The 55,627-nt window shown below is 52.4% G+C and carries 46 protein-coding genes, 9 pseudogenes and 1 riboswitch; of the genes and pseudogenes, 50 read left to right on the plus strand and 5 right to left on the minus strand.

The genetic code is table 11. The features are described from left to right. The first annotated feature begins 97 nt into the window (after positions 1 to 97). From ltrA to PACILC2_RS26780, 3 genes and pseudogenes are all read left to right on the plus strand, one after another. Positions 98 to 1,390, plus strand: a complete 1,293-nt coding sequence (gene ltrA / locus PACILC2_RS10700) for a group II intron reverse transcriptase/maturase (RefSeq protein ID WP_213528842.1) — start codon at positions 98 to 100, stop codon at positions 1,388 to 1,390. Between the two features lie 633 nt (positions 1,391 to 2,023). Then, positions 2,024 to 2,203, plus strand: a pseudogene (locus tag PACILC2_RS26775) (group II intron reverse transcriptase/maturase); the annotation flags it as partial. Beyond that, positions 2,178 to 2,315 (plus strand): annotated as a pseudogene (locus tag PACILC2_RS26780) (radical SAM protein); the annotation flags it as partial. The pseudogenes PACILC2_RS26775 and PACILC2_RS26780, both read left to right, overlap by 26 nt. 23 nt (positions 2,316 to 2,338) lie before the next feature. Here PACILC2_RS26780 and PACILC2_RS10705 read toward each other — a convergent pair. Beyond that, positions 2,339 to 3,973 carry an IS5 family transposase gene (locus PACILC2_RS10705; RefSeq protein WP_213528843.1) on the minus strand — a complete coding sequence of 545 codons (1,635 nt, stop codon included), beginning with the start codon at positions 3,971 to 3,973 and terminating at the stop codon, positions 2,339 to 2,341. A gap of 156 nt (positions 3,974 to 4,129) precedes the next feature. Between PACILC2_RS10705 and PACILC2_RS10710 the strand changes: the two are divergent. The 18 genes and pseudogenes from PACILC2_RS10710 to PACILC2_RS10795 all read left to right on the plus strand — a co-directional run bounded on the left by PACILC2_RS10710 (position 4,130) and on the right by PACILC2_RS10795 (position 20,266). Continuing rightward, positions 4,130 to 5,276, plus strand: a pseudogene (locus tag PACILC2_RS10710) (IS256 family transposase). Positions 5,277 to 5,460: 184 nt separating this feature from the next. Then, complete coding sequence (locus PACILC2_RS10715) at positions 5,461 to 5,838, plus strand: UPF0236 family transposase-like protein (protein ID WP_213528867.1); 378 nt, start codon at positions 5,461 to 5,463, stop codon at positions 5,836 to 5,838. Between the two features lie 95 nt (positions 5,839 to 5,933). Next, positions 5,934 to 6,947 carry an ABC transporter substrate-binding protein gene (locus PACILC2_RS10720; protein WP_213528844.1) on the plus strand — a complete coding sequence of 338 codons (1,014 nt, stop codon included), beginning with the start codon at positions 5,934 to 5,936 and terminating at the stop codon, positions 6,945 to 6,947. A gap of 78 nt (positions 6,948 to 7,025) precedes the next feature. After that, a complete protein-coding gene (locus tag PACILC2_RS10725; protein WP_213528845.1) occupies positions 7,026 to 8,039 on the plus strand; it encodes a FecCD family ABC transporter permease in 1,014 nt (337 codons plus the stop codon). Positions 8,040 to 8,261: 222 nt separating this feature from the next. Continuing rightward, the gene (locus PACILC2_RS10730) at positions 8,262 to 9,077 is read left to right on the plus strand and encodes a FecCD family ABC transporter permease (protein WP_244863425.1); all 816 of its coding nucleotides are present in this window, start codon (positions 8,262 to 8,264) and stop codon (positions 9,075 to 9,077) included. Between the two features lie 14 nt (positions 9,078 to 9,091). Beyond that, positions 9,092 to 9,913: an ABC transporter ATP-binding protein gene (locus tag PACILC2_RS10735; protein WP_062495936.1), complete on the plus strand. Its 822-nt coding sequence runs from the start codon at positions 9,092 to 9,094 to the stop codon at positions 9,911 to 9,913. After that, positions 9,882 to 10,661, plus strand: a complete 780-nt coding sequence (locus tag PACILC2_RS10740; RefSeq protein WP_213528846.1) for an IucA/IucC family C-terminal-domain containing protein — start codon at positions 9,882 to 9,884, stop codon at positions 10,659 to 10,661. Before PACILC2_RS10735 ends, PACILC2_RS10740 begins: the two co-directional genes overlap by 32 nt. Positions 10,662 to 10,891: 230 nt before the next feature. Beyond that, positions 10,892 to 11,287, plus strand: a complete 396-nt coding sequence (locus PACILC2_RS10745) for a ferric iron reductase (protein ID WP_244863426.1) — start codon at positions 10,892 to 10,894, stop codon at positions 11,285 to 11,287. After that, on the plus strand, positions 11,284 to 12,060 hold the full coding sequence (locus PACILC2_RS10750; protein ID WP_213528847.1) for an HpcH/HpaI aldolase family protein: 777 nt from the start codon (positions 11,284 to 11,286) through the stop codon (positions 12,058 to 12,060). The genes PACILC2_RS10745 and PACILC2_RS10750 overlap by 4 nt, the downstream gene beginning before the upstream one ends. Continuing rightward, entirely contained in the window at positions 12,057 to 13,292 is a 1,236-nt protein-coding gene (locus PACILC2_RS10755) for a type III PLP-dependent enzyme (RefSeq protein WP_213528848.1), read from the plus strand. The genes PACILC2_RS10750 and PACILC2_RS10755 overlap by 4 nt, the downstream gene beginning before the upstream one ends. Positions 13,293 to 13,316: 24 nt before the next feature. Next, positions 13,317 to 15,050, plus strand: a complete 1,734-nt coding sequence (locus tag PACILC2_RS10760; protein WP_244863427.1) for an IucA/IucC family protein — start codon at positions 13,317 to 13,319, stop codon at positions 15,048 to 15,050. Between the two features lie 339 nt (positions 15,051 to 15,389). Then, the gene (locus PACILC2_RS10765) at positions 15,390 to 15,566 is read left to right on the plus strand and encodes a hypothetical protein (protein ID WP_201024054.1); all 177 of its coding nucleotides are present in this window, start codon (positions 15,390 to 15,392) and stop codon (positions 15,564 to 15,566) included. 111 nt (positions 15,567 to 15,677) lie between these two features. Continuing rightward, a complete protein-coding gene (locus PACILC2_RS29350; RefSeq protein WP_372447108.1) occupies positions 15,678 to 15,992 on the plus strand; it encodes a hypothetical protein in 315 nt (104 codons plus the stop codon). A 151-nt stretch (positions 15,993 to 16,143) separates the two neighbouring features. Next, positions 16,144 to 16,332, plus strand: a complete 189-nt coding sequence (locus tag PACILC2_RS10775) for a hypothetical protein (protein WP_213528849.1) — start codon at positions 16,144 to 16,146, stop codon at positions 16,330 to 16,332. A gap of 801 nt (positions 16,333 to 17,133) precedes the next feature. Further along, positions 17,134 to 17,823: an Ig-like domain-containing protein gene (locus tag PACILC2_RS10780; protein ID WP_213528850.1), complete on the plus strand. Its 690-nt coding sequence runs from the start codon at positions 17,134 to 17,136 to the stop codon at positions 17,821 to 17,823. A 325-nt stretch (positions 17,824 to 18,148) separates the two neighbouring features. Beyond that, positions 18,149 to 18,730: a DUF4256 domain-containing protein gene (locus tag PACILC2_RS10785; RefSeq protein WP_213528851.1), complete on the plus strand. Its 582-nt coding sequence runs from the start codon at positions 18,149 to 18,151 to the stop codon at positions 18,728 to 18,730. Between the two features lie 97 nt (positions 18,731 to 18,827). Continuing rightward, positions 18,828 to 19,535 (plus strand): DNA alkylation repair protein, encoded by a 708-nt coding sequence (locus tag PACILC2_RS10790; RefSeq protein WP_213528852.1) that lies wholly within the window; start codon positions 18,828 to 18,830, stop codon positions 19,533 to 19,535. Positions 19,536 to 19,906: 371 nt separating this feature from the next. Beyond that, a complete protein-coding gene (locus PACILC2_RS10795) occupies positions 19,907 to 20,266 on the plus strand; it encodes a hypothetical protein (protein WP_213528853.1) in 360 nt (119 codons plus the stop codon). A gap of 8 nt (positions 20,267 to 20,274) precedes the next feature. On the opposite strand, the pseudogene PACILC2_RS10800 reads toward PACILC2_RS10795, so the two are convergent. Then, a pseudogene (locus PACILC2_RS10800) lies at positions 20,275 to 20,388 on the minus strand (transposase); the annotation flags it as partial. 37 nt (positions 20,389 to 20,425) lie between these two features. Here PACILC2_RS10800 and PACILC2_RS29355 point away from each other — a divergent pair. The 15 genes and pseudogenes from PACILC2_RS29355 (at position 20,426) to PACILC2_RS27980 (ending at position 37,054) form a co-directional block, all read left to right on the plus strand. Then, the gene (locus PACILC2_RS29355; RefSeq protein WP_372447109.1) at positions 20,426 to 20,626 is read left to right on the plus strand and encodes a DUF6199 family natural product biosynthesis protein; all 201 of its coding nucleotides are present in this window, start codon (positions 20,426 to 20,428) and stop codon (positions 20,624 to 20,626) included. Between the two features lie 263 nt (positions 20,627 to 20,889). Continuing rightward, positions 20,890 to 23,504, plus strand: a pseudogene (gene ppsA / locus PACILC2_RS10805) (phosphoenolpyruvate synthase). Positions 23,505 to 23,847: 343 nt separating this feature from the next. Further along, positions 23,848 to 25,596 carry a cache domain-containing sensor histidine kinase gene (locus tag PACILC2_RS10810; protein ID WP_213528854.1) on the plus strand — a complete coding sequence of 583 codons (1,749 nt, stop codon included), beginning with the start codon at positions 23,848 to 23,850 and terminating at the stop codon, positions 25,594 to 25,596. Next, a complete protein-coding gene (locus PACILC2_RS10815) occupies positions 25,589 to 27,037 on the plus strand; it encodes a response regulator transcription factor (RefSeq protein WP_213528855.1) in 1,449 nt (482 codons plus the stop codon). Before PACILC2_RS10810 ends, PACILC2_RS10815 begins: the two co-directional genes overlap by 8 nt. Positions 27,038 to 27,174: 137 nt before the next feature. Beyond that, the gene (locus PACILC2_RS10820) at positions 27,175 to 28,371 is read left to right on the plus strand and encodes an extracellular solute-binding protein (RefSeq protein ID WP_213528856.1); all 1,197 of its coding nucleotides are present in this window, start codon (positions 27,175 to 27,177) and stop codon (positions 28,369 to 28,371) included. Positions 28,372 to 28,406: 35 nt separating this feature from the next. Continuing rightward, positions 28,407 to 28,910, plus strand: coding sequence for a hypothetical protein (locus tag PACILC2_RS10825; RefSeq protein WP_213528857.1), 504 nt, complete (start codon positions 28,407 to 28,409; stop codon positions 28,908 to 28,910). 24 nt (positions 28,911 to 28,934) lie between these two features. After that, positions 28,935 to 29,831: an ABC transporter permease gene (locus PACILC2_RS10830; RefSeq protein ID WP_062495898.1), complete on the plus strand. Its 897-nt coding sequence runs from the start codon at positions 28,935 to 28,937 to the stop codon at positions 29,829 to 29,831. A 30-nt stretch (positions 29,832 to 29,861) separates the two neighbouring features. Further along, on the plus strand, positions 29,862 to 30,224 hold the full coding sequence (locus tag PACILC2_RS28645) for an ABC transporter permease family protein (protein WP_307860535.1): 363 nt from the start codon (positions 29,862 to 29,864) through the stop codon (positions 30,222 to 30,224). Beyond that, the gene (locus PACILC2_RS10835) at positions 30,146 to 30,748 is read left to right on the plus strand and encodes a carbohydrate ABC transporter permease (RefSeq protein ID WP_307860536.1); all 603 of its coding nucleotides are present in this window, start codon (positions 30,146 to 30,148) and stop codon (positions 30,746 to 30,748) included. The genes PACILC2_RS28645 and PACILC2_RS10835 overlap by 79 nt, the downstream gene beginning before the upstream one ends. Positions 30,749 to 30,849: 101 nt before the next feature. Beyond that, positions 30,850 to 32,502, plus strand: a complete 1,653-nt coding sequence (locus PACILC2_RS10840) for a CBM96 family carbohydrate-binding protein (protein ID WP_213528858.1) — start codon at positions 30,850 to 30,852, stop codon at positions 32,500 to 32,502. Between the two features lie 22 nt (positions 32,503 to 32,524). Continuing rightward, positions 32,525 to 33,061: a ChbG/HpnK family deacetylase gene (locus PACILC2_RS10845; RefSeq protein WP_213528859.1), complete on the plus strand. Its 537-nt coding sequence runs from the start codon at positions 32,525 to 32,527 to the stop codon at positions 33,059 to 33,061. Then, a complete protein-coding gene (locus tag PACILC2_RS10850) occupies positions 33,058 to 33,363 on the plus strand; it encodes a hypothetical protein (protein WP_213528860.1) in 306 nt (101 codons plus the stop codon). The genes PACILC2_RS10845 and PACILC2_RS10850 overlap by 4 nt, the downstream gene beginning before the upstream one ends. Further along, positions 33,302 to 35,662, plus strand: a complete 2,361-nt coding sequence (locus tag PACILC2_RS10855; RefSeq protein ID WP_244863428.1) for a family 78 glycoside hydrolase catalytic domain — start codon at positions 33,302 to 33,304, stop codon at positions 35,660 to 35,662. Before PACILC2_RS10850 ends, PACILC2_RS10855 begins: the two co-directional genes overlap by 62 nt. Before the next feature lie 346 nt (positions 35,663 to 36,008). Next, complete coding sequence (locus tag PACILC2_RS28650) at positions 36,009 to 36,407, plus strand: MBL fold metallo-hydrolase (RefSeq protein WP_307860537.1); 399 nt, start codon at positions 36,009 to 36,011, stop codon at positions 36,405 to 36,407. A gap of 512 nt (positions 36,408 to 36,919) precedes the next feature. Continuing rightward, on the plus strand, positions 36,920 to 37,054 hold the full coding sequence (locus PACILC2_RS27980; RefSeq protein ID WP_280515306.1) for a hypothetical protein: 135 nt from the start codon (positions 36,920 to 36,922) through the stop codon (positions 37,052 to 37,054). A gap of 118 nt (positions 37,055 to 37,172) precedes the next feature. On the opposite strand, the gene PACILC2_RS10865 is transcribed toward PACILC2_RS27980, so the two are convergent. The 3 genes from PACILC2_RS10865 to PACILC2_RS10875 are packed head-to-tail and all read right to left on the minus strand — an operon-like array spanning position 37,173 to position 39,925. Next, on the minus strand, positions 37,173 to 38,231 hold the full coding sequence (locus tag PACILC2_RS10865; RefSeq protein WP_244863429.1) for a phosphotransferase: 1,059 nt from the start codon (positions 38,229 to 38,231) through the stop codon (positions 37,173 to 37,175). Next, a complete protein-coding gene (locus PACILC2_RS10870) occupies positions 38,216 to 39,094 on the minus strand; it encodes a pentapeptide repeat-containing protein (RefSeq protein ID WP_213528862.1) in 879 nt (292 codons plus the stop codon). The genes PACILC2_RS10865 and PACILC2_RS10870 overlap by 16 nt, the downstream gene beginning before the upstream one ends. Before the next feature lie 42 nt (positions 39,095 to 39,136). Next, entirely contained in the window at positions 39,137 to 39,925 is a 789-nt protein-coding gene (locus tag PACILC2_RS10875; RefSeq protein WP_213528863.1) for an ankyrin repeat domain-containing protein, read from the minus strand. Positions 39,926 to 40,162: 237 nt separating this feature from the next. Continuing rightward, positions 40,163 to 40,245: riboswitch (cyclic di-GMP riboswitch) on the plus strand. Between the two features lie 71 nt (positions 40,246 to 40,316). Between PACILC2_RS10875 and PACILC2_RS10880 the strand changes: the two are divergent. The 14 genes and pseudogenes from PACILC2_RS10880 to PACILC2_RS10925 all read left to right on the plus strand — a co-directional run bounded on the left by PACILC2_RS10880 (position 40,317) and on the right by PACILC2_RS10925 (position 55,267). Continuing rightward, positions 40,317 to 42,462, plus strand: a pseudogene (locus tag PACILC2_RS10880) (putative bifunctional diguanylate cyclase/phosphodiesterase). A gap of 913 nt (positions 42,463 to 43,375) precedes the next feature. Then, positions 43,376 to 43,741: a hypothetical protein gene (locus PACILC2_RS26785; protein WP_244863430.1), complete on the plus strand. Its 366-nt coding sequence runs from the start codon at positions 43,376 to 43,378 to the stop codon at positions 43,739 to 43,741. Positions 43,742 to 43,773: 32 nt separating this feature from the next. Beyond that, entirely contained in the window at positions 43,774 to 44,595 is an 822-nt protein-coding gene (locus PACILC2_RS10885) for a nucleotide sugar dehydrogenase (RefSeq protein WP_244863431.1), read from the plus strand. Positions 44,596 to 44,708: 113 nt separating this feature from the next. After that, positions 44,709 to 44,826: pseudogene (locus PACILC2_RS29360) on the plus strand (LuxR C-terminal-related transcriptional regulator); the annotation flags it as partial. Positions 44,827 to 44,972: 146 nt separating this feature from the next. Next, a complete protein-coding gene (locus PACILC2_RS10890) occupies positions 44,973 to 46,013 on the plus strand; it encodes a LacI family DNA-binding transcriptional regulator (protein WP_213528864.1) in 1,041 nt (346 codons plus the stop codon). 186 nt (positions 46,014 to 46,199) lie between these two features. Further along, the gene (locus tag PACILC2_RS10895) at positions 46,200 to 47,501 is read left to right on the plus strand and encodes an ABC transporter substrate-binding protein (RefSeq protein WP_244863432.1); all 1,302 of its coding nucleotides are present in this window, start codon (positions 46,200 to 46,202) and stop codon (positions 47,499 to 47,501) included. Positions 47,502 to 47,561: 60 nt separating this feature from the next. Further along, positions 47,562 to 48,053 carry a carbohydrate ABC transporter permease gene (locus PACILC2_RS26790; RefSeq protein ID WP_244863433.1) on the plus strand — a complete coding sequence of 164 codons (492 nt, stop codon included), beginning with the start codon at positions 47,562 to 47,564 and terminating at the stop codon, positions 48,051 to 48,053. Then, positions 48,041 to 48,499 (plus strand): carbohydrate ABC transporter permease, encoded by a 459-nt coding sequence (locus PACILC2_RS26795; RefSeq protein ID WP_244863434.1) that lies wholly within the window; start codon positions 48,041 to 48,043, stop codon positions 48,497 to 48,499. Before PACILC2_RS26790 ends, PACILC2_RS26795 begins: the two co-directional genes overlap by 13 nt. Continuing rightward, a complete protein-coding gene (locus PACILC2_RS10905; protein WP_213528865.1) occupies positions 48,499 to 49,335 on the plus strand; it encodes a carbohydrate ABC transporter permease in 837 nt (278 codons plus the stop codon). The genes PACILC2_RS26795 and PACILC2_RS10905 overlap by 1 nt, the downstream gene beginning before the upstream one ends. A gap of 118 nt (positions 49,336 to 49,453) precedes the next feature. Continuing rightward, complete coding sequence (locus PACILC2_RS10910; protein ID WP_213528866.1) at positions 49,454 to 51,796, plus strand: hypothetical protein; 2,343 nt, start codon at positions 49,454 to 49,456, stop codon at positions 51,794 to 51,796. A gap of 268 nt (positions 51,797 to 52,064) precedes the next feature. Next, entirely contained in the window at positions 52,065 to 52,277 is a 213-nt protein-coding gene (locus PACILC2_RS28655; protein ID WP_307860540.1) for an AraC family transcriptional regulator, read from the plus strand. Next, positions 52,265 to 53,275, plus strand: a complete 1,011-nt coding sequence (locus PACILC2_RS10915; RefSeq protein WP_307860542.1) for an ABC transporter substrate-binding protein — start codon at positions 52,265 to 52,267, stop codon at positions 53,273 to 53,275. Before PACILC2_RS28655 ends, PACILC2_RS10915 begins: the two co-directional genes overlap by 13 nt. A 65-nt stretch (positions 53,276 to 53,340) precedes the next feature. Further along, positions 53,341 to 54,338: pseudogene (locus tag PACILC2_RS10920) on the plus strand (ABC transporter substrate-binding protein). A gap of 54 nt (positions 54,339 to 54,392) precedes the next feature. Continuing rightward, positions 54,393 to 55,267 (plus strand): annotated as a pseudogene (locus tag PACILC2_RS10925) (alpha/beta hydrolase). Positions 55,268 to 55,627: the final 360 nt, after the last annotated feature.

Consider the following 55,627-nt stretch of genomic DNA (forward strand, 5'->3'; position numbering starts at 1 on the left):
GACCTCCTTCGACTCTACACCGTGGAACGCAGGACAACACAACCTGCGGTGGGAAGGAGCCCTGCTTTGTTCAAGTTTCTTGAGGAGGTACGAGTCAGTGAATGCCAAACGGCTAACAACACCAGAGGAAAACGTTCAACAACTCCAAGGGAAACTCGGTCATGCGGCCAAGGAGAACAAGAAGCGAAGATTTCACGCGCTGTACGACAAGGTTTATCGGGTAGACATCTTATGGGAAGCGTGGCGAAGGGTACGAGCCAACGAGGGCTCGGCAGGAGTGGATGGAGAGACGTTGGCAGACATCGAGAAACAGGGAGAAATGCGTTTTGTGCTTGAATGTCAACGGCTACTGAAAGAAAGGAAGTACCATCCACAACCCGTTAGACACCACTACATCCCGAAGAAAGATGGCAAACTGCGACCGCTGGGGATCCCGACGGTGAGAGACCGCGTCATCCAGATGGCGACCAAACTCGTCATGGAACCCATTTTCGAGGCGGATTTTCAGGACACGTCTTTCGGTTTTCGGCCTAAGCGGAGCGCGAAACAGGCGTTGGAGCCAATCCGGAAAGCATGCAACCGCAAAGGAAATTGGGTGGTCGACGTCGACATCCAAGGCTACTTCGACAACATCAATCAGGAGAAACTGATGAAGCTGATCGAAATGCGGATCAGTGACAGGCGAATCTTGAAGTTGGTGAGGAAGTGGTTAGGTGCGGGAGTGATGGAAGAAGGAAACATCCGACGCTCAGACTTGGGTACACCGCAAGGGGGAGTGATCTCACCACTGCTGGCGAACATCTACCTGAATTACTTTGATCTTCTGTGGGAACGACATGGCGGTAAGCTTGGGGAACTGACACGTTATGCAGATGATCTGGTGATCATCTGCAAGACGAAGAAGGACGCACAGCGGGCCTATGAACTCATACGAGCGATTATGGAACGCCTGGAATTAACCCTGCACCCCACGAAAACGCGCATCGTTGGACTTTGGACTGGGGAAGAAGGCTTCGATTTTCTGGGCATGCATCATCGAAAGACGAAGGCCGAAACATCCAAAGGCCAAGTGTACTACACAACCCAGCAGTGGTTGTGCCGGAAGGCGGAAGAGCGAATACGGGAAGGGGTAAAAGAGCGATTAGCTCCGCCAGGTATGCGACGCCTGAGTTTCGAAGAGCACGTGGAGTACCTGAATCCAAAGATTCAAGGCTGGCGCAATTACTACTACACAGCTTACAGCCAGAGGAAGATGGCGAAGTTGGATTGGTATATCCGGCAGCGGTTTGCGAAGTGGTATGCTAAGAAACACAAACGCAGACGATGGTTGAGTTCGCTGCGCGAAGTGAAGTCTTTGTCTATTCAATATGGACTTAAAACGCTCTTGTAATCTGCATGCTCATGATGACGAACATCGGAAAGCCGTATGAGGGAAAACCTCACGTACGGTTTGATGAGAAGGGGCTGGGCCCCGCCCAGCCTTTCACTCTAGCCCGGCATGGGTGCCGTGCTTTAGGGGAAAGTCCCAAGCTGGCGCTGGCGATCACCTACCGTTAGCCAAAAGTAAGGGTGTCCATCGTGAGGTGGAATCTGAAGGGAGCTGGAGGCAAACACTCGATCTGAGATACACGAATCCAATGTGAGGCTAGTACAGTCGGATGAGTCTGCGAAACAAGGCGAAGTCCGAAGCCGCCAAGGGCTGTATGAGTATATTGGACAGGTGCATGGATGAAAGTACGCATCCTTATCCGGGGAGGCCTGCATGGCACGCCATCTGAGGATGGTAACCAAGGCCGTAAGGTTTTGCTGAGCGTGCAGGAGTCAGCAGAGGTCATAGTGCGTGAGTAAGGGACGCCTGAAAAAGGGAAGGGCCAAACGTCAACTCAGGGATGGATCAGACGTTTTCGAGAACGACGCGTTGAAGCAGAATTCCTATGGAACTCCTTCAGGGAAGTACGGGTGAAGCCCAGAGGACCTTGAAGTGATGGTTAAGCGTCGTCCGGCAAACTCCGAGCCCCATGAGTACTGGCCGCTTATACGACAACAATTATTAGAAGGGGCCTATCAAACGGCACCAGTCCGAAGGGTCGAAATCCCGAAACCCGACGGCGTTGTCAGATTATTTGGCATTTCGACTGTGGTAGATCGCTTTATCCAACAGGCTCTTCTCCAAGTGCTTACTCCTATCTTTGAAGCACATTTTGTCAATGACAATTGAAACCGATCGGGAAGATATAAAGCGGCTTTTTGCTCCGGTTGCACCGGGAATTAAGCTGCGAATTCAAGCATTAAGAGAAGTACATGAGGTAGGGATAACTAGGGCTTGCTGAACGATTCTTTACCAGAAGCACGGGGTCGGGCGTCTACGAGATAGCAACGAAAAAATGAAGCAAAAAAGAACGCGAAGCCTGCGCTCCAGGTTCATCACCAGAAGTTGCAGCGTAATCACGGATTCACTTGTCTTTGCGAGGCGTGCTCGAATACAGCCAAGCCCGTACTTGCGCTTGCCTTCGCCGAACTTGCCTTCTATTGCGTTTCGTTCTCCGGTATCCAGTTTGGCAACTTGCCTTTCTTCGCTTGTCGAACCGTTTTTCGGCTTGCGTCCCAGTGCTGGTCCACTGAGCCGAATCCCATGCTGTTTGCAGAAGCTCCGGTTTTCGCGCGTGCGGCAGATCTGATCTGCTTGGACAACAGCCGGATAGAATCCCATGCGGCTGCGATACTTCTCGATCACGTCAATAAGCGTCGTGCTCTCGTTGAAGTTATCCCAAGAAAGCCGATCAAGGAACGCGTAGCCCTTCGTCATGCTTACAGCGATCTTGGCTCCGAACTCGACTCGCGCCTTGGCTTTCCCGCGCACGATCGGCCTGACATGCGGTTGATGGATGCTCACGATGCGGTCTTCTATCTGGTGGGAACGCTCGTTGTACATGTGAAGCTGCTGACGATACAGTTCGTGAATCACCAACAGGTCGCGATAGGCTTTGCGGCTAAGCAGCGTGAGCGGTTGCGTCTTGGCTTGCTCGGCGATAATGGAGAGATTCCGTCCAACGTAACCAAGCTGCCTCCTGATCGCTTTGCGAATCACTTTCGGCCCCGGCCTGCGCTGTTTGGACACCGCCAGAAACTGCTTGCGTGCCTTTTCACGATAGGTGCGCGGTTTTGCCGTTTGTCCGATGACCGGTTCGTGCAGCGTATCGATGATCGCTTCCAGCTTTTCCCGCGCTTCATTCAGCAGATTCAGATCGGTCGGATACGCCACATCCGCCGGGGGGCAGGTGGCGTCCACCAGCACAGTTCCTTGATTCGGCCGCTCCGGGGCTTCCAATTCCGCGTCTGATTCCGGATGCGCTTCGCAAACAAGGTTATTCGTTTCAGGAACTGCTGACTCTGCAGCCATCGACTCCGCGGGAGACGCTGCTTCTGACGATGCGACTTGCGATTGTGCAAACATGGTTTGCTGCTCGACTTCTTCATCAGAGACGCGCTTCTTCGAGCGCTTCACTTGGCCTTTACCGCCGCCGGCCGCGCTGTTGCTGTCATCATCGTCTTTCGTTTCCTTCGCACCCTCGGTGGCGACGATTTCATTCAACTCGGCCAGCACGTCCGTCAGTCGCTTGCGGAAATGCGTCATCATGGAATGATGGAACGGAGGCTTCATGACGAACCCAGACAGACCAATGAAGTATTGCATGTAAGGATTTTCGCTGATCGACTCCAACGTTTCTCTGTCGGTCAACTGCATTCGCTCTTGGATGATGAGCGCGCCAAGCCCCATCCGCAGGCTGATCGTTTGCTGTCCGCGAAAGGAATCTTTGAAAAATTGACCGTACTTTTTCTCAGCCTCAGCCCACGGCACCAACCGCGCCAGCTGAACCCAGCGGTTGTCCTCGTCCAGCTTTCCTCCGAAGGGAAGAAAGAAGTCTCCAGGCAGGATCAATTGATTGTCGAGGTGCGCGGTCGGCTTAAACATATTTCGTCACTCCAGCTGCAAGGATATTAGGCGGTCTTCGTGCATTTCCTTTGCATATGATTTCGACAAATGGGCCTTAGAATCCTTGTTGTTATGCAGGTTTTGTCGGTTTTTCCAAGCGTTCAGCAAGCCCTAAGTATAAACGATTCCGACTTTATGGAGCAACTAGCAAATACCGTTTTGCTGTTTATTAAGGACAAACTTGAACTGATCATGCGAGAAGAACTCAGTAACTACCTGACCGTCGAGAATCCGGAAACGAAGAATACTCGGAACGGCTTTTACTCCAGAACATTAGAGACGCAGTTCGGCAAGATTAATGACCTTCGAGTTCCACGCGATCGGCAAGGTGAGTTTCGAACCGAACTTTTCAAACCGTATCAACGTCGTGACGGGTGGCTGGAGGAAGCCGTTATCCGCATGTACAAAGGCGGAATGAGCACGCGAGATGTTGCGGATTTCATTGAATGCATCATTGGTAAGCACTATTCACCGACTACCGTCAGCAACATCACCAATACGGTTTTACAAGACGTTCACGCCTGGCAAGAACGTCCTCTAAAGAAACGGTATTCCGTGTTGTATATCGACGGCATTCATTTCAGTCTCCTCCGGGATAGCGTGGCCACAGAAGTCATTTAAGTAGCAATGGCGATCGATGAAGATGGCTACCGTCAAATCATTGGCTTCCTTGTTGGAGGCAATGAGAGTGCGCACGGGTGGAAAGAGTTTCTGCAAGATACGTACCGGCGCGGAGCAACCGACATTCTCCTGGGCGTTTTCGATGGTCTTCCAGGACTCGAAGAGGCCTTTCACAGCGTGTATCCGAAAGCCAACGTCCAGCGCTGTATTGTCCACAAGATGCGTAAACACGTTCCCTAAAATTCGAGTCAAGGACAAAGCAGAGTTTCTCGGCGATCTGAAAGAAGTGTATAGTGCGCCATGCTACGAGGATGCCGTACGTCAGTTTCATGCTGTGGAATTGAAGTGGTTGAGACAGTATCCCCGTGAGCTTGCTTCTTGGCGTGCAGATCTTCCGGTGTTGTTGACATTTTACAAATACCCCCAAGACATTTGGCAAGCCATCTATACCACGAATGCGATTGAAAGGACGGTGAAAGAAATCCGCAAACGACTGTATCCGATGAACAGCGTGCCGAACATCGACGCTGCTGAAAAGATCGCCTACCTCGTCGCTTCTGATTATAATGAGCGGTGGAGTAAACGCATCATACGAGGATTCGGCATGGAAACGACAAAGGATGCATTTGAGAAAATGTATCGCGAAAGGTACGGAGAATAAACAGCTCCCGCGCCTTCGCTTGGGCTACGTCCCACCAAACAGTTCATAGAGAGTCCCTATACTTCAAATACACAAACTTCTTGACGGTACCACTTAATTGACTTTGAAGAACAAGTTCGTCTCCTAATGTACGATACATTTGCCCGCATGGTGGGGGACGTTTTCACATCGATGAAATCGTGTCATCGTCAAACAGAAACAAAGCGAGGGCTGGACGGTTGAACGAAGCGATGAAAGGGAAATTCAATTTACTTTTGGTGTGGTGAGGTTCACCCATACCCTTATGTATGATTCTGAAGGGAACCCCCATTATCCATTCTATGAGTGGATTGGATTCAAAGCATATGACCGGAGAAGTCCCTTTGTGGATGTGAAAGTGGCTGAAATGGCTGCGGAAACCACCTATCGTGAACTCGCCCATATCCTCAACGAGTGGACAGCTGTCAGCATCAGTCATACGACCGTAGGAAATATTGTAAAGAAGGTCGGGAAATCACAAAAAGAGGCGGACGCTGTCTCCTGTCCCATAGTGACATTATTACAGAACAGCATCAAATTTTAAATAAGTGCTTGAAAAATCCTCCTTTCTTTATTACAATTCTAATTGATAATGAGTATCAATATCATTTATAATAAGCAATAGGGAGAAGGAAAATTATGTTGAAATTTTTCAAAACATTCCTAAGTATGTTCCTTATTTTGATGATCGCAGCATTGGCCGGATGCGCAGCCGGCGGACCGGCAAAAGGGACTTCCGATACCGGCAGTCAGGCTGGCGCAACCGTTGATTCGAATCAAGCGAAAAGCGGCGGAACGGACGCGGCTGGGGAAGAGATCCGGGTCGTCAAGCACGCCATGGGCGAAACGGTGATCAAAGGAACGCCTAAAAGGATCATAACCTTGTTCCAGGGCGCCACTGATGTGGCCGTTTCGCTTGGAGTGAAGCCGGTCGGCGTGGTGGAATCCTGGGTGCAGCAGCCTATCTACGAATATTTGCGGGCCGATCTGGAGGGTGTAGCGATCGTCGGTCAAGAGACGCAGCCGAATCTGGAAGAGATACATAAACTTCAGCCTGATCTGATCATTGCCACGAAGACGCGGCACGAGGATATTTACGAACAGTTGTCGCAAATCGCGCCGACGGTTGTGACGGAAACGCTTTTTGACTGGAAAGAAACGCTGAAGACGTCAGGTGAGGCGTTGAATCTCAAGGACAAATCCGATCAGTTGCTCGCCGATTGGGATGCGAGAGTAGCCGACTTCAAGCAGAAGATGGGCGACCGGTTGCCGATCGAGGTAACGATCACCAATTTCAGAGCGGATCAGGTACGGATTTTCTATATGGGCTACGCGGGGAAAATTCTCAAAGAGCTTGGTTTTACAAGACCTCCCGGACATGATCAAGACATCTGGGGCGTTCGACTCGCTTCCAAAGAGAGCATCCCGGATATGAATGCCGACATGATCTTCAACTTCAATTCCGGCACCGATACCGAAGCGATTCAGAAAAACTATGAGGAATGGACGAAGAGCAAGCTATGGGCCAATCTGGACGCAGTTAAGAACGGCAAGCTCGTTCAGGTGGACGAAGTGGTGTGGAACAGCGCCGGCGGCTACAAGACGGCCAACATGCTGCTCGACGATCTGTACGAATATTTCGAGCTGAATTAACCGCAAGCGGGAAGGGCCTGCCTTGGACAGGCAGGCTTTTTGCCATATTTTAAATGACGAAGACGAAAGAGTGAGGGAATGTTTCCGCTGTTTGTACGGGAGAAATCGAAGCTGTTGGGGCTGGCGGCGCTGCTCGTTCTGCTTGTTGCGTCATGTGCCGCCAGCATGATCTTCGGCCGCACGGAAATTACGATTTCCACGGCGGTGGAGGCGTTCAGGAATTACGACGAAGAATCCGTCGAGCATATCGTACTGCATACCGAGCGGCTGCCGCGGACGGTTATTGCTGCCGTCGTAGGGGCCGGCCTGGCGGTTGCCGGAGCGCTCATGCAGGCATTGACCCGCAATTCACTGGCGTCGCCGAGTGTGTTCGGGATTAACGCCGGAGCGATTTTTTTCATCGTGCTGGCGGTCGTGCTGCTGTCGGTGTCCTCGTTAAAGGCGATGATGTGGTTCGGCTTTGCCGGAGCGGCGATTGCGGCGGTGATCGTCTATGCGCTCGGCTCCATCGGGCGGGACGGCTTAACACCGATTAAGATCGTGCTGGCGGGCACGGCGATTACGGCTTTGTTCTCATCCTTCACGCAGGCCGTGCTCGTTCTGGACGGGGCGGGGCTGGAGAATGTGCTGTTCTGGCTGGCCGGCTCCGTCAGCGGGCGGACGCTGGAAATGCTTTATCCGGTTCTGCCATATATGGCTTTGGCGGTGCTAACCGCTCTCTTCATGGGCCGAGCGATCAATCTGATGTTGACCGGCGATGATATTGCCAGAGGCATGGGACAGAACGTGATGCTGGTCAAAACGCTGATGGGGGCCGTCATTGTGCTTCTTGCCGGAGGCTCGGTGGCCGTTGCCGGATCGATCGGTCTCGTCGGACTCATCGTACCCCATATGATGCGCGCCCTGGTCGGGAACGACTATCGTTGGCTCATTCCTTACTCGCTTGCAGGGGGAGCGGTGCTGCTGCTATGGTCCGATGTAGCCGCCCGGTTGGTCATCCTGCCGGACGAGCTTCCGCTTGGCATCGTGACCGCCTTGCTTGGCGGGCCGTTCTTCATCTATATCGCCCGCAAGGGGGTGGCGAAGATATGAAGGAAACGATTATGGTTCGCAGCAAAAAGATACCGTATCTTTCCTGATCGAGCGCAAGGCGGCGCTCGCCATTGCCGTGCTGGCCGTCCTGGTTCTGCTCGCCGCTGTGGCCGGACCAAGCCTGGGCAGCGACATCCTGTCTCCGCTGGAAGTGCTCCGGACGATCCTGGGGCTAAATGCCGGGGAGCATGATTTCGTTGTGCTCACGCTGAGACTGCGCGGGTGCTGCTGTCCCTGCTTGTCGGCGCGGCGCTGGGCATGTCCGGCGCCATCCTGCAGGGGGTTATCCGCAACCCGCTTGCATCTCCGGATGTCATCGGCATCACCGGAGGCGCGGCGGTGGCGGCGGTCGGTTTCGTCTCGCTGCTGGGAGGCGCGCTCAGCATCAAGCTGCTGCCGGCGTTCGCGGTTGCCGGCGCCATTACGACTTCGATGGTCATTTACGCGCTGGCCTGGAAAGAGGGGGTCACGCCGATTCGCCTGGTGTTGATCGGGATTGGCATATCGGCCATCACCGGCGCCGGCACCATGTTTATGCTGATCCTGAGCCCGTTCTACACCGCCGGGCAAGCCTACATTTGGCTAACCGGCAGCGTGTACGGCGCTTCCTGGGCGGATGTTTATACCATTCTGCCGGTGATCGTGCTTATCGTGCCGCTGGCCCTTTGGCTTGCGCGCAGCCTGAATGCGCAGGCGTTCGGCGACGACCTGGCCGCCGGGCTTGGCGTTGCCGTTCAGCGCCATCGTCTGGCATTGCTATTATGCAGCGTGCTGCTTGCCGGATTTGCGGTATCCGTGGTCGGCACCCTCGGATTCGTCGGCCTGATCGCACCGCATATCGCTAGAAAGCTGGCGGGCCGCATGTTCGGCAGCGTGCTGCTCGTGTCGGCGCTGCTCGGGGCTCTGCTTGTGTTCAGCGCCGATTTGATCGGACGGACCGCGTTTTTGCCGCTGGATGTTCCGGCCGGGGTGTTCACGGCGGGAGTGGGCGCGCCTTTCTTCTTGTACTTGCTGTTTAAGAACAGAAACCAAAATTGAATAGGGGGAGAACCGTGAGTATTTTGGAAGCGAAAGACCTTACTATCTCCTATGGAGCGGAGCCTGTGATCGAAAATTTGAACTTGACGATACCGAAAGGCCAAATCACGGTCCTGATCGGCAGTAACGGCTGCGGCAAGTCCACGCTGCTGCGCACTATTGCGCGCCTGCAGAAGCCCCGTTCGGGCACGGTGCTGCTGAGCGGGGAAGAGATCGCCAAGCTGCCGAGCAAGGAAATCGCCAAGCGGATGTCCATTTTGCCGCAAGGTCCTTCCGCCCCGGAAGGCTTGACGGTGAGCCAGCTCGTCAGACAGGGAAGATACCCGCACCAGAGCTGGCTGAAGCAATGGTCGCGCGAGGATGAACGGATGGTTCGCCTGGCGCTTCAGGCCACGCGCCTAACGGAACTCGCGGACCGACCGGTGGACGCGCTGTCGGGAGGGCAGCGCCAACGCGCCTGGATCGCCATGACGCTCGCCCAGGGAGCGGAAACGCTGCTGCTCGACGAGCCGACGACCTACCTCGATATGAGCCATCAGATCGAAATCCTCGATTTGCTGTTCGAATTAAACGAGAAGGAGCATCGCACGATTGTGATGGTTCTGCACGATCTGAATTTGGCCTGCCGCTACGCCCATCATATCGTCGCGGTCCACGGAGGGTCCATTTACGCCCAGGGACGGCCAGAGGAGATCGTGACCCGCGAGATGGTCCGCACCGTCTTTCGGATGGACTGCGAAATTGCCGTCGATCCGCTGTTTGGCACACCGCTGTGCATTCCACATGGAAGGGGCAGGAACGTTCATGAAGAACAACGCTACGGCCACCTGGCTTGAGCCGGAGGAATTTCAGGTGCTGGCCGACGAGTACCGCTTAACCCGAGAGCCTTCCGCCGACCGGACGTTCTCCATTCCGTTTACCGACCTTTTAAATCCGGAGAGAAGCGAGGCTTATTTTCGCGGCGTAAGCGGCATTTTCGAGACCGACTCGCAGTCGGCTGCCGTCTCGCTTTTCGCCAAGCGGTATGCCTTTCTCGTTATCGCTTCCAATTTATACGCGATGTCTTGCTTCAATAAGGGATTGAACCTGGCGCTGGATAACGGCTGGATCGAGTCGTGCTATCAGGGGCAGGCCTGGCTGCCCAAGGCGCGGCTGAAAGACTGGCAGGCCAGCGAGCCGCAAGCGAATCAGCGCAGCGAATGGCGGAATCTGGTCCTTGAACGGATGTTTGCCGGTAATCTGTCCCGGGTATGGAATGCCGTTTCCAAAACGGCGCGGATCTCCAAAGCGCTGTTATGGGAAAACACGGCCATTTATGTCTATTGGTTGTATGAGGAAAAATTTGCGGAAGGAGCGGGGCCCGAGCAACAGCGGCGGATGGAAGAGGATTATCATTATTTGCTTCACGACGCGCCGCCCCGCCTGTTCGGCGAATCCCGCAATCCGCTCAAGCAGTTCGACAGTCCGAAAGTGTTCAGGGACGGTTACGACAAACCGCTAAGAGTGCGTAAAACCTGCTGCCTTTATTATTTGACGTCGGATGAGCCGGGCGATTACTGTCCGACGTGCCCCAAACAGACTTGATACGCCTTCTCCATCAAAGATAGCCGCTACATCACTGCCACGCCGACGATAACGGTATCCGCACAGCTCCCCGTCAGAATATGAACATCGGCTTTCCTGCCGCCATATCGAAGCGCATGTTCTGCCGTTTCCGCGCCGTCGGTCTCGCGCAACCCGCAATGGCCGATGGCTTTCGCTTTCGTATTCCTTTCCCATGCAAAAGATGAATATTTTCCCTTTAAAGATTAATATTGACAATTCCGAAGCGGGCGCCGAAGCTGCATCCCGAGCCGGAAGCGCACCGCAAATTCAACCGGTATTCGTTCATCCACGCCGAGACGATGCCCGAGGTGCGGGATTATGTGTATGACGCGTTCTTTTTCATCTGCATGAGCGAGATCGCCTGGACCCTGGAGACGTTCGGGCTTGCGGAGCGGAAGTTCTGGAGCCTGTGCGCGGCGGTCATCTTGGAATACCAGCGGCAATATCCCGAGTATGGGGAAAGTTTTCAAGGCTATGACCTGTTTAGCACCGACGCGTTGGTGGAGGAGATGACCAAGCGAAGGCTGTACGGCGACGGCGAGCTGTATTTCCGCAAACCGCTCAACCCGCTGCGGCTGGCGAGGGAGAGTCTGGCGGCGTTATGAGACCCAATGCGCTTAAGCTGAAAATAAACCGTAAACAGCCGGTGTTCGGCCTGTTCGTCTCCATTCCGCATCCCGTGATCGTGGAAATGATCGGCCATGCCGAATACGATTTCGTCATTATCGATTGCGAGCACGCTTCTACGAACATGGAAAGCGTCGAGGAGCTGATCCGCGCCGCCGAATTGATGGGCGTGACTCCGCTGGTCCGCGTTTCGGGTGTGAACCGCTCCGAAATCTTGAAGGTGCTGGACTGCGGAGCGCAGGGCATCGTCATCCCTCATGTCGAGCGGCGGGAGCAGGTCGAGGAAGTGGTCCGCTGGGCGTATTACCACCCGCTTGGAAGCCGCAGTCTCAATAGCGGCCGGCCGGGCACGTTCGCCAAATATTCGCTGACGGAGTATATCCGGGAGGCCAACGAAGCGGTCATGGTGGTGCCGATGATCGAAAACGTGGAAGGTATTAGGCAATGCGAGGACATTTTAGCCCATCCGCAGATCGGGTTTGTGCTGGAAGGCGCGGCGGACCTGTCGCAATCCCTCGGCTTGCCGTGGCAAACCGGGCATCCGGAGGTGCGGCGGGAGTTGGAGCGGCTGTATGCGGCCGCGGAGCGTCTCGGGGTTCCGTACGCCGCGGTTGCGAGAAGCAGGGAGGAAATGCGGATGTGGGCGGAGCGCGGGGTGCGCATTTATGTGCTGGGAGATGACCGAAATACGGCGTTTCGCGCTTATATGCAAAAGCGAAACGACTACCGGGATATGGGAGATTGGACATGAAAGCATACGTGCGGGAAGCGATCAACAGGCTGCAAGCGGAAAGCCGGGAGCCGTTTTGCGCTTATCTGTATGACCTGGGCGGCATTCGCGCGCATGTGCGGGGGATGCGGCGGTATATGCCGGAACGGACGGGGCTGTTTTACGCGATTAAAGCCAACCCGGACCGGCGCATTATCGAAGCGCTGCTGCCGCTGATCGACGGATTTGAGGTAGCCTCCGCCGGCGAGCTGCTCAAGGTCAGGGAGGTGAGCGGCAGCGTTCCGGTTCTGTTTGGCGGCCCCGGCAAAAAGGAAGCGGAGCTGGAGGCGGCCATCCGGCACAATGTTTCCTATATTCATGTGGAAAGCCTGCTGGAGCTGAGGAGGCTGATCCGGCTTACACAAGGGCGGAGCGAGCCGGTCCGGATTTTGCTGCGCATGAACCTGAGAACGAGCGCGTTGCCGCAGACCCATATTACGATGGGCGGCCGTCCGACCCCCTTCGGGCTGGACGAGGAGCTGCTTGATGAAGCGATCGCCGTTATACGGGAAGAAGGGCGGGGCGCGGTTAGGTTATGCGGCTTTCATTTTCACTCGCTCTCGAACAACTTGCGGGCGGAGCTGCATGCCGAAATGATCGAGCTGTATTTGCGAAAAGCGGAAGAGTGGATGGAACGCTACCGTCTGGACATTGAGATCGTCAACGCGGGAGGCGGCTTTGGCGTCCCTTACGATGACGCTCCGCCGTTCGACTGGGCCTTGTTCACTTCCCTGATCGCACGAAGCGAAGCTAGAAAAAGGCTGGCCAGAGTTCAGTTGTGGTTCGAGCCGGGCCGGTTTCTCGTAGCAAACCACGGTTATTACGCGGCGGAGGTGATCGATATCAAGCCTTCGCATGATCGGTATTTTGCCGTGCTGAGGGGGGGGACGCACCACAACCGGCTGCCCGCTTCCTGGGGGCATAATCATCCGTTTGCTGTCTTGCCGGCGGAGCGTTGGGCGTATCCTTTCGCCAGGCCAGAGATCAGGCGGGGCAAAGTGACGCTGGTCGGCGAGCTTTGCACCCCCAAGGACCGGCTGCATGCGGATGCCGAAGTCGAGCTGCTGCGCGTCGGTGATATCGTTGTGTTCGAGAAGTCGGGCGCTTATTGCTGGACGATCTCGCATCACGATTTTTTGGGGCACCCGCACCCGAAATTTTATTATTTAGCGGAAGGAAATGATCATGCAACCCATGCGAACATGGACAATTAAATCAGGGCGGCAGGCGGCGGAATTATGGATTACCGGCGATTTGATGAACGCCTTTTTGACGGAGCGGTTTTCCGGCTGGATGAGGGGACTTTCGGGACGCTGTCGGCCGCGTCCGAGCAGATCCGGCGGTTATACGGCGGCTATGGCGGTAGTAGAGCGATTCGCATTTTTGCCGGGGAAATCGCGTTTTTGGTTGAAGACAGCCCCAGGCTTGGCGTTCAGTGGGTGCAGGATTCTCCGATTTTTAAACGCGCGTCCGACGGAAGCTGGGCTTTCATCAACTCTCCGGCGGAGCTGGCGAAAACGGTGCTGCGTGCGGTGTTGCCGGAGGAAGCCTACAGCCATCCGGGGGTTGCAGACTTTTTGACCGGCGTGGAGGTGGCGGCCCGGCAGCTTGCGTTGAGCCTGAGCCCGGAATGCGCGAAGGGGCTGCTGGCGTTTGCTCCGTCCTCGGCTTACGAGTGGTTTATCAAAGGAGAACGAATCGCTGCGCTGCGCGATCGCCCGTTCCATCCGTCGGCCAAAGCGAAAATCGGGTTTACTGAGCAGGACTGCCTGAAGTATTCGGCGGAGTTCGGGGAGCCGATCCGCCTGCGCTGGGTAGCGGTGCGCGCCGATTCGGTCGTACGGGGTTTCCCGGAAGGGCCGTTGTCCTGCCTGGATCTGCTTGCGGCTGAGCAGCGGGCCGCCGTGGAGGACGAGATGCAGCGGCGGGGGCTTAGGCCGGACGAATACGTGCCTCTGCCTGTGCACCCGTGGCAGCTTCAGCAGGTGATTTTGCCCCGCTTTATCCGGGAAATCGAGGAGGGGACGATCGTGGTGCTGGATGCGGAGGCTGGTGAATTTCTAGCCACCTCCTCCTTGCGTTCTCTTGCTCCGCCATCCATAGTGGAGGTGGGGAGCGGAGCGGACGTTAACGCTGTGGCCGCTGTGGCGATGCTCAAGCTGCCGGTCAGCGTGCTGTCGCTGGGCGCCGCCCGCTATTTGCCGGTCGTGAAGCTGCTGAACGGCTTGGCCGGGGAGAAGCTGCTGCGTCAGGCCATAGCTTGCGACGACACACTGCAGGGCCGGGTTTTCCTATGCGAGGAGCGGCACTGGTGGGGATACATGCCGGCATCGATGGGGCTGTTCGACGACCATCCGCGCCATTTGGCCGCCCAGCTTCGCCTATACCCGCCGGAGCTTTTTGAGGCGGAACGCAAGGTGATTCCGATGTCCGCGCTTGGCGTCCATTTGGGAGGCCGGCATATTTTGTCGGAAATCCTGGGCAAGGAGCTTTCCCGCGAAGAGGTGTTCAGCTTCTATAGCGACCTCGCGCACCTGTTCTATGACGTGGTGATGCGGCTGTTCAAGATCGGAATCGTCCCGGAAATTCACGGGCAGAACTGCTGCCTGGTTCTGGAGCGCAATCAAGTGAAGGGGCTTCTGCTCCGCGACCACGATTCGGTGCGCCTGCATCAGCCATATCTCGATAAGCACGGCGTCGGCGATCCCGGGTACCGCATACGGCCCGGCTATTCCAACAGCCTGTACAACGAGACGATTCACAAGCTGATTTTTACGTCCAATCGCTGGGGACGCAGATCAATCTGGCTTCGATCATGGAAGCTTTGTCCTGCGCGTACGATCTGCCGGAGTCCCGGTTGTGGACGATCACGGAGCAGGCCTGGAAAGAAGCGCTGCAAGGGGCGGGGCTGCCGGAAAGCGACCGCGCCGAGCTATACCGGGCGATCTTCGAGAGCGGAGAGTGGCCGGTGAAGCTGGTCGTTCGACCGCTGCTGGAAGCGGACGGGGTGCCCGGTGCGATGCCGTCGGGAAAAGGAACCGGGCATAATCCTTTCCTTAGAGGACGGTTGTAGGAACAAAGTTTTTAGACTGCAAGGAAGTAATTTTCTTGCAGTTCCATTTAAGGCGAAGACCCATGCGGAGGGATAATGATACTTCCGTCCAGCCACAGTTCAGCGCAATGGGGGCGGCTTGCAGCGATCCTGGAAGAGGTTTGAAGCCTCCGTTAAGACAATAAGATTCTAACCAGAAGCTTCTCCTGTGTTATAATCAGATTCAAAGTCAATACTGGTGTAACAGGATGGTGAGCCCATGAATCAATTCAAAGAACTCCAGAAGCTGATTAAGCTTACGGGTGATCGTGCAAAGCTGGATGCTAAAGCTAACGAAACATACATTGTATATAAGACGGCCGAAGGCCAAATCGTAAGGGAATACAGTGACGGAAATGTCATCCCTGTATCTGAACAGGATGAATCTCATGTATGAAGCGATGCCGATTATGTATGTTTTTGCCGGTAACAATGGCAGCGGGAAAGTACAATTCGAAATCTAATTGTCGATCGGCTTGGGATTAGCATAAACATTGACCCTGATGCTTTGGCTCGAGGAATTGATTCCAATCATCCAGAGAGACGAAAAGTATCTGCAGGGAAAGAGGCTATAAAATTAGCCAGAGATTGCATTCGTGACAGCCGTGACTTCTCAATTGAAACAACATTAGCTGGGGGCAATGTCATTCGTCTTATGCATGATGCCAAGGCAAGCGGATTCGAAGTTACCATGTTTTACGTGGGTCTGGGAGATTATCGTTTGAATATCGAGAGAGTAGCAGCCCGTGTTAAAAATGGTGGACATCACATTCCTACTGAGGATATTATCAGACGTCATGATACTTCAATGCAAAAAATTTAATTTCTCACCTTCATTTGCTTGACCATCTTATCGTTATAGATAATAGCCGATCTGAAGGTGAAACTGCTCTTGTCATACGAAACGGTTTGATTCTACATCGTGCGGAGTCGCTTCCACTCTGGGTTGAAACAATTGAACAGCAATATTTAACATGAGAAGAACAGCCAAGGATTCTGGGCCAAATCTGTTGAAACAGCTGAACGAGGATCAAATGGCGAGAGTTGAACATTTGCCAAAGGAACTTGTCATTCTCGGAAAGTATAAAAATGTCGGGGTCAGTACTGTAGAAAAGCTGTTTAAGCAGTTGAAGGAGAAGCAAAAGGAGAATGTTCATTTTTGAATATACTGTGACAGCTCTTAATTCGCGTGTGATTTTTATCCATCGAATATAGATAATATTAAGAGTTTTCTCAAAAGCACGTTTCTTAGCGGAACGTGTTTTTCTATTTTGAAGGAGGTAAAGAGATGAAAAAAGCTATATCTATTTTGACGAAGAGAATTTGGAAGAAGTAATGGAATACCTTGATGTGCTGAATGGTTCTGATGAGGAGTTCTTCTTTCAGTGGGATGGCATTGATTCCACTGTAGTCGGGGGATGTTATGGTGATCCGTGGGAGGAGGATGAATAGAACATATATTCGCTGACAATCAATTGTCGGTACAATCCGTCATAATAGTGAAAAGACTACGAGACGGCGGAGCAGAATGGAACAACCGACCTTTACCGCAATTACAGGAACACAGCACTTTTTTGGAGCGACTTTTCTAAAACAATAAATCCGGAGCTTCGGCAACTGTCGTTTGGGGGGCGGTGATCGGTTGTTGAAGCCACCGGTGATGTGGAATGCGTTTCTGCTACATCCTAGGATAAGGACGGAGGAAATAGGCCGCCTACTTCTGCTGAGCTGGAGATGGGGGCATTTGCACTCTCGACTATTGTGGATTTGTTCCCGGGAGTTAAGATCTTATCTATAGGACAAAAAGCAGAAAAAGTTTGTAAAAAAGTTGGGGTGCGAACAGCCCATTCTACCCCGATTCGCCTGCATACGGACACAATACAGATGTTCCGCAGGTACTGCAAATCCCTCAATATATCGGTGACGACTCATTTCTGGCCAGTCAGGGCGCGATTGACCAGACGGTGAACAGGACCGATACGACCACGAGCTTATCCTCATCGGATGAGCTCAGCGTTTACGGCCAGACCGTCACGTTCACGGCGATCGTGGCTGCGGCCTCGCCGGGAGCGGGAACGCCGACGGGAACGGTGACGTTCCGGAACGGCTCGACCAAACATGGCGAAATCGTGCTGACGGACGGATTGGCAACGACTGAAGTGGACGACCTGGCGGCAGGGCCCCCCGCGATTGAAGCCGCCTATAGCGGCGATAGCTCCTTCGCGAGCAGCGACGACACCGTCAGTCAGGATGTAGGCAATAACGCGTCGCTGTCCGTCAACGCCCTGTCCGTCGGCAGTCACATGATTAACCTGCGCTACAGCGGAGATCAGGCATTCGATGCCGGCTTGCAATCCGTCGGTATTATCGTGAACAAAGCGGATACCGACCTGGACGCAACGAGTCCGCAAAATACCGTCGTATTTGGCGAAGCCGTGACGGTGACGGTACATGTTGCCGCGGCGAGCCCCGGCAACGGTACGCCGACCGGCGCGGTGACGCTCCATCTGATCAGGTCGCAATATTTGGTCATCAAGCACGATGAGATCCCCGGCGGACTACACACATTGGAGATGACAGGCTTGCAGAAGAGCGGGACTCCCCCTATTCCAATGTTTACGGTCACGTTGAAGTTGGACAAATTGACGGATTGATCGGAAGGCGCCGAATGTCGGGCGCCTACTTTGCTTTCGTGTCCCGTTGCGATTCGAATAGACATTGCGGCAGGGATATAATTAAAAGATGGATTGTCTCCTTGACGTCACTGAATCTTTCCGGTATATTCAAGCCAACAGTTCCCACCACGCCTCTTAATAATGCGTACCAAGGTGGGCCTTTCTATTTACTAAGGGATATCATATCTGATGATGGACAGATTTTGTTACTCGTTTAGAGGCATTGCTTTCTGAGAAAAATGAAGTTTGGGTCAATTTTACGCGTACAGTGCTCATACCGCAATATCCGAAGGGAGAGACTTACATGACTGAGCGTAGTGAAATCAACAATAAAAAGGAATTGTCACCAGAACAACGTGAAGAACTGCTCAGAACATTAAAAGCCCGTTTTGAGAAAAACATGAACCGGCATAAAGGTTTTGATTGGGCCGATGTACAAGCCAGGCTCGAAGTCCATACTGAAAAACTGTGGTCGCTCTATGAAATGGAAAGAACCGGCGGCGAACCGGATGTTGTGGGTCATGATCATCAGACGGGCGAATACCTTTTCTATGATTGTTCAGCAGAAAGTCCGAAAGGTCGCAGAAGTGTCTGTTACGACCGTGAAGCGTTGGAGTCGAGAAAAGCACATAAACCGGAAAATAATGCAGTGGATATGGCAGCTGCCATGGGCATCGAGCTTCTAACGGAAGAACAATACCGGGAGCTGCAGCAACTTGGAAATTTCGATACGAAAACATCAAGCTGGGTCCAGACACCTGACAGAATTAGAAAACTCGGCGGGGCTCTCTTTTGTGATCGTCGCTACGATACGGTCTTTGTGTACCACAATGGAGCAGAGTCCTACTATGCTGCAAGAGGGTTCCGTGGCTCTCTTAGGGTGTAAAATTCCCCAGATAACATGCTCCCCAATATTCGTCGCATGTGGAGTGCTGCGCGTCGTTAATAAGGAAATACTAAAGTAGAAATGGACGTGATCAATTATGAACTTCGAAACGGTGATGCAGGAGCTTGAAGCGCTCGGAAAAGAAAGACTCAAGAAAATGTATATGTCCAATGGAGCGCGCGAACCACTTTTTGGTGTGGCTACAGGTGCTATGAAGCCCTTGGCCAAGAAAATCAAAATCAATCAACCATTGGCCGAGCAGCTTTACGCCACAGGGAACTACGATGCTATGTACTTTGCCGGCGTCATTGCGGATCCGAAGGCGATGACGGAGGCGGATTTCGAACGGTGGATGGATGGGGCATATTTCTATATGCTGTCCGATTTTGTAGTTTCCGTAACGTTGGCGGAAACGGATATTGCGCAAGAGGTTGCCGATAAATGGATCGCGAGCGGCGAGGAGCTGCGCATGTCGGCGGGATGGAGCTGCTACTGCTGGCTCTTGGGCAGTCGACCGGACCGCGAATTTTCCAACAGCAAGCTGGACGGAATGCTGGATCTGGTGCAAAAGACGATTCACGATTCTCCAGAACGAACAAAATCTTCTATGAATAATTTTATTTACACGGTAGGCGTTTCCTTTGTTCCGCTCCATGATCGGGCAGTCGAGACCGCAAAGGCAGTTGGCCTCGTGGAAATCAGAAAAGATAATGCAAAAAGCAAATTCCTGAACGCTGCCGAGCAAATTCAAAAGGCGGTAGATAGAGGGCAAATTGGTTTCAAACGCAAATATGTAAGGTGTTAAACCCGTAGTGTGCTACACTTAGCATCGTTCGACTGCTCGAATACTGATATAAAATGGCAGCGAGATCAGGAACGATAAGCCACTATGAAACTACACACCAGCTCTCTCAACAGGGAGTTTTTTTCTTAGACCGACCAATTGACTAACAAGGATTTCCAATGCCTCTATTGAAGTATGAAGCAACCACTTTGCCGGAGGTTTCCTCATGCCCTAATCAAAGAATCGGATCATTCCCGAAAAAAGGTTTACTTCCACCTGGAAATTCAGCATTGCCCACACTGCGGTACAAAGCTCAAACGGCATCATACCGCCTGGAAATAGAATATCTGAATGCCGCTGTTTCGGTTCGGTCTTAGGGCGCAGCTCGATCCATGAAGCGCTCGCACTTAGGGGGGATCATTGTATTTGTAGTTTTAATCGCTGCGCTCTACATTCATAATGTTGGCTACAGTAATGTGCAGGCGATGTATCAGCTTGAAACTACGGGGAAGGCAATCGTGAAAATGGCGAATGGACTCACAGAGAATCATGAAAGGTATCTCACAAAGGAAAAACAGCCTCAATTACTAAGAGAGCGAATGGAACAGAAGGGATGGACCTTTATACAACAGAATGGGGCGGGGTATTTCTTTGAGAAGGGCGGAAAGCAGATTATTATTACTGCAAAAAGGTGGAACCACTTTTATGTGGTATACGATTTAGAAAGAGGTTTAGTTAATCTGGCCGATTAGTTATAAATCGCCGTGATGTTGCTGACGGTTATCGGGGAGTAATGGCCCCCGAACATGCTCTCGATGAAGCGAGCCACGTCACGCGTTCCGATGCCGCTCTTGTACATTTGGATCACGGCTTCCGGCGCTCATTTCGTGTTTTAGTCAGGAGGCATTCGTATGGGGTTCATCAGCTTGCTTCTTATTATTTTAGGACTGTTCATGTTCATACGGCCGTCGATCGTTTGGAAAATTGCCGAAAGTTGGAAATCCTATGATGCCTCCGAACCGTCCGGACTCTATGTTGCGTCTACTCGCATTGGAGGCGTTCTGTTCATACTTGCGGGAATTGGCGGAGTTCTAGTGAACTGGATACTGTAATCCATTATCGAGGTATGAGGAACCGAGGGTACAAGGTGATAAAGCCTTTCATCCCCCGGTTTATTCTATTGATTTGGAAAATAAAAAAAAACCCGGGCGGGTTATTCGATATCTTGCACAAAAACAGACACAATGATATAATGAGAAAAATTTTCACAAGTTAAAGGAGGTCATAATTAACCTATCTTACAATTTAATTCTATCATGCCGTTGAACTCTTGTCAAATGTTTTTTCTCAAATGATTGGTCAGGAGAGATGTGGAATGAGTTCTTTGGTTCTCGGTCTTCAGGAAATGGAAACATTGCCGCTGTTGCTCGTTGGCGGGAAAGGGTTGAATTTAGGGGAATTATCCAGGATTCAAGGCATACAGGTGCCGGAAGGATTTTGTGTGACTACAGCCGCATACCAAAAAGCCGTCGGACAAAACGAAACGGTTCACGCTTTGTTGGATCGACTAGCCGCGCTAAAGGTAGAAGACCGGGAGCAAATTGGCGACATCAGCAGGAGGATTCGACAAACCATTATCGAAACTGAGATTCCTTCCGATGTTATGAGTGCCGTTGCCGACCATCTCTCCAGGTTTGGAGAAGAACATGCTTATGCCGTCCGTTCCAGTGCGACGGCCGAAGATTTGCCGCATGCCTCTTTTGCCGGTCAACAAGACACCTATTTAAATATTATCGGCAAAGAAGCGATCCTGCAGCATATCCGCAAATGTTGGACTTCCCTGTTTACGGATCGCGCGGTTATTTACCGTATGCAAAACGGATTCGACCATCGTCAAGTTTATTTATCCGTGATCGTTCAAAGAATGATTTTCCCCCAGGCTTCGGGAATTTTATTTACCGCCGATCCGATGACATCCAATCGAAAGCTGCTGTCCATCGATGCCGGTTTTGGACTTGGAGAAGCGTTAGTCTCCGGCTTGGTATCTGCCGACGGTTATAAAGTGCGGGACGGGAAAATCGTCGAGAAGAGAATCGCAACCAAAACATGGGCTGTCTATGGACGAAAAGAAGGCGGAACGGAGACGAAGCCGATCGATCCCGATCAGAAAAAGACTCAAACACTTACGGACCAACAAATTTTACAACTGGCACGCATCGGAAGACAGATTGAAGCTTATTTCGGCCAGCCTCAAGATATCGAATGGTGTCTGGCCCAAGAGACATTCTACATTGTCCAGAGTCGGCCCATCACGACATTATACCCGATCCCTGATGCAGGTGATCAGGAAAACCGCGTTTATGTCTCTGTCGGTCACCAGCAAATGATGACCGATCCCATGAAACCGTTGGGATTGTCTTTTTATCTGTTAACGACGCGTGCCCCCATGCGTAAAGCCGGCGGAAGGTTGTTTGTTGATGTTACACCGATGCTGGCTTCACCTGACAGCAGAGAAATGTTATTAAATTCCATGGGACAACACGATCCCCTCATGAAAGACGCACTGATGACCATAATCGAGCGTGGAGATTTTATCAAATCGTTGCCAAATGAGAAAAAAGAACAGAGTCCCGGTAAAAGCAATCCAAGCATGTCATCTGCAGGTTCTCAAGCACAAATCGAAAACGATCCGGCAATCGTTTCCGAATTGATTCAGCGTAGTCAAACGTCGATCGAAGAGCTAAAGAAAAACATCCAAACGAAGTCCGGATCGGATTTATTTGACTTTATTCAAGAAGATATCCAGCAACTGAGGAAGATGTTATTTGACCCCCAAAGTTTGGGTTTAATTATGGCTGCTATGAATGCTTCATCATGGATCAATGAAAAATGAACGAGTGGTTAGGCGAACAAAACGCAGCCGATACGCTTTCCCAATCGGTACCGGGCAATATAACTTCGGAAATGGGTCTGGCGCTATTGGATGTTGCCGATGTGATTCGTCCTTATCCGAAAATTATTGAATATTTACAACATGCAAGCGATGATCACTTTTTGGATGAACTGGTGAAGTTCGACGGCGGGAAGGAAACCCGAGACGCTATCTATGCTTTTCTTGATAAATACGGCATGCGATGTGTCGGCGAAATCGATATCACAAGAACTCGATGGAGTGAAAGACCGGCTACACTTGTCCCGATGATTCTGGGTAACATCAAAAACCATGAGCCGAATGCCGGCCATCGGAAATTTGAGCAAGGGCGGCAGGAGGCATTGAAAAAAGAACAAGAGCTATTGGATCGACTAAAGCCATTACCGGATGGCGAACAAAAAGCCAACGAGACCAAACGAAGGATCGACCGCATCCGGAATTTCAGCGGGTTTCGGGAATATCCCAAATACGCCATGGTGAATCGCTATTTCGTATATAAGCAGGCTTTGTTGAAAGAAGCCGAACAGCTCGTGCAAGCCGGCGTTATGTATGAAAAAGAAGATATTTACTACCTCACTTTTGAAGAACTGCGCGAAGTCGTACGCACGCAGAAGCTGGATGTCCAGATTATCCATCATCGAAAAGAGGAGTACAAATTATATGAAAAACTGACTCCGCCTCGTGTGATCACGTCCGATGGTGAAATCATCATGGGGAAGTACAAACGAGAAAATCTTCCTGCCGATGCGATTGCAGGCCTGCCTGTTTCTTCCGGAGTTGTAGAGGGACGGGCACGAGTCATCTTAAACATGGAAGATGCCGATCTGGTAGACGGAGATATTCTGGTCACTTCCTTTACCGACCCCAGCTGGACCCCATTGTTCGTATCCATCAAAGGCCTGGTCACCGAAGTTGGCGGACTGATGACCCACGGAGCCGTTATCGCAAGGGAATATGGCTTGCCGGCCGTTGTCGGAGTAGAGAATGCGACCAAACGGATAAAAGATGGAGAGCGAATTCGCGTAAATGGAACCGAAGGGTATATCGAAATATTGTAATGGATCAGCGACGTTTGTGGAAATAAATGTCGATGGCAATTTCGAAATCCGTTGATTTTGCTTGATCGATTGAGTAAACTTCATAGTGAGCGTCCTCCTCTTCATTAGGGCAGTGAATGTCCGCGACCCAGCATACAGGAGGGCTTTTTGTTTTTGCCGGACAAACGGCATCTGCTTCGAATTCGAACCGTTCTTGGTCGGAGCAAATATCGGAACGAACGGCCGCGCCCGCTCGTCTGCATATGAAAGGGCTTTCTGAAAAAATAGCCGAAAGGCCGGTGCAAGCAAGATGAGTATGGAAGAACTCCAGGCATCAGAACAATCTGGACGGAGCGGTCGCTGAATGATGACGATCTGGAACAAATCCGCTTTATGGAGGACGCTGAAGGGGAGAATGATCGTCATTCTGCTGCTCAGTTCTATCGCTCCGCTTGCCTTGTTAGGCATTATCTCGTATTCCTCGTTCCATTCTTTCCTGCAGAATACGCTCAAAAACGCCATTCAGGAAAATGTGAAAAAGGATTTGATCGGCATCGACAACATATTCAAAAATATGAATTTCGCTTCCCAACAAATTGCGCTGGACATGGAAATATCCAGTAAGATCAGCACGTATTTGACAACGGACGATATTTTGGAGAAGAAGCAGATCAGGCTCGACGTGCAGAAACGGATGGCGCTTATCAATTATTCAAGCCCGCATGCCGGCATAATCGCGATTCTGGACGGGTCTGACAAAAAGGTTGTGTTGAACAATTCGCCGGTCGTCGATGTCATCGATCCCGACCTGCATCCCGTGGTCGTGAAGGTGAACGGCATCGGCTATCATGCGCCGCATCCGTCCGCGAACAAATACCGCGAGGAGACGGAGCCCCTCGTCTTCTCATTGTCCCGCAAAGTGACGGATTATCAGAAGAACACTTCATATTATTTATACCTGGAAAGCAACTTTCGTTCCTTGCCGCAGTTGTTCAACGGCCAGCATTACGGCGAGCCGGTTACCCATCTTTTGCTGAATCCCGACGGAATGGTGGTGTACAGCTCGGATACGGGGAGATTCCCGGTCGGCAGCGAGTGGACGCCTGAATCCGCAAGCCGGAAGGATTTCATGCATTTTGAAGCGGTGAGCGATCAGCAGTGGAGGACGGTTGTCGTCATGGAAGGCGAGGCGTTCAGCGCGGAGGTGAATGCCTGGTTTTACAAATTTGTAATGATTGTGCTGTTTGCGCTGGCGCTTTGTTTGCTGCTTGCTTTTGTCGCATGGCGCTCCATCTATCGGCCGCTGCAAGTGTTCCGCAAGGAAATCGAACGGATGGGCGAGCAGCAAGCCATCCGCAGCCGCAAGCTGCTTCATCTGTCGGAATTCGACGACGTGCTCGGCCGCTTCTATGAGATGAGAACACGCGTCTACGATCTTGTGCGGGAGATCGAGCGGCGCGAGCAGGCGCGCAGCCGGTTTGAGGTGGAGAAGCTGCGGTATCAGATCAATCCGCATTTTATCCATAATACGCTGAATACCGTTCAGGTCATAGCCAAAATACAGAAGCAGGACGAGATCGTGCGGCTCATTACTTATTTTACCCGCATTCTTCATTATAATCTGGGCAAGGAGGGCGCCTTCGTGCAGGTGCGGCAGGAAATCGCCAATCTCAAAGATTACATCGCGCTTCAGCAAATTCGGTACAACCACGCCTTTCAAATGAAGGTGCAGGTTGATCCCGACGTAGAGGGCGTGACGGTGCCGCGCTTTATTTTGCAGCCGCTGGTCGAAAACGCACTGTATCACGGATTTAAAAATGACGAGGGCGTCATTACGGTACTCGCGTGTCGCGAGGCGGACGGCCATATTCGCATTGAGGTGGCGGACAATGGAGTCGGCATGTCGGGCGAGCAGGTGGCCGCGCTGCTGCCGGAGCAGGGGGAATCCCGCGGCCGGAGCGGCATGGGCATCGGACTGCCGTTCGTTCAGCAGCTTATCAAATCGTATTACGGCAATGAATACGGCATTCAGATCGAGAGCGAACCGGGGCGCGGCACAACATTGACTATTCGCGTCCCCGACCGGGTCAAGGAGGGAACCGCTGATGATTAGAACACTGCTGGTGGACGATGAGCCAATTGTCCGCAAAGGGCTGCTTCATATCTTGCCGTGGGAACGCCACGGCATGCAGGTCGTCGCGGATGTCGGAGGCGGAGAGCAGGCGCTGCGGGTGCTGGAGCAGGAGCGGATCGACTTGCTTGTTACGGATCTGACCATGCCGGGCATGTCCGGATTCGAGCTTATTCACAAGGTGCAGCAAGCCTATCCTTCGATCAATATTGCGATTCTGACCTGCCATCAGGATTTCCAATACATTCAGGAGGCGCTTCGCAGAGGCGTGCTGGATTATATCGTCAAGACGGAGCTGGACGAAGAGAAATTGGATGAATTGTTCCAACGGATGGCCGCCCGGCTGGCGTCGAAAGAGACGAAGGCTGCGGATGCGGGCAAGGCGGCTTCCGGCGGCAGGGAAATGGTGCTGTTCATCGGTCTCAAGAGCGGCTGTGTGCCGAATGAGCTGTACAAGGTGCCGCATGTGGCGGAGCATTTCATCATCCCGATAGGGAGCGGCGGCTGGATGGTTGAAGTTCCTCCGCTGCCCGCCGAGTGGGACGATGAAGCGAGGTTTGCGCTGCAGAGTAATGCCGGAGAACGGCGCTGGCTTGTTGTTCGTCTCCATCATGCTCCCGTTCGCAATCAGTCGAAAGAGGCGGCGTACCGGTATATGCGGCGCCATGTGTTCTATGTGGCCGATTTGGGGAACGGAGCCGAGGTGGTGCATGACTCGCTGCGCGATATGAAGGCGTTCGAGAATGCGGATCGTGAGCAGGATTGGCTGCGGCACTGGTCCTCTTTCGAGTGGGTATTCGACTTGACCGCCTGGGAGGAGCTCATCAAGCGGATTCAGGAGCAGCGCCCGGACCCCGAAAGCCTGTGCCGGGAATTGGCCGATATGGCAAGAGCGTGGCATCTTGCGCAAAGACATGACGGGACGGCGCCGCTGATGGAGCGGATGGCTTCCTTGAGGACATGGCCGCAATGGAAGGAATGGCTCGCGCAGTATAGAGGGCAAATGGCCGCCGCGTTGGAGTCGGATGATACGGGCAAGGAACTGGCCGTTAGCATGCTGAAAGCAATACGGTTCTGCCAGCAGCGGATGGAGGACAACTTGACGCAGAAGGAGCTCTCTTCGCTCGTTCATCTGAGCAGAGGCTACTTCAGCGAAAGCTTCAAAAGAATTGTCGGACTTACATACAACGATTACATGCGCAGGCTGCGAGTGGACACGGCGCGGCGGCTGCTTACCACAACCGACCTTGATATAACGGAAATCGCGAAGCGCTGCGGCTTCGAGGATGAAACTTATTTCCGCAGGCTGTTTCGGGAGGAAACGGGCATGTCGGTCAAGGATTACCGGGAACAGGCGAGCCGAGACGGCTATGCGCTGAACTACCTGGGGGCGGATGGCAGACAAATGTCCGAGCCGGGATGAAAAGTGTAAGGCGGCAAGACGAACAGCGGACATTTGTCTGTAATCGCCTGTTTGTTCTCCATTATAGAAGCCTTTCGCATCCGATACAATGAAAGCGTAATCAAAACAATCCATAAGGCGAAAGGGGTTCACGCACTATGTATCAGGGGAGAAAGTGGATCGTCGTGCTGACCGCTTGCCTGCTTGTGTTCATGAGCGCTTGCAGCGGCGGTGCCGACAACAATAACAGTAACAATAACAATAACAGCACCGCCGATCCGACCACAAATCCTGCCGAGTCGTCCGCTCCGCCGACGGAGCCGGAAACCTTCGATCCGTTCGGCAAGTATCCGGAGACCGTCGAGTTCACGACGGTTAAAGCGACAGTGAACAACCCGCAGTTTCCGGAAGGACAATCGTATGAGGACAATGATTTCAACCGCTTTATGCAAGAGCAGCTCAACGTTAAGCCGGTCTTTCAATGGACGCAGCCGCAGGACGGTTTCGCTTACAAGCAAAAGCTTGATTTGGCCATTGCGGGCAACGATATTCCCGACGTATTTCAAATTATGGGTTCCAGCGTTCAGGACGTTCAAGCCACATTGAAGCGTCTGGTCGACGCCGACATGGTCGAAGATTTGACGACGGTCTTCGAACAATACGCTTCTCCCGCAATGAAAGAAAACTACGCTTCGGAGAACAACCGGACTTTGGATTTATTCAAAATAGACGGCAAAATTTACGGCATACCGGACCAGCAGGGTCTCGAGAACTTCAACTTCGTCTGGATTCGCGAAGACTGGCGCAAGCAATTGGGGCTGCCCGAGCCCAAGACCATGGACGACGTCATCGCGATTGCGAAAGCGTTCAAGGAAAAAGACCCGTACGGCGGCGGCAAAACGGTGCCGATCGCGATGCAAATGGAATCGGAGACGAACGGCCTGTTCGGGCCGGGCTTCGTGTTCGACCAGTACGAAGCATTCCCAAGAATGTTCTACAAGGATGCGTCGGGCGAGCTGAAGTATGGCGGCATCGAGCCGCAAACGAAGGAAGCGCTGAAGGTTCTGAGCCAGTTGTACAAGGACGGCTTGCTCGAAAGAGACTTTGCCATGAAGGATACGGGCCAGCTTCAGGAAGTGCTTGCGAGCGGACGGGCGGGCATCGTCGGTCAGGCGTGGTGGGCAGTATGGTATCCGCTGTTCATGACGCTGCAGAACGTGCCGGACGCAGATTGGAAACCGTATGTCATTACAGGCGAAAACGGCAAAATCAATTTCGGCGCAACGGCTCCTACCCGCAGCATGGTCGTGGTAAAAAAGGGTTCAAATATCCCGAGCTTCCGATCAAATGGCTGAACGTGTACCATGAGAACAAAAGTTCCGAGCATTTCATGAAAATTGAGCAGGAAGTGTTCAAAGACTCCAATGATAAACGGCCCATCTGGCTTGGCATGAACATAGACCGCACGGATCATATTCTGCTGCAAGCCAATGACATCGTCAAGGCGGTAAACGGCGAAGTCGATCCGAGCACGCTGCCGTTCAATAATCGGGACGCCTACAATCATATTACAGCTTTCCTGGGCGGTTTGCAGGACGAGCCGCAGGCCGCGAGCAAGCATATGCTGCAATGGCAAAACACGCGGAGCTGGTACGACGCGATGGGCGGAGCATCGAATTATGAGCTGAACATTACGTATTCCGCCTACGACGGCCGCACGCCGGCCATGGAGAAATATTTGACCGCGCTCGATACGCTGCAGATGAAAGCCTATCATACGATCATTATGAAATCGAATGATATCGACGCCGAATTCGACAAGTTCGTCTCGGACTGGAAGGCCCAGGGCGGCGATGAGATTTTGGCCGAAATCGCGCAGGAAATTAATAAGTAAACCCGGAAAGCGGAGGTACGTACGATGGCTCGCAAGTGGTCCGAACAATTACATTTCAACCTGATGCTGTTGCCCGGAATCATACTCGTGTTGTTGTTCAGCGTATGGCCAATGAGCGGCGTGATTCTGGCGTTCAAGAAATTTATTCCTACAAAAGGCATCTGGGGGTCGGACTGGGTCGGCTTTGAAAACTACGAGATGCTCTTCGCGACGCCGGTTGCGGGTCAAGTGTTCTTCAATACGGTCGTGATCGCGCTTATGAAGATGGTTGCCGGTTTTTTCGTCCCGATTATATTCGCCCTGATGTTAAATGAGTTGCGCATTCATTGGTTCAAGCGGACGGTGCAGACGATCGTTTATTTGCCGCATTTCCTCTCATGGGTGCTGATTGCAGGCATTGTAAGAGATATTTTCGGCCTCGAGGGCATTGTCAATCAGTTTTTGACCAGAATGTTCGGCATGGAAGCGATCATGTTTCTCGGAGAACATTTCTGGTTCCGGACGATTCTGATCGGCACCGACGTTTGGAAGGAATTCGGCTTTGGCACCATCATTTATCTTGCGGCGCTTACGGCGGTCAACCCTGCGCTTTATGAAGCGGCGGAAATCGACGGCGCCACCCGGATGCAGAAGCTCCGCTATATTACATTGCCGGGCATTGCGACAACGGTTGTCCTTGTCGGGACGCTCAGCCTGCAGGGCGTCCTGAACGCGGGCTTCGACCAAATATTCAATTTGTATAATACGCTTGTGTACGATTCATCCGACATTATCGATACTTACGTATACAGAGCCGGTCTGCAGGAAGGCAGATTCGAAGTCGCGACGGCCATCGGTCTGATGAAATCGGCCATAAGCTTTATCCTGATCGTCATATCCTATACGCTGGCAAGCCGGTTCGCGGGCTACCGTATTTTTTAACCGTACATCCATAAGAAGGAGGGGAATCCGGTGGTTCGCAACAATTCGCTGGGATCGAGGATGTTCGATTATGGCCTGATAGCGGTCGTCACGCTTATCTCGCTGACATCTCTTTTTCCCATTATTCATAATCTGGCGGTGTCCTTAAGCTCTCCGGCTATGGTTACGGGCGGTTTCGTCACGGTCTATCCGAAGGGATTTACGTTCAGTTCCTATTTGAAGCTGATGGAAGACGCCGTCTTCTTCCGCACGTTCGGCATTTCGGTGCAGCGCGTCGTCATTACGACGATTCTCAGCTTTTTATTTCACTGCTTATGGCCTACCCGCTGTCGCGTTCGGTCAAGGAGTTCAAGCTCCGAAACGTGTATATGTGGCTGCTTGTGTTCGTCATGATGTTCAACGGCGGTCTGATCCCGTTCTACCTCATCGTCAAGCAGATGGGGCTCATGAACTCATTCTGGGTGCTCGTGCTGCCGATGATTATCAACGTGTTCAACATTATCCTGATTGTCAACTATTTCCGCAGCATTCCGAAGGAACTCGACGAATCCGCCTCGATGGACGGCGCGGGCCCGTGGTATAAAGCTTTCCGGATTTATATGCCGCTGGCGCTTCCGGTGCTGGCGACAACGACGCTGTTCCTCATCGTTGCGGTATGGAATGAATTTATGCTCGGCATGATTTTTATCCGCAACCCGGAAGACGTTCCGTTGCAAACGTATATGCAGCAGATCGTCGTTCGGATCGACCCGAACCTGCTGAAATCGGTGGAGGATGTGAAACGGCTGGCAAGCGTCTCGGACAAAACGCTGAGCGCGGCAAAAATATTTACGTCCATGCTTCCGATCATGATCATTTACCCGTTTTTGCAGCGCTACTTTATTTCCGGCATTATGCTCGGTTCCGTCAAGGAATAATATCTGCGGCTGCAATTGAGCGTTATTCTAACGAATTGCACACAGAGAGAGTGGTGAGACCGTGTTGTAGTACCAATATCTGAATAACGGGAGGAATGAAAATGAGAAGGTTAAGTATGCTATTTCTGTCGTTTGCCCTGCTTGTGTCCATCGGAACGCTGTATCCCGGCGCGCCCGTGCACGCAGCTACCGTTACGGTGAATGCCGTCGCGGATACGGATACGCAAAGCGATGTGTCTGCGGGGACGAACGCCACGCTCCATGCCAGCCAGTGGAATCATATGTTTGTCAAATTCAGTCTTTCCGGCCTCTCTTCGGTTATGAATGTGAAAGTGCGCGTGTACCACTCCTCGCATCAGAACAACCACACCTTGTATATTCATCAGGCATCGACAGAGAATTGGAACGAAGGCGGAACGAAGCCAAGCCTGGGCTCGCAAATCGCTTCGAAGTCCGTCACCGGCATCGGCTATCAGGAGTTTGACGTTACGGCGGCGGTCCAGGCGAAGCTGAGCGAGGGAGCGGCGTCGGCAACCTTCGGTTTTAGCACCGATCTGGGCACCTGGGAAGCCTATCAATCCAGAGAGGGTGCCAACAAGCCGCAAATGATCGTAACGACATCAGACAGCGGCGGCGGAAGCGGCACGATGAAAATCGGCACCAACTTCTGGTTCCTCGCTTCCTGGAGCGGGGAGTCGCCTTTCAAAACGGGCATCGACTGGGCGACTGCCTACAGCAGCGGCACCGATATTTGGAATCCGACGTTCATTAGCGAGCTTGCTCCCTACACGACGCTCCGCTTCATGGATTGGGGGGCGACGAACAACTCCAAGGTTCAGTACTGGTCGCAGCGGCGCCTGCCGACCGATCCCGGCAACACGGATATCGGCTACATCGACGGTTCAAGCCCGCTTAGGCCCGGTCTTGCGTATGAATGGATGATCGATCTGTGCAACCGGACGAACAAGGATATGTGGGTCACCTTGCCGCATATGGCGGACAACAATTACGCCAATCAGCTTGCCCAATTGATCAAGTCGAAGCTGAATCCGAATTTGAAAGTATACGTCGAATATTCCAATGAAACGTGGAACGGGGCGTTTACGCAATTCCAGTACACGATCGATCAGGGCGTTGCGGGCGGATTGCCGGGCATGAATCAATGGTATCAGGGCGGCGCCTACAGTCTGTACAGGTCGGTCAATATTTGGAGAGAGTTCGCTTCCGTATTCGGCAGTGAGATGGAGTCGAGAGTCGTTCGCGTGGCGTCGTTCAGCGGCAACTACGATATTTTCGATGTGGGCTACAACAATATCATGAACAGCCCCTCCTGGAACCGGACAGGGCAGAAGGCCGACATGATCGCTATTGCTCCTTATGTAGGCGGCAATTTGGATGGCTCCAGCCCGACCATCCAAAGTCAGTTCCGGCAGGATACGGACACGAAGTTTACGACCAGGGTGCTCACTGCTGTCGCGATTGCCGACAAATACAACGTCAAGCTCGGCGCTTACGAGGGCGGACAGCATTTGACCACGAACGCCCATACGTGGAGCGCCAACCAGCAAATCTATAATGAATATTTGTATATGCTCGATAAATTTGCGCCGTACTTCGAGCTGTTCAACCATTACGCGCATGCGGGTACATGGAGCTCTGGAGGAGCCTGGGGAGCCAAAGCGTATACGGGCCAGCCGATTGCCGACGCTCCGAAGTACCGCGCCATTGTGGATTGGGTCGCCTCCAACCCTTAAATGTCATAGAAGAGCAGGTGGGATGATGAAAGGTGCAATCGGACTCATTACCCGAGCGGATGATGCGGGCAGCAGCGCAACGGCAAATCGGGCGATATTGGAAGCTTGCGATCATGGCATCATTCGCAATGTATCCTTAATGGCGACTTGCGGCGCAATCGAGGATGCGGCCGAATTGTTCCGGGGGCGGGACGATATTTGCTTCGGGGTTCATCTGACGTTGAATGCGGAATGGGACCGCGTCCGTTGGGGGCCGGTTATGCCGAACGACAGAGTGCCGACGCTGATCGATGCGGAAGGATACTTCCATCGCACGCCGGAAGCGATGAAGGCCGCGGGGGCATTGCTCGACGAAGCGTTTCTCGAAATGCAGGCCCAGTTGAATCGGCTCAGAGAACTAGGTTTCCCAATCCGCTATGCCGATGAACATATGTTTTCGGACGCGTATTTGAAGGGTACGAGGAACGGTTCGACCGGTGGTGCGCGGAAGCGGGGCTCATCAATTTCCGCCGTTGCTTGCGCAGATTGCCGATTCGCGCGGAGGAGAACTGCGAAGTGACAGCCTTATTGGATGCGCTCGATCGAGCGGAAACGGGAATTTACACTTTGGTAACGCACCCGGCTTTCGACACTACGGAGATGCGGGAATTGGGTCATGCCGGCAAAAGCGGTGAGGAGATCGCATTCGAGAGGGAAAGAGATACGAAACTGGTGACGAACGCGAAAGTCATGGAGTTCTGCAAGGAGAGGCAGATTCGATTTTTGCGATATGACGAGGTAGACGATGGGAGAACGAACAATGTGGAAGGCAAAGTGGATCTGGTGCGACAACCGGTTGGGAACGACGAATCGGGAGCATGAGCTTGTATATTTTCGGCGGACGTTCGATGTCCCCGCAGATCGTCCATGTTCTCTGGCCGTGCATGTCACTGCCGACAGCCGGTACCGGTTGTATCTGAACGGACATTCCGTCTCAGTCGGGCCTGCCAAAGGCGACAACCATACGCATTATTATGAAACCGTGGATCTGACCGGCCGGTTGAAGGCGGGCAAAAACGTGCTTGCCGTCAAAGTTCTGCATTACGCGGGCGTCCGGCCATGGAAGATGGGAACGAACGGTCCCATCTCCGTATGGCGCTCCGATACCGGCGCGTTGCTGGTGGAAGGAATTCTGGAGGACGAGAACGGAGCATGCATCGAGGCCGTACATACGGATTCCGGATGGAAGTGCATGCGAGACGAAGGATATTCGCTGGTGGCGACGCCGTTCATTCAATGGCTTGGCGGATTGGAAAACGTCAATGGCGCGAAACTTCCCCACGGGTGGCAGGAGATCGAATTCGACGACAGCGCTTGGGCGAATGCGGCGGTTTGTTCCGATACGCACAACGCATTCGGGGAATTATCCGCATGGGTGCTGACACCGCGGCCGATTCCTCCTCTGTACGAACGGGAGAGCCGCTTTCTTCGTGTGACCCGAACGGAAGGCGTCGATATCGATGATGAAGAAGTCCGGTCCATCCTGCAGCAAAAAGCGTTGCCGCTGCGCGTCAAGCCTGGAACGAAAGTCGTGCTGGAGCTGGATGCGGGCGAGCTGACTACGGGATATTTAAGCTTGAAGATGAGCGGGGGAGCCGGGGCCGAGGTCCGATTGCTCTGCGCGGAGTGCTATGAGCCCGAGGAATCCGATCCCCGCCGAAAACGGTTGAAGGGAATTCGCGACCAGGCGGAAGGTCAGCGGCTGATCGGGGAATACGATGTTTATGCCGTAGCGGGGATAGAACGTGGCAATAATGCTTTCGAAATCTACGAACCATTCTCGTTTCGTACGTTCCGTTTCGTAAGATTCGAATTTATGGCCGCGGACGAGTTGTTGGAAGTGCACGAAGTCGGCTTCCGGGATACGGCTTACCCGCTTGAAGTGGAAGGCGAGTTCGCTTGCTCGGATTCTGACTTGACTCAATTATGGGGCTTGAGCTTGCGTACGCTGCAGCGATGCATGCATGAGACGTACGAGGACTGCCCTTATTATGAACAACTGCAATATACGATGGATACGCGGCTTCAGATGCTTTTTACGTACCAGGTATCAAGGGACGATCGGTTGGCCAGACGCGCCATCCATGACTTCTACAGCTCGATGCTCCCTTCGGGCATGCTGCAATGTCGATATCCATCCGTGTATACGCAGGTGATTCCCTCTTTCTCGCTGTATTGGATTCATATGCTTCACGAGCATTATACCTATTTTGGGGATTTGCAATTGGTGAGGCGGTATCTCTCCGGCATGATCGCGGTATTGGATTGGTTCGAGCGTCATCGGACGCCGGAGGGAATCGTCGGCATGACGCCGCCCGAATATTGGACGCATTTCGACTGGGTGCAGGAATGGCCGGGCGGCGCGCCGCCATCCAAGGATGAAGGACCGATGATCCTGCATAGCTTGATGTATGCGGTCGCGCTGAAGAAAGCGGGAGACTTGCTCGAGTGGATCGGATGGAAGGAAGCGGCTTCCGAATACCGGGAGCGGGCGGAAGAAGTCAATCAAGCGGTGATCCGGACGGCTTGGTCCGATGAAGAGCGTTACTTCTCCAATAGTCAGAAGACGAAGGACTTCAGCCAGCATCCGCAAGTTTGGGCAGTGCTTTCCGGCGCGATTGAAGGAAACGACGCGGTCGATCTCTTGACCCGAACGATGCAAGATTCCGGTTTGCCGGTACTCTCGATCCCGATGACCTATCATCTGTTTCGCGCATTGGAATCGGTGGGGATGTATGAGGCTTCCTTCGGGCTTTGGGATCGTTGGCGCAGCATTATCGGATTGAATATGACGACGCTGCCCGAAGTGTTTCACAAGACGCCGCGAAGCGACTGCCATGCGTGGAGCGCGGTGCCTCTTGCCGAATTCGCCGGGAACATCTTGGGCGTGAAGCCCGCGGAACCGGGATATAAGCGGATCAGGGTTCAACCTTATCCGGGACCGTTAACTTGGGCGAAAGGGGCGGTGGCTACGAAGCATGGGCCGGTTCATGTCGACTGGAGTCTCGATAACGGGCAGTTCCGAATCGCCGTAAAAGGCCCTGAGCATATTCCCGTCGAGCTGGTCCTCCCCGACGGGACGGTTGAAGCGTTCTTCGGACAAATCGAATGTGTCGTATAACGAAGAAACAAATGAGGCCTCTTTTAGAATTAAAGAAGCGTTTTGACATCATATCCACACAGTACGGGGCGTCTCCGAAATCCAGACTTCATGAAATGAGTGCGGAGTTTGTGCGGTTCTGTCTGGCGAACAAAAACATGCACACGATATTTTTGATGACCAAGGGAACGAGAGTGGACGACAAAAATCCGAAGTCAGCCGTTAATCGGTTGAGGATCGATCTGTTCGAACAAATCAAGCGGTTCGGAAGAACCGTTCCAAGACATCGCGAACCGATTGAGCGATACATGGGATGAAGCTTTTGAAGTCTTGCTCATCGGCTTGAAACAAAAATTGCAGAAGGGGGATGATCGAAGTGAAAGTCACACAAATATCTGAGCATATATGGAGCATAAAGTTATGGCTGATCATTCCGATTCACGTTTGGCTGGTAAAGGAGAAGAACGGGATCACGCTGGTGGACACTGGGGTGGCGATGATGGCGAAAGGAATAGTGAAGGCCATCGAGCGACTGCAGGCCGGACCGTTGCTGCGAATTGTCCTGACGCATGGTCATCCCGACCACATTGGCGGCCTTAAACGCATTTGCAGTCGAATCCGGTTCCGACATATGCTTACAGCGTCGAAATTCCTTATATGGAAGGAGAACTTCCCTACCGACAAGGTAAAAAACCGGTTGCTTATGTGCAAAAAGGGGCCGTTCAACCGCTTGGCGAGGATGAGCGCGGACAATTGCAAGCCATAGGCGGCTTAGTGCCTTTTCATACGCCAGGCCATTCCCCCGGGCACGTTGTATTTTTCACAAGGATGACCAGGTACTGCTGGCCGGAGACTTGTTCTCGTCCAAGAATGGAAAGTTGCGTCCCCCGCTCTTTACTGAAAATATTGAAGAAACGGTTAGAAACAGTTCCATCGTAGGCCGCCTCCGGCCTGAAAGAGTGGAAATTTGTCATGGAAAGCCTATCTTTAATGCGGCCGATCAGATAGAGGATTACATGTTAAAATATTTACGGTCTTAAATGAATCGGTGAGCAGACTTTACAGGAAATTATGGAGTTGTTTATTTCAAAAACTCGTTGATTCCGGTCATCCTTTAGTGTGTTAGGTTATTTTCAGTTCGCAAGGTCGTTCATCTAATCTTCCATAGTAAATCGAATACGATTTGCCGGCTATATCTCCAGATATCGACTTTATTTTCTTCGACAGTATACAGAATCGAAAAATCATCCTTAATAATATCTTGAAACGTTGGCGTTGATGAACGGTTGGGCGATCTTTGGTGCGGCAGCGAATTGGAGCAAAGGCTCAAGCCGAATGTCGACCGAGGAGATGACCGAGCAAGTGTTGACGGTCATACTGGAGGGCGCGTCGAAGCTGGTTTCGGAGCGGTAACGGTTGACATGCGCGGCTATGAGCTCGGGGGAACGTTAACGATGTGGAATCGAATCGATGTGTATTTCTTGCAATAAGTCGGAGCCTTCGGCGCATTCGCGAATTCATTGATCGAACTCTATTTTCGTTTCTGCAATATGGCTTCCACCGCCCTGACCTTTGGTTCGATACTGTCCCAACGGTTCATGCAATGAGAAACGATCATGTCCAAATCATGCTCATTTTGGGCTTCTTCCGTGTTGCGATAGAGAATATTCATCAGCCAATCGGCCAGATTCCGAAGATGATGACGGTAGGAGTAAAAACGCAATAAGTCGAGGTTTATGTTCACCGAATGGCCTAAATGTTTCTCGTAAGCGGAAAGGAAAACATCGAACTCTTCGCCGATATAGCCAACCAAATCAAATTCCGGCGGTGCGATCATCGCCGATTCCCAATCAATGAAATACAACTCGTTATGATGACGAATCAAATTTCCTCCCCAAATATCGCCGTGGCACAATACTCTTTCTTTCGTATCGGCTATCGCGGCACCGCGAAGTTCGTACACAAGATTCAACAGGGTCAAGACCTGCTCTTTCTTTGGTAAAACATGCTCCCGCAGCGCCTGTTTAACAGGATTGCTGCATGCTTCGGTGCTTTCAAGCACTGAAATACACTTCTCAAGGTCGGACGCAAAGGAAATGTCGAAGGTTTCGGTCAAGAGCGCAGTCTTGTCTATAAAAGGGGTAGCAAGCTGGATTTGAGCCACGGATCTGGCAATGCTTTCAACAATCTCCGTTGAAAATGGGTATGCTTCCGCCAATGTCTCCCCTTCGATAAAGTTAAATAGTACCACTGTAATATCATTGAATGTTGTTTTATAGTCGCCATCCTTATTTTTAATCGGATAGGTAACGTTGCGAAAAAGCCGTTGATGATACAATTGCCAAGTTAATGGCAAGTAATATCGAAGGCGCTCGATACTCCTTAATTGTCTGTCATTTTGATGGTCGAATAATTTCAGATAATATCGTTCTCCATTCGCGCAATTCACCCGGTAAGAGTAAGCGGAATCCCCCATCGGAATGAAGCGAACGCTTTCCATTCGTATCCCGTATTCCTTCTCAAGGCTTGCCGCAAGTACATGATCTTCGATACGATATTGAACCTCCAATCTTTTCACTCCCTGGCGCATGGCGTCTGCCAACCCCTATGAACAGGGCTTAATTGATTATAAGATCTGTTATCTTGATTTTTTAACCAATGAGCAGGAACTTTTACGTAACGAGGTAATTTCGTATCTTTATCGCCTTTAGCCGAGTTAACCTGAGCTTGAGTAAGAAAAATACATCCGGTCAAATTTGCACCTGATAAATCAGCATCTCTTAAGTCCGCACCGATAAAATCCGCTTTTCTCAAGTCAGCCCCCCTCAAATTAGATGCAATCAACAATGCCCCTCTTAAACTCATACCTCGAAGGTTGGCCCCTTTTAAATTCGCACCCGTAAAATCTTTGCGCATCTTGCTTTTCTTATTACTTTGAATGAAATCTTTTCGAACGAATTCACTCGTTTTGAGTAATAAATGATTCACGATTTCTCTGTGAGCCGGTACATCCAAATTCAGAATATCTTTCGGTTCAAGATTGGTTAGAGATAAAGTTTGATCGAAAACGTTTTGCAATTCATTCCGGATAGGTTGCGTTTCTTCCAAATCCAAAGCTTGATTTAAGTAGTAAAGCATCTCATGCAACTGTTGAACAATAGGAAATACCGCAAACATTTCCTTTGATAAGTCCGGATTGCTTCTCCAATCCTTGCCTTTGAACATTTCTTGTGAAACATGTTGTCCTGCGCCAAAACATTCGTAGGAAACGCACCCGCGAAAACCTTTATCCCTTAGATGTTCATGTATGCGGCAGCGATAATCCGGACACAAGTTGCGGCAAGGGACTCCGCCTTCTTTATGAAAAGCAAAATCTGCTGATTTTGCATAGGGTAATGCCACACAACATAACGCAAAACAATGTTCACAGTCAGACTGCAATTTACGATTCAAAAAAACACTTCCTCGAATGGTATAATCGCCAACGATTCCTGATCATCTCAGCTCGCTGGCGGAACGGGCGCCTTGAAGACGAAGCCACTGTACCAGATCGGCGGCGGCACTGCGTTGCGCGACATCCAGGGGAGCCAGCCCGTCCCATACCGAAATCCAGTTCAGATCGGCTCCCCGTTTGAGAAGGTACTCGGCAGCGGTCCTCTGTCCGCCGTGGCAAGCACACCAGAAGGAAACCGTAACTTCGTCAGGAGGCGAAGCGCTTGATGCTCCCCAAGGGTACCGTCTCGAAAGCGCGGAACCGGCGAAGTGGGCCTCTATGGCGTCCATTTTCCCTAGCGCGGCCGCATGCCAGAGCGCCATCTGCGCTCCGCGCTCAACCAATCGATGCGCCGCTCGCCATTGTGCAAAAGCGACTGCATCGTCCAGCGGCGTGCCTCCGGCGATCACGGCACCGGGCGCCTCGATATCGGCGCCGGCATCAAGAAGAGCGTCAAGGACTTCGATATCATCGCAGCTTGCCGCCCAATGAAGCGGCGTCTCGGTGTGCGGCCCGGCGAACCGAGCGTTCACATCCGCGCCGGACTCGACGAGGACGGCTACGGTCTGCGCACCGCTCGGGAAGTGACCGGGCCAGTCTGTCGCTACATGCAACAGCGTGCGAGACGTTTCGCTGCTTTTACTCTCGTTACGAGTGTCTCTGCCGATTATTCTTGCCGTAGCCAGCCCCGGATTTTCAGCAAGAAGCCGTTTCAATAATGCGATATCGCCAGTGCGGATCGCCTGGACGGCTTCTGCTGCCGGCGTTTCATCTTCATAAATAAAGTCCATTTTCCGACCACCCTAAACGTAAGATATCTACAGTTTATACCATTTTTGATTCGTGGCTATTCGGATAGTCTTGAGATCGTATTGCGACATTTTTGTACAAATTAAGACAGGATCGAACGTTTAAAATATGCAAAAATTTGATTTACTTGGAGGATTCCATACACCCCACCCTAGAATGAAGAAGATTCTCGTCGTTGAAGATGATATTGAAATCGCTTTTCCATCGAATATATAATATTTCATTGAGGAAGCGATGAACAGTCATTCTTAACTGGGCACTTTAATGGCTGGGAGCGAGTAGTGCAACCGACCCGATCATGATAAAGGGTCGGTTTGTTTTTTTATGGGATGATAGAGAGACGGCCAAATTATATGAAACAGGTGATGAGAAATGGAAAATCAAGGTTCGAACAGAGTGTCCGGTTCACCGACATATCCTTTTCTGGAAAGTCCGTTATTCGAAAAAGACGAGCAATTGAAAAAAGTGTTAAAGGAACTGGCCGATATCAGGTATGCGCTGGACCAGTCCTCCATTGTGGCCATAACAGACCCGCGCGGGATTATTCACTATGTGAATGAACAGTTTTGTAGAATTTCCCAATACAATCGGGAAGAATTGCTGGGTCAAGACCATCGGATCCTGAATTCCGGGTATCATTCTCGCGATTTTTTAAGGACATGTGGGCCACTATCGGAGCCGGGGAGATTTGGCGGGGAGAAATACGGAATAAAGCCAAAGACGGCTCATTCTATTGGGTAGATACGACAATCGTTCCATTTTTGAATGAACAGGGAAAACCGTATCAATATGTCTCGATTCGAAATGATATCAGCCTTCGAAAACAGATGGAAGAAGAGATAAGGAAAAGCGAGGAACGGTACCGTTTAATTACCGAAAATTCGTCGGACCTGATTTCAGTCATTGATGCGGAGGGCCATTTTTTGTATGTGTCGCCTTCTCACACGAGCTTGTTAGGACACGACTTGTCCGAGTTTGAATCCGGCCCGATGCTTCAATGGGTGCATGAAGAAGACCGCGAGACGGTGTCTAATGCGATTCGCAATCAACTGGTCACTAAAAAGGAGTCTTCGACGCTGGAGTTTCGGGTCCGGACGAAGAGCGGCAGCTATTGCTATATGGAAACCAAGATCAATCCGATCGTCGGCCAATCGGGCGAAGTCAACAGCCTGGCTCTCATTATGCGAGATATAACCGAACGGAAAAAGTCGGAACAGACGATTTACCATTTAGCCTACCACGATACATTGACGGATTTGCCGAACCGAAGATTATTTATGGATCGTTTACGCAAAGAAGTCCGTCAAGCACAGCGCTGTCATTCGCAGCTGGCCATTATCTTTCTTGATTTGGACCGGTTTAAATATATCAACGATTCGCTCGGTCATGAGGCCGGAGATCTGTTTCTCATAAAAGCAGCGCAAAGAATCAGCCATTGTATTCGTTCGAGTGATATGGTCGCTCGATTGGGGGGCGATGAGTTTATCGTATTATTGACGAACATATCGAGTTCGGCGGAGGTGGAGTCCGTATCTCAAAGGATCCAGACAAGCCTCCAGGAACCGATCGAGCTGTGCGGGCAGAGCCACAGTATGTCTTGCAGTATGGGTATCGCTCTCTTTCCTGCGGATGGAAGGGACCCGGATGAATTGTTAAAACGAGCGGATATGGCTCTATATGCCGTGAAAGACAGCGGCCGGAATGGTGTTTCATTCTTTCATTCGGATATGGAAGAGCGTTCTTTGGAACGCATCCTGTTGGAAAATGAACTGAAAAAGGCGATTCAACATGAGCAATTTCGGATTGATTATCAGCCTAAACTCGATCTTTCGACAGGGAAAGTTACCGGCATGGAAGCGCTCGTTCGTTGGGATCATCCCGAATTGGGGAGGATAGCGCCGAATAAATTTATCCCTATCGCGGAAGAAACGGGATTAATCATTCCTCTGGGGGAATGGGTTCTGCGCCGTGGCTGCGAGCAAAATAAAAATGGCAGGATCAAGGATACCCTAAGTTAAAAGTATCCGTTAATTTGTCTGCCCGACAATTCTATCAGCCTGACCTGGTTGATCGGATAAGCAAGATACTGGAGGATACCGGGCTGGAACCGCAATGGTTGGAGCTTGAGGTTACGGAAAGCGTTTTTGCGGACATCGACAATGCGGCAGCGATTTTGCAAGAAATCAGGAACTTGGGCGTTCACACTTCCATCGATGATTTCGGAACGGGATATAGTTCGTTCAGTTATATCAAAAATCTTCCTATCGACACTTTGAAAATCGATGCTTCTTTCATCCGGGATATTCATCGGAACAAAGAAAGTCATGCGATTGTAAAGGCGATATTGACCATTGCGCAAACGTTGAATCTGAGTGTGATTGCCGAGGGAGTCGAAATTCCGGAGCAGTTGGCCGTTTTGAATGAGGACGGCTGCGGTCAAGGGCAAGGCTTTCTGTTCAGTAAACCGTTGTCCAGTCAGGACTTTGAGAAATACTTGAAGGAATTGCAACGCTTTTAATGATTGACATTAAAATTAAAAGACGTAAAAAAAATAGCCTATCCTTCCGGGAAGGAGGGATAAGGCTATTGAAAATCATTCTCTGCGATGGGAGACGGTATCGGGTCGGAAGGAGTTGCTACGGTTTGCGGTTCCTTTGGACTTTCTAATTCTACTGCAGCAGCTTCGATTTCTTCATGTGTGGAGGTCATCTCTATCGCTGACCTCTGCTTTGAAAGAAGGCGAGCGGCCTGCCGTTGACGTAATATTGATTCGCGCCTTTTCGAACCAGTTTCCTTTGCGAAAGGTTCCAACTAGCCATATGATAGCCGGGGTCCCGTAAAATATAAACTTCTTTAAAAAAACAAGGCACCAGATTCAACCATTTTTGATCCAAAAACAAACCCTTCTTTTAATCAACAATGGCATAATCACGGCATCGCGCAGCCCACCATGTAAGAAACCGTCTGGACTCTGCCGTTTTGTTTAATCCGAGGAATCCGACCTGGAAGGCACCATCCTTAAGATTGACTAATTCTTCTTCGATGGAATTCAATTTATTTTGAGGCTCCAAGCGAAGGGCGTTAAAATGATGGAATTATGGTTTAACAGCTTGTCGAGTTCATCAAAAGAACTATAAACACGTGTATCGGCATCCAAATATACGAATTTGTTTTCATCCGCATAGCGATCAAATAGGTGCAAAAGTTCGGGTCGGGCAGAGAATACTCGTTTGGCAATTTGGGAAACATCCTTTTCCATAAATCATCGTAATTATGCCAGTCAAAGGGAGTAGACAGTTCATAGAGCTGTTCGCTGATTAACGGGGAATCGGCTTCCTGCCTTTTGGCAAGTTTTTTAATGTTCCTTTATTTGTGTGCAAATTTTTCTCGTAAATGTGGAATAAACGGGTAATCATTTTTTCAACCGGTCATTGGGCTACCCCGAAGTCCCTTCCATTTTTGCTGAGTCTGTCCTGCAGGGTTTTATTGTCCATCAATACTTTAACGCCGATGTCGCTTTCATTGCAGTCGGCACTCCGGCGGAAGCAGACGGGACGGCTGGATTGCAGTATGTAAAATCGGCAGCCCGATGTATCGGCGAACATTTGAATCCGGAGCATTTCACCGTGATTGTCAATAAATCTACCGTTCCGGTCGGCACTTCCGATCTTGTAGCTTCGATCATTGAAGAGACTTCAGGCTTAAGGAGCAATGAACAATTTACCGTCGTCAGCAATCCCGAATTTCTGCGGGAAGGCTACGCACTGGAAGATGTATTTTTCCGGACCGAATTGTAGTCGGCACAACGCATCCCGAAGCCCGAACCGTCATGAGAAAATTGTACCAAGATCTGATCGAAAATAAAAATGACAGTGAGTGGTCCAAGATGGTGGGGTTCAAGATGAATCCGAAAGCCCGCAAGGCCGTCTATTTTGAGACTGACACCAAAAGCGCAGAAATGATTAAGTATGTATCGAACGCATTTTTGGCCATTAAGATCAGTTATATCAATGAGGTCGCAAGGCTTTGCGAAACGCTCGGGGCCAATGTTATGGATGTGGCCAAAGGCATGGGACTGGATTCTCGTATCGGGGAAAAGTTTCTTCAAGTATCCAGCGGCTGGAGCGGCAGCTGCTTCTCCAAAGATACGTCGGAATTACTGGAGACGAGCCGGAAATACGGAGCGGATCTCACATTGGTGAAGGCCGCTATCGCTTCTAATTTGAACATGCACGAAAGCTGCATCACCAAGCTTAGAAGCCGGTTAAAAACGTTAAATGGAAAAAACATCGGCATTCTCGGCCTTACATTTAAACCGGATACGGATGATGCGCGCCATACGCAGTCTTCTTATATCATCAGCAAATTAATTGCAATGGGAGCAAACATTGCCGCACACGACCCGAAGGGGATGGCCATGTTTCGAAAGTTGAACGCGCATTTACCGATCCGCTATTGCCAAAAAGCAGAAGATGTAGCGGAGCGAGCGGACGCGATTGTTTTAATGACGCATTGGAACGAATACGCTGCGCTGGATTGGAAGGTCGTGCATCAGAAAATGAGAGCTCCGTATTTATTGGATACCCGCAATTTTTTGGTCGGACATCGATTAAGCGAGTCGGGATTTATTTATGAAGGTGTAGGGATATAAGGGTTAGAAAAATAAGGGATATGGAGGGAGATCAGGCCCGTGGCTCTGGTCTCTTTTTGCAAAGGGAAATTTTGCAGTGTCTCGAATCGGGGCATTCGGTGTCCGATATGAACAAAATGCTGTTTCTCTCTCCGTTCACGATCCGCAATTATATCTCGGAGATTTATGCAAAAACTCGAAGCCGCCAATCGGATCGAAGCGATTACGATCGCAAGGGAAAAGGGCTGGATCGTCCGAAAACGTAATCGGGGCGGCAAGCTTGATGATGGTATATCCCGCGTAGCGGGCATTTTTTTGTTGATCTTTAACCCGGTTCTATGTTATAAAAATCTTGCAAGGAATTTAAACGTTTAGATTTATCTCGGGAGGGACGATTGATGGCCAGCATCAGCATCAAAGATATTGCAAGCAAAGCCGGCGTATCGACTGCAACCGTCTCCTACGTATTGAACGGTACCCGCAACGTCCGTCCCGAGACGAAAGCACGCGTGCTTCAGGCGATCGAAGAGCTCGACTACAAGCCGAACGACATCGCCAAAAGCCTTAAACGCAAACGAACCGACACGATCGGAGTTATCGCCGAGGATGTGACCGTATTCAATACCCCGGAAATCATCGATGGCATCAACGACTATGCGGATCGCTACGATCTGCATATCTTGCTGACCAACCTTCGCTTGAACAAACGGATTGGCAAAGACTTCGAGAACAGGGATCGCTACCAGAAATACGCCCAGGGCGCGGTGGATGAGCTTCTTCGCAAACAGGTGGACGGCATCGTATATATCGGGGTTCACCCCCGCGATTTGACGGGGCTGATTCACACGCACGGCAAGCCCATCGTGTATACTTACGGTTATACGCAGAACGACGTTTCGATCCAATACGACGACGAGAAAGCGGCTTTCGAGGCGACGTCGTATTTGGTTCGGCAGGGCCATTCGCGGATTGCCGTCATCAGCGGAATGATGGACTCCATTCCGTCCCGCCTGCGCCTCAACGGTTTTTTTCGGGCGGTTACGGAGTTCGAGCTGCCGTTCGACCCTGGCTGGATCAAGATTGGGGACTGGGAAACGGAATCCGGTTACCGGTTGACGCAGGAACTGCTCGCGTTGCCGAACCCGCCGACGGCGATTCTGGTCATGAACGACGTCATGGCGGTTGGGGTGATGAGGGCTGCGCGGGAATTGGGCGTGCCGGTCCCCGAACGGCTGTCGGTCATCGGCTTTGACAACCGGGAGTTCAGCGATTACCTGACGCCACGGTTGACGACGATGGATTTGCCTCTTCATGCCATGGGATACGCTTCGATGGAAGCGCTCGCCCGGATCATGCGGGGAGAACCCGCTGCCGACATCGCCATGCCGGTATGCCGACTGGTGGAACGGGATTCCGTCGCCCGGCTGGCGATGTCCTGATGGTTATCCGTCAGGAAAAGTTAAACGTTTATCTATATTTACTGGAAGTAAGCGCTATTATTAGCGCGATAAATTTAAACGTTTAAACCATTTTTTTCTTGCAGCGGTGATTTCCTGCGGCCAACGGGTCAGCCCGTAAGCAGGTTCACATGATATTGTTCGCAAAAACATCGAGGAGGGGTACGAGTGATTTCTGCCAAAAGAAGTTGGATGTCGGTCGTCGTCATGGTACTGTGCGTGAGTTTGCTTGCGGCATGCGGCGGGAATGGCAAAAATGAAAGCGGTTCCGAAAATGCGGGCTCCGCAAGCGCCGGCGGTTCTCCGAAAAAGGTGACGCTGCGATTCATGACCTGGGATTCAGGCCAGACGCTGCAACCCTACCAAAACGCCATCAACGCATTCATGGAGAAGCATCCGAACATCGAAGTCAAAGTGGAGTCCGTTCCGGACAACTACGACCAGAAGCTGCTGACGGCGCTGGCCTCGAATACGGCGCCCGATGTGTTCATGGCCTGGAACTATCCGCTGTACGTGCCGGGCGGAGCATTGGAAGACCTGGGACCTTGGGTCGAAAAGGAGCAGTACGACTTGGACATGTATTATCCGATTTTAATGGATTACATGAAGTACGACGGCAAGTTGTGGGGACTGCCAACCACTTATTCGCCCCGGGCGATCTACTACAACAAGAAGCTGTTTGACGATGCGAAGGTTCCGTATCCGCAGGACGGCTGGACATGGGACGAATTCGTGGAAACGGTCGAGAAGCTGACCAAGCCGGGGCAATACGGATTCATCGCCACGCCGGACGACGTATTCACCGCGCAGCCCTTCTTCTGGTCCAACGGCGGAGATTTAATCAGTGATGACGGCAAACAAATCGAAGGCGTGCTCAATTCCGAGCAGAACGTCAAAACGATGGAGTTCCTGAAACGGGTGTATGACGCTTCTTCCAAAATCAACACGGCCGGAAAGTTCAGCACGAACAACGGTATCGAAGCGTTCCAGACCGGTCAGATCGCCATGTGGGACAACGGCATGTGGCCGCTGGGCGACATGCTGGCAGCCGGCAAGCTGGACCTCGGCACGGTCACCCACCCGATTCCGGAAGGCGGCACCCTGAAGGGCATCATCCATACATCGGGCTATTCGATGCCCAAAAACGGCGAGCATAAGGATGAGGCCTGGGAGCTGATCAAGTTCATGTCCGGACCGGAAGGCAGCAAAATCATCACCGCCAACAAGTTCGCCTTCTCTCCGGTCATGCAGGTCGACAAAGAGAACGGTTATGCGAACGATCCGTACCTGAAGGCGTTCGCCAAAGAACTGGAAGGTTCCGACAAGCTGATCGCGAACATGCGCACCGAAAAATGGAGCCAGGCGGAGGACATTATCCGTTCCGGCTTCCAGGCGATTTTCTACCATAACGACGACATCAAGAAGATGCTCGACACCACCGCCCAAAAGGCGCAAGAAGTACTCAAGTAAACGATGGAGGGGAGTGGGTACCCAGGCTCCCCTCTTTTCGCAAACAGAGGTGAAAACAAAATGAGTCGTACGAATGCCGGCGAAGCGGCACTGTTTCGTTCTGCCAGACGGAAGAGATGGAAGGAGAACCTGGCGGGATGGCTTTTCGTTTCGCCATGGATGTTCGGATTCGCTTTCCTGATGCTGGGGCCGATGCTGTTTTCCCTGGTCATCAGCTTTACGGAATGGAACATGGTGGGCGCTCCGAAATTTCTCGGGTTCGACAATTATATCCACATGTTTACAAGCGATCCATTCTACTATCGGGCGCTTGCCGTTACATTCAAGTATGTGTTTCTGATGGTGCCGCTGCAGGTCATCCTGGCCATTCTCATTGCGGTGCTGCTGAACCGGGCAACAGTCGGCAGCCGATTTTTCCGCTCCGTCTTCTACATGCCTTCGCTCATTCAAGGGGTAACGCTGGCGCTTATCTGGGCGTGGATGTTCAACGACGATTTCGGGCCGATCAATTTTTCCTCGAGCAAGTCGGGCTGCCCCGTGTGCATTGGCTGACGGATCCGGACGTAGCCCTGTACGCGCTGGTCATCGTGGCCCTCTGGGGGGTCGGATCGCCGATGGTGCTGTATTTGTCGGCTTTGCGCACGATTTCGTCCGAATATTACGAAGCTGCCGATATCGATGGAGCCGGCCGCATCCGGAAGTTTATCAGCGTCACGCTTCCTTTGCTCACGCCGACCGTTCTGTTCAATATCATCACGAGCCTGATCGCTGCGTTCCAGACAATCGTGCTTGCGTTCGTCATGACGGGAGGCGGCCCGGCGGAGTCGACGTATTTTTATTCGTTTCACGTATACCGAAGCGCGTTCACCCATTTCAGGATGGGGTATGCGTCCGCCATGGCCTGGGTCATGTTCGTGATGATTGTTCTGTTGACGGGGCTCATTCTCAAATCGTCGAAGTATTGGGTCCACTATGAAGCGGATGGAGGCGGACGATAATGCAAGCACAAGCCGGCAAACCGTGGGAACGGATCGCCATGACGTTTCTGATCGTTCTTGTGGCGGTCGTGTTCTTGTTTCCGATCGCGTGGATGCTGTCGACGGCGCTGAAAGCCCCCGAGGACATCTTCACGCCGACACCTTCGCTCCTTCCCGAAACTTGGCATTGGCACAATTTCACGGACGCTTGGAAAGCGCAGCCGTTCGCCCAATATTTTGCGAATACGCTGATTGTCGTTCTTGTATCCACGCCGTTCGCCATGCTCTCGTCCACGATGGTGGCGTTCGGTTTCGCCCGGATTCCGTTTTGGGGGAGGAACGCCCTGTTCCTGCTGGTCATCGGCACGATGGTCATCCCCTGGGACGTGACGGCGATTCCGCTGTACATCGAGTACAACAAGCTCGGTCTGATCAACACGCTGTGGCCGATGATTTTGCCCGGGATGTTCGGAGCGCCCTTTTTTATCTTCCTGGCCCGGCAGTTTATTATGGGCATCCCGCTCGATCTGGACGAAGCGGCCAAAATCGACGGCTGCAACCGCTGGCAGATTTACTGGAAAATCGTTTTGCCGCTGTGCCGTCCCATCGTGGTTGTCATCGGCGTGTTCCATTTCGTCTGGGTATGGAACGAGTTTCTGACGCCGCTCATTTTCATTAACAATCAGGATTTGTACACGCTGCCTTTGGGCATCAACCTGTTCAAGAACGCCTACAACATCGAATACGAGAAGTTGATGGCGATATCGTGTGTGTCCGTGCTTTTCCCGGTCACGTTGTTCTATTTCACGCAAAACCTCGTACTGGGGGGCCTGTCACTCAGCGGTGTAAAAAAATAACAGAGATAGCAAGAATGGGGTGGAGTCGTTGGGCATCTTAACCAATCGGACGTTCGAGATGAAACTAACCGACCGCGGCGCGGTTTCATCCTTGATTGTGAGGGAAGACCCGGTTCGAATGAATTGGGTCGTTGATCCGGCATATTTGGCCGAGGTCGATTTTTCCGACGAAGACAAGTTGTTCGGAGAATGGTCGATGACGGTAAACGGGACGGCATATGCCAGCTGCGACACGGTTCCGCGCGTCCGGATCGACCGTAGGTGCCAGGCCGCCGTCACGTACGCGGGCGGCCCCGTGGAGGTGGCGATGACCTATTCGCTGGAAGAGGAAGACCGGCTCCGCTGGCGGATCGTCGTCCAAAACCGGTCTGCGGAAACGGCGCGGATAACGGGACTGCACGTGTGGTTCTCGCTGGCGCATGTCATGTTTCGCGATCTCGACGTGCTCCGGAACATGCGTCAATCCTGTGCGGTCTATCCGCATCTGGGCGGAGATTTCGCGAAATTCGCCGCCATCCGGCGCAGCCATGAGGCGCCCCATCTCGGCATTTACGCAGCGGGAGGACGGACGGCGACGCTGGGGACGTTCTGCCGTTACCGGAACCTGTTTCTGGAGCAGGTATCCCCGTCACTGGACGGTGTGTTGTTCCACCGCCTTTCGCTGGTGGAAAACGGAGATTCTTTTCCCGAGTTGGCGGCGACGGATTGGATCTACGGGGATCAATACCGGGAACTCGCGCTGGCGCCGGGGGAAAGCCGGGAATGGGGCTATGCCTTCGTGCCGTGCAGGGATGAAGGCGATTTTTACCGGCAAGCTCTCGCGGCCGGCCATCCGCGGTGGACATACACGCCGGCGCTGACGGCCGGTGGCGTGTTCGAAGCGGAGCTGGTGCTGCCGGAAGGCCGTTCGATCCGGGAAATGCGCTTGTCGGCATGGTCTCCCGAAGCCAGCCGGGTAGTGAAGGAATCGATCACTGATCGGGTGCAGACGGGGAATGCCGGCAGCGCGCTCCGCATTGTTTTGCGGCCGGAGCGCCCCGGGGAGCGGAAGCTCGAGCTGGTGCTCGACGACGGCCGCACCGACGTGCTGGTCTGGAACGTGCTGGAGCCGATCGACCGGATGCTGGAGCAGCGGGCCGAATGGCTGTGCCGGCACAGCTACGACGAAGCGGGAACGCACGGGCGGCCGCATGCTTTTCTGCCTTTGTCCAATCAGGGGGAATCGCTGGGCAAGCTGACGTTTATTCTGATGAAAAACAGCTTGACGGCCCCGAACCCGGATCAGGTTCGCAAGGCGGAAGCCGCGGCGGTGCTGGATATGAAAAACCACTGGTTCGAAGACGGGGATTTCCGCAAGCCCCGCATGCTCTACGGGACGTTCTACCGCATTTACGACTTCGATTATATCGCGCATGTCTTTTATTTGTTGTCGCGCATGGACCGCCGTACGCTGGCGCTGCATTCGCCGGAGACGTATTTGCGCTGGGCGGCGGAAGTGCTGATCTTCCGGCTCGACCCGAACTGCCACAGCGGCGAACGGGAAAGAAACGAAGCCAGGCTGAACGGCATCTTTATTCTGTACATTCACGACTTGCTGCGGGATTTGGAGCGTGCCGGGTTGTCCGGGCCGCATGCGCGGCTGAAGCGACTGTGGGATGATTTCTCCGCGCAGCTGGCCGAAGAAACCCGGGGATTCCGCGGAGCCATCACGGAACATTACTACGACAACGCGGGATTCGGCCCGGCCTGCGACGCGTTGTGCCGAATCGGTCTCACGAAGGAGGCGGAAGCTTACGGCGAACTGATTCTGGCCAATATCGGCTTCAGCAACGATTACCGGGCGCAAAACCCGGAACGTTGGTGGGAAGCGTTATCTTATATGATTCATTCGCTGTGGGGCGGGCTCGTTGCCGCCTCGGCGCGGTCCGCCTACGAGCATCTCGGCGATCCGGCCTATCTTCTCGCCGCGTACCGAGCGACAATGGCCGTGTTCAATTGCTACGATTGGCATGTCGCCTCCACGCCGAGGCGGCTCGAACCCGGGGCGGCCGCATCGACTTTTAGCGTTGCCGCGCCCAACCTGAACATGCCGGTTCTGTCCCGCAACCGGTTCGGACAATCGGTGTTTCGGGAGGCGAGCGATCCCTTGTTCAAGCGGTTGTTCGCGAATTCGTCCGGTGACGATTGGGACATGGGGGAAGAGCTGGTCGCCTACCTGCTTGGATTCGGAACGACAGCTTACCTGTACCGGGACGATAGCGGAGTGTTGCGCTGCGTGAACGGCCATGCGGCGGAAACCGCGGAGGGCTGGATCGTGACCAGCTACGCTGCCTACCCCCGCCGGTTCGTATGCCGGGAGGACGGAGCCGAGTTTCTCGCCGATGCCGGCGAAACGGTCCGCCGCGTTTGTTACCGCGGCGGACGATTCGAACGGTATCCGGAACCTGCGGTTCGGGTGTAGCCAACCATCCTGCCGCGCCCGATTCGCCGCGACGGCGCGGAGCGTTGTCTCCGGAAGGCAGCGGAGCAAGCTATATCCAATACCTTTCCACCATAGAAAACACTAAGGATCGTTACGGGCTTATCCATTCCCCCGCAGCGATCCTTAGTCTTTTATCGTATCCGCCGAGCGATACGAGGTATTGATAATGATTATCGTTATTGATATTGTTAAGGTTAGGATCATACCATTTCTCATTGTCTTTTAACCAAAAAGGAGGAGGGTCCTCATGCTTAAAGACAAAGGGAAGGTGGCGGACATTACCTCGTACGCGCCGGGACGGCATTCCGGAACGAATCTGGCCAAGATCAGAGAATACATGGACCGGCACTATAACGAACCCCTGTCTATCCGGCAGCTGGCACAAATGGCCAATGTCAGTCCCAAATATTTTGTGGACCTTTTCAAAAGACGTACGGACAGAGCGCGATGGACTACTTGACGGATCTGCGGATAAATCGGGCCAAACGTTATTTGGCTGAAACCGAGGAGCGTTTGCGGGATATCGCTTTAAAGGTCGGATATAGCGACGAGTTTTACTTTAGCCGCAAATTCAAGAAGGAGGTTGGCGTATCTCCATCTGATTTTGCGAAAAATTTCAAGAAACGGATCGTCGCATGCTCCACATCGGTGACAGGCCACCTGCTCGCTCTCAATGTTATGCCCGCGGCAGCGCCTCTCGATCCCAAGTGGACGCCCTATTACTATAACGCTTACCGTACTCAAATAAAGTCCCATCTGAAGCTGACCGATCCGTACACGAGCAGGCCGTTTGACGCCAATCTGGACGAGATGGTCCGGATTCGTCCCGACGCCATTATCGGAACCGACCAGTTGCGTCCTTCCGTGAAAGCGAAACTGATGGACATGGCGACGACGTTCTTTGTGCCGACGGAGAACGTCGGGTGGAGAGACCAGCTCCGGATGATTGCCCGATTCCTGGATAAAGAGGATCAGGCGGAGTTATGGATACAACGGTATGAACAAAGGGTTCGGTCGGCCAGGGAGCAGCTTGATGCGGTGCTGGGAAATGACAGCATCCTGATTTTGCGTATCTACGGACAAAGCATCCATGCCTATTGGAACCGCGGACTCAAGGATGTCTTTCATCGGGACCTGAAGCTCAAATTAGCTTTCCGGTCAGAATCGTCCTATAACGTACCGCTTGCGTTGGAGCAACTGGCTGAGCTTAACCCTGACCGGATATTGCTGGTCGTATGCCCCGAGGCATCGTCTCGGGCATATTGGCTGGCTCTGCAGCATACAGCAGCATGGCGTCAATTGAAAGCAGTAAGAAATAGGCATGTTTACTTGATCACCTCTGACCCGTGGTTTGAATATTCGGCCGTTTCCATTTTCCGGATGTTGGATGAAGCCATGCTCCTGTTTACCGGAAATTGTCCAAACGCGCTTCTGGATAGCATCCATGGTGACTCCTGAGCGACATGATCTATAATCACTTCGATGAGAATTATTATCACAGGAGGAGAAACACCATGTTTCAAATGGCCAACAGATTTGGCGCTGTATTGCTGTGTTTCGTGCTTGCAGGAAGCTTACTGGTCGCCTGCGGGTCCGAACCGCAAAGCAATGTGGAATCGTCCGAACAACCACGTTCGGTTTCAACCACTTCCGACGCTTCCGCACCGGAAGAGAATAGTCCTTTACCGTCAGAGGAGCGGACGATAACGGACGAACTTGGCCATAAGATTACCGTGCCTGCAGCGCCCAAGAGGATTTTCGCGCCTTATCTTGAGGATTCTCTGCTCAAACTGGGCATAAAGCCGGTGGCTCAATGGTCCAATGGCAATATGGGCCACGAATATCTGAAAGAAGAATTGAAGGATGTGCCGAAGCTTGACTTTTCGGGGGGACTGCCGTCGCCGGAGGTGGTCATGTCCTACAATCCCGATCTGATCATCCTGCACACCGAGACGTATGCCGCTAATGGCGCATATGAGAAATATGCCAAGATCGCGCCGACCTATGTGTTCAAGAATGCTTCCGGAGATGTGGAGAAGTCGCTCGGCACACTGGGGAAATTGCTCGGCAAATCCGCCGAAGCTGATCAAGCGTTGCAGGCTTACCAGCAGAAAGTGAAAGAGGCGAAAGAAAAACTGGACCAAGCGGTCGGAGGAAAAAAGTCGCCATTATTCGCTTCGCCGCCAAAGGCGTAAGTCTGATGGGCGGAAATTATTTATGCGGTTACGTTGTGCACAAGCAACTGGGGATTGGAATATCCGGGCTGGTGGGGCAAGAGAACAGTGCGAATGTGTCGATGGAAGTACTCCCGGAATTGGACGCCGACTACATCTTTATCATTAACGCTTACGGCCAAGGGACGCAAAGCATCAAGGAGATGACGGAAAGCCCCATCTGGAAGAGCATTCCTGCCGTGAAGGAAGGGCATGTGTACGAGGTGAGCGACGAGTATTGGCTTGGCAGCGGTCTGATCGCTTATGAGAAAATTATTGACGATACGGTCAGGCTGCTGGTCCAATAACATGTGCATGGCATCGTTGCAGCTTGAATCCAAAAGTCCAAAAGGGAGTAACGGATGATGACGTTCGAACAAAATGACATCGCGCGTCCCAAGGTCGAAATTCCCCGTTCCGTACAATGGACGATGCGATCGCGTGCGGAAAATCGCAGCTATCAGATCATGGTGGCAGCGCCTGCCGAAGATCCTCCTCCTTCGGGGTTTCCGGTCATTTATTTGCTGGATGCAAATTCCGTATTCGGAACGGTAGTGGAGGCGGTACGCTTGCAAGGCGGCCGCCCCGATAAGACGGGAGTTGTTCCGGCCGTTGTCGTCGGCATCGGCTATCCGACGGAACGTCCCTTTTCTCCGGACCGCTATTACGATTATACGCCGGAGCCTACCACGGAATTTTCCATAAGTCCGATGGAACGGCTTTGCCCGAACAAGGCGGGGCAGCAGCTTTTCTGCAATTCATCGAAGAGGAGCTGAAGCCGCAGATCGAACGGGAATTCAAGATCGACAGCGACAGACAGACGATCTTCGGACATTCTCTTGGCGGACTTTTCGTCCTGCATGTGTTGTTTACGAAGCCAAGCGCGTTTCAATGCTTTGTCGCAGGCAGCCCCTCCATTCATTGGAACAGACAACGCCTGCTTCGGGAAGAGCGGCAATTCGCATCCCGATTGGAGCGCGAGCCTCTCCGCGTCAAAGTATTGCTTGGAGCAGGAGAATGGGAGAAGCATCATATCTCCCGCAATAGCGACAGCGCGCGGGAGCTTTCGGAGCGGCTGTCCGCCCTCTCCGCTTATGGGGTGGAGGCAGCGTTCCACGAGTTTGAGGGCGAAAACCATGTGTCGGTGCTGCCGGTCCTGATCAGCCGGGCGTTGCGATTCGCTTTATATCCGGCGCATCGTGAGGAAAGGGAATGCGGTCCGGCGCAGCGGCAATAAATCGGTTTGGGAAAGAACATTCGAATGCATATTGCGGAGGAGAGCGGCGATGCTCTCCCATTTTCCCCCTTCACCGAACAGTATCGTCCTCAGACAGGGACGACGGTGCCGTTTTAAATCGTCGTCTGTCCGTCGATGCGCCTCGCCTTCCGTCTAATCGTCCTTGGTCCGTCGGTGCGCCTCGTCTTCCGTCAACTCGCCTCTCGTCCGTCGTTGCGTCCCGCCTTACGTCAACTCGTCCCCGGTCCGTCGATGCGCCTCGCCTTCCGTCAACTCGTCGCTCGTCCGTCGATGCGCCTCGTCTTCCGTCAACTCGTCCGCCCGTCCGTCGATGCGCCTCGCCTTCCGTCAACTCGTCCC

The organism is Paenibacillus cisolokensis (assembly GCF_018403665.1).
Lineage (GTDB): Bacteria > Bacillota > Bacilli > Paenibacillales > Paenibacillaceae > Paenibacillus_AH > Paenibacillus_AH cisolokensis.

Excerpts from the sequence above, each read along its gene's own strand:
- PACILC2_RS26790 (WP_244863433.1), top strand. The coding sequence starts at position 47,562 with ATGAGTCGTACGAATGCCGGCGAAGCGGCACTGTTTCGTTCTGCCAGA.
- PACILC2_RS27980 (WP_280515306.1), top strand. The coding sequence starts at position 36,920 with ATGAACGGTTGGGCGATCTTTGGTGCGGCAGCGAATTGGAGCAAAGGC.
- PACILC2_RS10775 (WP_213528849.1), top strand. The coding sequence starts at position 16,144 with ATGAGAAGAACAGCCAAGGATTCTGGGCCAAATCTGTTGAAACAGCTG.
- PACILC2_RS10810 (WP_213528854.1), top strand. The coding sequence starts at position 23,848 with ATGATGACGATCTGGAACAAATCCGCTTTATGGAGGACGCTGAAGGGG.
- PACILC2_RS10755 (WP_213528848.1), top strand. The coding sequence starts at position 12,057 with ATGAAAGCATACGTGCGGGAAGCGATCAACAGGCTGCAAGCGGAAAGC.
- PACILC2_RS10885 (WP_244863431.1), top strand. The coding sequence starts at position 43,774 with ATGAGAAAATTGTACCAAGATCTGATCGAAAATAAAAATGACAGTGAG.
- PACILC2_RS10845 (WP_213528859.1), top strand. The coding sequence starts at position 32,525 with ATGATGAAAGGTGCAATCGGACTCATTACCCGAGCGGATGATGCGGGC.
- PACILC2_RS10855 (WP_244863428.1), top strand. The coding sequence starts at position 33,302 with ATGTGGAAGGCAAAGTGGATCTGGTGCGACAACCGGTTGGGAACGACG.
- PACILC2_RS10905 (WP_213528865.1), top strand. The coding sequence starts at position 48,499 with ATGCAAGCACAAGCCGGCAAACCGTGGGAACGGATCGCCATGACGTTT.
- PACILC2_RS10740 (WP_213528846.1), top strand. The coding sequence starts at position 9,882 with ATGAAGAACAACGCTACGGCCACCTGGCTTGAGCCGGAGGAATTTCAG.
- PACILC2_RS10830 (WP_062495898.1), top strand. The coding sequence starts at position 28,935 with ATGGCTCGCAAGTGGTCCGAACAATTACATTTCAACCTGATGCTGTTG.
- PACILC2_RS10785 (WP_213528851.1), top strand. The coding sequence starts at position 18,149 with ATGACTGAGCGTAGTGAAATCAACAATAAAAAGGAATTGTCACCAGAA.
- PACILC2_RS10910 (WP_213528866.1), top strand. The coding sequence starts at position 49,454 with ATGAATTGGGTCGTTGATCCGGCATATTTGGCCGAGGTCGATTTTTCC.
- PACILC2_RS10705 (WP_213528843.1), bottom strand. The coding sequence starts at position 3,973 with ATGTTTAAGCCGACCGCGCACCTCGACAATCAATTGATCCTGCCTGGA.
- PACILC2_RS10765 (WP_201024054.1), top strand. The coding sequence starts at position 15,390 with ATGAATCAATTCAAAGAACTCCAGAAGCTGATTAAGCTTACGGGTGAT.
- PACILC2_RS10915 (WP_307860542.1), top strand. The coding sequence starts at position 52,265 with ATGGACTACTTGACGGATCTGCGGATAAATCGGGCCAAACGTTATTTG.
- PACILC2_RS10840 (WP_213528858.1), top strand. The coding sequence starts at position 30,850 with ATGAGAAGGTTAAGTATGCTATTTCTGTCGTTTGCCCTGCTTGTGTCC.
- PACILC2_RS10725 (WP_213528845.1), top strand. The coding sequence starts at position 7,026 with ATGTTTCCGCTGTTTGTACGGGAGAAATCGAAGCTGTTGGGGCTGGCG.
- PACILC2_RS10815 (WP_213528855.1), top strand. The coding sequence starts at position 25,589 with ATGATTAGAACACTGCTGGTGGACGATGAGCCAATTGTCCGCAAAGGG.
- PACILC2_RS10835 (WP_307860536.1), top strand. The coding sequence starts at position 30,146 with ATGGCCTACCCGCTGTCGCGTTCGGTCAAGGAGTTCAAGCTCCGAAAC.
- PACILC2_RS10875 (WP_213528863.1), bottom strand. The coding sequence starts at position 39,925 with ATGGACTTTATTTATGAAGATGAAACGCCGGCAGCAGAAGCCGTCCAG.
- PACILC2_RS10890 (WP_213528864.1), top strand. The coding sequence starts at position 44,973 with ATGGCCAGCATCAGCATCAAAGATATTGCAAGCAAAGCCGGCGTATCG.
- PACILC2_RS10790 (WP_213528852.1), top strand. The coding sequence starts at position 18,828 with ATGAACTTCGAAACGGTGATGCAGGAGCTTGAAGCGCTCGGAAAAGAA.
- PACILC2_RS10820 (WP_213528856.1), top strand. The coding sequence starts at position 27,175 with ATGTATCAGGGGAGAAAGTGGATCGTCGTGCTGACCGCTTGCCTGCTT.
- PACILC2_RS10750 (WP_213528847.1), top strand. The coding sequence starts at position 11,284 with ATGAGACCCAATGCGCTTAAGCTGAAAATAAACCGTAAACAGCCGGTG.
- PACILC2_RS28650 (WP_307860537.1), top strand. The coding sequence starts at position 36,009 with ATGATCGAAGTGAAAGTCACACAAATATCTGAGCATATATGGAGCATA.
- PACILC2_RS10720 (WP_213528844.1), top strand. The coding sequence starts at position 5,934 with ATGTTGAAATTTTTCAAAACATTCCTAAGTATGTTCCTTATTTTGATG.
- PACILC2_RS28655 (WP_307860540.1), top strand. The coding sequence starts at position 52,065 with ATGCTTAAAGACAAAGGGAAGGTGGCGGACATTACCTCGTACGCGCCG.
- PACILC2_RS10760 (WP_244863427.1), top strand. The coding sequence starts at position 13,317 with ATGGATTACCGGCGATTTGATGAACGCCTTTTTGACGGAGCGGTTTTC.
- PACILC2_RS29355 (WP_372447109.1), top strand. The coding sequence starts at position 20,426 with ATGGGGTTCATCAGCTTGCTTCTTATTATTTTAGGACTGTTCATGTTC.
- PACILC2_RS10825 (WP_213528857.1), top strand. The coding sequence starts at position 28,407 with ATGAAAATTGAGCAGGAAGTGTTCAAAGACTCCAATGATAAACGGCCC.
- PACILC2_RS10865 (WP_244863429.1), bottom strand. The coding sequence starts at position 38,231 with ATGCGCCAGGGAGTGAAAAGATTGGAGGTTCAATATCGTATCGAAGAT.
- PACILC2_RS10795 (WP_213528853.1), top strand. The coding sequence starts at position 19,907 with ATGAAGCGCTCGCACTTAGGGGGGATCATTGTATTTGTAGTTTTAATC.